We start from the raw sequence: 56,156 nt of genomic DNA on the forward strand, positions 1-56,156 counted from the left end.
GCGCCAGGACCTGGCCCTGCGAAACCCGGTCGTTCACGTCGACATAGACCCGGTCGATCCGGCCCGAGACTTCGGAGCCGACCTCGACCTGGTTGGTCGGGCGCAAGTTGCCGGTCGCTGTCACCTCGATGTCGAGCGAGCGCTCGACCACCTTCTCGGTGATGTACTCGGGCGTCTTCTCTTCGCGAGTGACGAAGTAGAGCCCGACCAGCAGGGCGATCACGCCCGGGATCCAGAACTTGGCCCAACGGCGCCAGCGCGGGCGTTCACTCGTGCCGAGGAATTCGTCCACGGACATGGCCGTTCCGGCGGTCGGATTTGCGGTCATTTCGGTCATCATTGGATCCTGTCACTGACGGGCAGCGGATATTCCCTGGGCGACCAGCCGCCGCCGAGCGCCTGGGTCAGGCGCACGAAGGCGCTCGCCCGCTCGGCTTGCGAAGCGACTTCCGCATTGCGGGCAGTACGCAACTGTAGCTCAGAAGTTAGCAAGTTTTGAAAGTCTGTCAGGCCAGCCTGATACTGGCTGCGGGCAAGAATGGCCGAGTTGTTCGCGGCATCCACCGCCTCGCCAAAGATCACCACCCGCTCGCGCGATTTTTCGAGGTCGACAGCGGAAGTCTCGACGTCCTCGAGCGCGCCGAGGATCGAGAGCCGCCAGGCCGCGAGCGAGCCTTGCGCGGCGGCCTTGGAACTATCGATCTGCGACTGGGTGCGACCACCGTCGAAGATCAGCTGGCTGACCGAGCCGAACAGCCCGCCCGACACCAGGTCGAACAGATTGCCGAACCCGATGGCCGAGGTGCCGATCGTACCGCCGAGCTGGATCATTGGGTAGAGCTGGGCCTTAGCGCCCTCGATGCGGGCCATGCTGGCGACGAGCGAGGCTTCCGCCTGCCTGACATCGGGGCGTCGACGCAGCACTTCGGCCGGCGCCTCAAAACTGCTGAGTTCGGGCGGCACTGGGACGAAGACGGATGGGCTGAGCAATTCCAGGACCCGGCCCGGCGGCTCGCCGATCAGGGTCGAGATGGCATTGGCCGTCGCGACGAGATTGCTTTCGAGCTGCGGGATGCTGGCCGCCGTTGCCGCGCGCTGGCTGCGGGCCTGCTCGACATCGAGGACCGAGACGAGCCCAGCTTGTGCGCGCCACCGGGCGATCTGCAGGTTGTCGTCCTGTGACTGAAGGCTGTCGCGCGCAATGGCGAGCTGCATGGCCGTCGCCCGCGCCGAGATCGTCGCCAGCGCAACTTGGCCGGTGATGATCCGCTCGAGGTCGGCAAGCGAGTATCCGGCCGCGGCAAGCTCGGCCTCGGACGCCGAGACATCCGCGCCAATGCGGCCGAACAAGTCGATCTCCCATGTGGCATCGACGCCAAGCGAGTAGGAACTGGTGTCGGGGATATCATCGTACACGGTTCGCCGTCCGGAACCGCCTGCCGAAATCTGCGGGAAATACCCCGAACGCGAGCCTGCCAGCTGCGCCCGGGCCTGTTCAAGCCGGGCTGCGCTCTGGGCGAGGTCGAGGTTGTTCGCGGCGGCGGCTTCGACGAACTGCGTCAACAGCGGGTCGTTGAGCAGCTGCCAGTACTGCGACAGGTCCAGCGAAGCCTGGCCTTGTTGGGTTTCGACCCAGTCTTGCGGCACGGGAATGCCGGCCTCGGGCGAAGCGATGTCCGGCCGGGCGCAGCCGGCGAGGGCGAGCGAGCCCATCGCGACGGTCAACAGGGCTGCGGTCCTGCGCCGATGGAGAGGGGAAGAACATCGAGACAAGCGGGTCATGATCCTCTGGTTTCCGGTTCTGATGGCCGCTGGGCGATGCCGTTGAGTGCAAGGTCCACGATGGCCGCCGGATCGCCAATCGGGCGGTCGGTGAGCATCGGGTGTGTCATCGCGAGGACCAGGCCATGGAGATGCCGGGCGGCGTCTTCAGGGGCGATCCGCAACCGGGCCGCGTGGGGCCGGAGCAGCGCAGCTACGGAGTCGTAGCCAAGCTGGCGTTGTTCCTGGAACTTTTCCTTGTCGGTGCCTGACGGCTGGTGGAACCCGACTGCAGTAATGAGCGCCAGAACGCGCTGAATCCGTCGTTGCAGTGAAGTGACCAGCTGGATCAGGCACGTCTCGAGGTCGGAGCCGCAATCGATCTCCGCCAGTTCCGCCCGAGCAGCCTCCTGGTCGAAGGCGTCGGCGAAGATCGCATCGATGATCGCGTCCTTGGTCGGGAAGACGCGGAAGATCGTGCCCTCCGCAATCCCTGCGGCCTCGGCGATCTCGCGCGTGCTGACCGTCCCACCCTTGGCGATCAGCAATCGCTCCGTCACCGCCATGATCGCGGCGCGGCGCTCTGCAGCCGGTAGGGGAGAGGCTCGATTCATGCACCTAGGAGTAATGAGTGAGCGCTCACTCATCAAGCGATTTGTGCGGGGTCGAGGATAAGGCGAGCGATACGGATGAGAGCGAGCCAAACGCTCGCGCTCACCGGATCTGCTCATCGCGCCGAACTTCAAAGCCAATGCCCCCATCAACCTGTGTTACCGTGTTAATACAGATCAGCAGATGCGAGGGCCAGTCGCATTTTGTCGCAATCGACCAGTGTTCAACTGTGGTCGACAAGCGGCGCGATCTCTATCCGGCTCAGGGTTAGTACTCGGGCAGCAGGAAATCTTACGGCGGGTTTTCGGAAATTGCGCGGTTTGTGGCTTTTCAGCGTCGATGCGCCCCCTATGATGCGCGCAAACATTGGGGTTATCGGGAGGATTGGATGCGCGCGGCAAGGCTGAGGGGCCTGTGGCTCATACCTGTGTCGGCAGCGCTCCTCGTCATGGGGCCCGCGCAAGCGGCTGATCCCGACGCGGAGATCGCAGCGCTGACCCAGCGGGTCGAAAAGCTCGAAGGCACTCGCGCCATCAAGAAGCTGCAGCGCGCGTTCGGCTATTACGTCGATCGCGGCCTGTGGGGCGAAGCGGCGGACCTGTTCGCGGACGACGGCACGATCGAGATCGGCGTGGACGGGGTCTACGTCGGTAAGGCGCGCATAAGCGAATACCTGGAGCGGCTGCATGGCGGGCAGCAGGGGCTGATCTACGGCCAGCTCAACGAATGGGTTACCTTGCAGCCGGCGGTCGACATGGGCGCTGATGGCCTCAGTGCCACCGCGCGCTGGCGCGATCTTGGCATGACTGGGCAGTACAAGAAGCACGCCGAATGGCGCGACGGCATCTACGAGAACACTTACGTCAAGGAAGACGGCGTCTGGAAGATCAAGTCGCTGCACCTCTACGTCAACTTCGTCGCGCCTTACGAAAAGGGCTGGGCCCGGCTGCGGCAGGGTGAGGGCGTGGTGCAGAGCGAGGCGTCGAAGGCCTTCCCGCCCGATCGTGGGCCCACCGCGACTTATGCCTCGTTCCCAGCCGTTCACGTCCCACCGTTCCAAGCGCCGAACCCGGTGACGGGACGCGCCGTGAGGGAGGCAAAGTGATGCGCGTGATTTCACCTTTGCCCCTCCACTTCGGTGGCCCAGCTCACTTCGATCAACCCAGCCCCACCTCCGTTCGTCCTGAGCTTGTCGAAGGACGTGAGCGCGGCGCCAGTGTGGTTCGACAAGCTCACCACGAACGGAAGGGGGGGCGTGGCAAGAGATTAGCTCTGGTCGCCACCGCTCTCTCGCTTTGTGCCGCTGTCGTGCCGGTCTGTGCTCAGGCCCAGTCGACCGAATCCCGCCTCGCGTCCTACCGCGAGCGCGTCGAACGGTTGGAGGATCAGGACGCGATCGAAAACCTCCAGGCTTCCTACGGCTACTACTTCGACAAGGGCCTGTGGAACGAGGTTGCCGACCTCTTCACCGCCAATGGCAGCTTCGAATACGGTCAGCGCGGGGTCTACATCGGCCAGGACCGCGTAAGGCGGGCGCTGCTGCTGTTCGGGCCGGAAGGGCTCGGCCAGGGGCGTCTCAACAATCACATGCAGCTGCAGTCGATCATCTCGGTCGCGCCTGATGGAAAGACCGCGACAGCGCGCTGGCAGGGCATGGTGCAACTCGCCGAGCCCGGCGCCAACGGCGTGTGGGGCGTCGGTATCTACGAGAACGAGTACGTGAAGGACCGCGGCACCTGGAAAATCTCCAAGCTGCACTTCTACCCGGTGGCCCTGACCGACTACGACCTCGGCTTCATGCGCTCGGCCATGCGGATGGAGGGCCCGAGCGCGCTGTTCCCGCCGGACAAGCCGCCGACCGAAGTCTATCGGACCTTTCCTTCGAACTACATTCCGCCGTTCAGCTACGTCCATCCGGTGACCGGCCAGTCGCTGAAGGACATCAAGCAACCGGCCGACACCGTGGTGGGGCGCCCATGATGAGAATCCCATTCATCCCTCACCCCCAATCCGTTCGTGCTGAGCTTGTCGAAGCACCGTCGCCGTGCAAACGCCCTTCGAAAAGCTCAGGGCGGGCGGGGGTGGTGTTGGCCGCCCTGCTTTGCGCGGTCGCCACGCCCGCCATCGCCCAGAGCACCGAAGCCAAGCTCGACCAGCTCGAGTCCCGCATCACCCGGCTTGAGGACATGAACGCCATCGAGCGGCTGCAGAAGGCCTATGGCTACTTCGTGGACAAGGGCCAGTGGACCCAGCTTAGCGAGCTGTTCACCGACGACGCCACGCTGGAGATCGGCGGCAAGGGCCTGTTCCTCGGCAAGCACCGCGTGCTCGAATACATGCAGACCGCGTTCGGGCCCGACGGCGCGAAGGATGGCGTGCTTGCCAACCACATGCAGTTCCAGCCGATCCCGGACATCTCCGCCGATGGCAAGACCGGCTGGGTCCGCTCGCGCGCTTTTGTGATGAGCAACGCGGGCTGGGGCCTGCCGCTCTACGAGAACGAGTACGAGAAGGGCGAAGACGGCGTGTGGCGGATCAGCCGTCTCAGCGGGCCCTTCACCATGTACACCAATTGGGAAGGCTGGGGGAAAAACGCCCTCAACAACACCTGGCCCGACAAGTTCGAACCGGCGCCGGACCTGCCGCCTTCGACGGTCTACCTGACCTATCCGGCCTACTACATCGTGCCGTTCCACTATCCGAACCCGGTTAGCGGCCATGCCTTGGTCCCCGACACGGGCCAGGTCGGCGCCTATCACCGGCCGCCCGGAACCCCGGAGCAGCAGCAATCCCTCACGGTTGGCCGTCTCGCCGATGGCACGCAACCGATCGCCGAACCGCCGAAAGACTGACATGACCATCCTGAGAACCCGCCCCGCCGCCTGGCTCGGCGCCCTGGCCGCGCTTGCTTCCCTGGCCACGCTGTCGATCGCCAGCACGGCGGCGGCGAGCGATCCGCTTGCGACGCCCGAGGCCGGAGCATGGCCGAGCGACGGGCGCGACTATTCGGCGCAGCGCTACAGCCCGCTGACGCAGATCGACGCTTCGAACGTCAGCAAGCTCGGGCTCGCCTGGTACGACGATCTCGACACTTATCGCGGGGTCGAGGCGACGCCGATCTATTCGGACGGGGTGCTCTACAACATCCTGCCGTTCAACGTGACCATCGCCTACAACGCCAAGACCGGCGAACGGCTGTGGACTTACGATCCGCAAGTGCCGCGCGAGATGGCTCGCTATGCCTGCTGCGAGCCGGTTTCGCGCGGGCTCGCCATGTCGGGCAACAAGGTCATCATCGCCACGCTCGACGGGCGCCTGATCGCGCTCGACAAGACTAGCGGCAAGCCAATCTGGTCCACTGAAACGTTCGACAAGACGTTCCCTTATTCGATCACTGGCGCGCCGCGCGTGTTCGGGGACAAGGTCGTGGTCGGCCAGTCCGGCGGTGACTTCGGCGTGCGCGGGTTCGTCGCGGCCTTCGACATCGAGACCGGAGCCAAGAAGTGGAAGTTCTTTCTGACTCCGGGCAACCCGGCTGATGGGCCCGACGGCGAAGCGTCCGACAGCGTGATGAGCTGGGTGCGCGAGACCTGGTTCGGCAACAAGTACTGGGAGCTCGGCGGCGGGGCCAATCCGTGGGACTCGATCGCTTACGATCCCGAGCTCAACCTGGTCTATGTCGGCACCGGCAACGCCTCTCCGCACTCGCGGTTCTATCGGTCGGAGAACAAGGGCGACAACCTGTTCGTCTGCTCGATCGTGGCGCTCAAGGCCGATACCGGCGAGTATGCCTGGCATTACCAGATGAACCCTGGCGAGGAGTGGGACTGGACCTGCACCGCCTCGATCATCAGCGCCGATCTCCAGATCGACGGCAAGCCGCGCAAGGTGCTGATGCAGGCACCGAAGAACGGGTTCTTCTACGTGCTCGACCGCAAGACCGGCGCGTTCATCAGCGCCGCGGCGCATGTGATCCAGAACTGGAACAACGGCTTCGACGACAAGGGCCGCCCGATCGTGAACGAAGCCGTGCGCTATGGCTTCGACCCCAAGCTTGTCATGCCGGGTCCCGGCGGGGCGCATAACTGGTTCCCGATGGCTTACAGCCCGCGCACCGGGCTGGCCTATTTCCCGGCCTATCAGTCGGGCTTTGTCTATGCGCTCCAGCCGGACTGGAAGCCGCAGCCGATGCGCTCGAACAGCGGCTGGGGCGGGTTCTCCGGGCCGGTGCTGCAGCAGCGGATGAAGCTGATGGAGGAGGCCAACAAGGTCGAGAAGGCCTGGCTCACCGCCTGGGATCCGGTCAAGCAGCAGGCCGCCTGGCAGGTCGAACTGCCGCGTCATGGCAACGGCGGTGTGTTCGTCACCGCGAGCGACCTGGTGTTCGAGGGCACGACCAAGCAGACCTTCGCTGCCTTCGATGCGCGGACCGGCAAGACGCTATGGGAGTTCCCGACGCAGAGCGCCCCCGTCGCGGGCGGCATCACCTACATGCTCGATGGCGAGCAGTATGTTGCGGTCAACGCCGGTTGGGGCGGGGGCGCCGCTCAGATCGAGCAGTCATCGGGCACCGAACTGCCGCGCGCCAAGGCTCGGTTGCTGGTGTTCAAGCTCGGTGGGACCAAGCAGCTTCCGCCGCTGGCGGCCACCGCCGCCGTGCCTCCTCCGCCGCCACTGCGGGCGTCCGAGGCGCAGATCCAGGCGGGCGCGCAGCTGTTCGCCCAGACTTGCGCGGTGTGCCACGGCCAGAACGCCATGGGCGGGGTCAAGGACTTGCGCCATATGACTGCCGATACTCACAGCAAGTTCAACCAGATCGTGCTGGAGGGGCTCTACCTCGACAAGGGCATGGCGAGCTTTGCCGACCTGTTGAAGAAGGAGGATGTGGACGCGATCCACAACTACCTGATCGCACGGGCGAATGAGGATTGGGGGCGGAGCGAGTAGGTGACTTAAATCCTCCCCGAGCTTGTCTCGGGGAGGTGGCGCGCTCCGCAGGAGCGTGACGGAGGGGTAGGCGAAATGGTGCAACACCCCTCCACCATCCGCTTCGCGGACGGTCCCCCTCCCCGAGCAAGCTCAGGGAGGATCTTGGTCAGCCCGCCTGCGAGGGCAGCCCGGCGTCCAAGCGCCCGATCAAGACCTCGAGGAACCCATCGAGTTCATCGACCTTGTCGGCGGGCAATCCCTCAAGCAGCCGCGTGCGCATGGTGTCGGCGATCTCGAAGATCTCCTCCAGCGCTGTCTCTCCTGCTCGCGTCAGCCGCAGTAGCTTGCTGCGCCGGTCGCTCGGGTCGGGCAGGCGTTCGACCAGCCCGTCCTTCTCCAGCGTGTCGAGCATGCGCGTCATCGTCGGACCTTCGATCCGCAGGCGCTTGGCAATGTCGACCTGGGCGCTGAGCGAGGGCGAATTGATGATCGCGGCGAGCGCTTCCATCCGCGCAGCGCTTTGCCCGATCAGGCGCAATTGCTCGTCCAGCAGCGAGCGCCAGCGCCGCGCCGCGAGTACGAGATGCACCGTCAGCCGGATATCCCGCGTGGTACCGCCATCGCGATAGATCTCGAAACTCGAGGAATCCGAGTTCGAGGCGAGGTCTGTAGCCGGGGTGACCGTCGTCATCAGTAGGGCTTCCGGCATTGTCCGTGTGTTTGTCAAGCAAAGCACCTTCGTAGAGAGCAAGCTTTCCCGAACAAATCTCCTGCGCTACAAGCGATTGACTTTGTCCGGTGCACTAGTGGAGCCCGGCGATTAGGGGAGATTTTTCGATGACCTATAAGGTCAACATCAACGGCGAGGTGCGCGAGCTGGACGTACCAGAGGACATGCCGCTGCTTTGGGCGCTGCGGAACGAACTCAACATGGTCGGAACCAAGTTCGGCTGCGGCAAGGCGCTGTGCGGCGCTTGCACCGTGCATGTCGACGGCGTGGCGCAACGCTCGTGCTCGCTGCCGGTCGGTTCGATCGGTGCGGACAGCAAGGTCACCACGATCGAAGCGCTGGAGAAGACCGAGATCGGTCGCGCGCTGCAGCAGGCCTGGCTCGAAGAAGACGTCATGCAGTGCGGTTACTGCCAGGCAGGCCAGCTGATGAACGCCAGCGCCTTGCTCGCTCGCAATCCGAAGCCGAGCGCCAGCCAGATCGACTCGGCGATGGCCGGCAATATTTGCCGCTGCGCCTGCTACACCCGCATTCGCGACGCGATTGCTGTGGTCGCGGAAAAGGGGACGGCGAATGTCTGATCAAGCGACCCTCTCGCGCCGCACCCTGCTCAAGGCGAGCGCGCTCGCTGGCGGAGGCCTGGTGCTGACCGCCTCGATCCCGATGGTCGCCCGTGCGGCTACCGCGGCCGCAGGCGGACCCGCCGAAGCGACGCTCAACGCGTTCGTTTCGATCGCGCCCGACAACACCATCACTATCGTCGGCAAGAACCCGGAGATCGGCCAGGGCATCAAGACCATGCTGCCGATGCTCATCGCCGATGAGCTCGACGCCGACTGGAACCAGGTGCGCGTCACGCAGGCGGAAAGCAACGCGGCCAAGTTCGGCCCGCAGCTCGCCGGCGGCAGCTTTGCCACGCCGATGAACTGGATGCCGATGCGCCAGGTCGGCGCTGCTACGCGCCAGATGATGCTGGCAGCGGCCGCGCAGCGCTGGGGCGTCGATGCCAAGGGTCTCAAGACCGAACTCGGCAAGGTGATCGAGGTGTCCTCGGGCCGCTCGGCCACTTATGGCGAACTCGCCAGCGACGCCGCCAAGCTCACGCCGCCGGACCCGGCGACAGTCACGCTCAAGGACCCGAAGAACTTCCACATCATTGGCCGCGCCATCGGCGGCGTCGATTCGCCGCGCGTGGTGAAGGGCGAGCCGATCTTCGGCGTCGATACCCAGCTTCCGGGCATGGTCTATGCAGCGTTCGAGCGTTCGCCGGTGTTCGGGGCCAAGCTCAAGTCTGCCAACCTCGATGCGGTCAAGGCTGCACCGGGCGTGATCGATGCCTTCGTGATCGAGGGCAACGGCAATGCCGAGCAGCTCGTCGACGGTGTCGCGATCCTGTCGAACAACTGGTGGCTCGCCAACAAGGCGCGCGAGAAGCTGACCATCGAATGGGACAACGGCCCTTGGGGCGACCATTCGAGCCAGCGCTACGACGAAACAGCCCGCGCGGCGATGGCCTCGGGCAAACCGCAGTCGCCGATCGTCTCGCATGGCGACGTCGATGCGGCCTTCGCTTCGGCGGCCAAAGTGCTCGACCAGGAGTATTTCTACCCGTTCCTCGCCCACGTGCCGATGGAACCGCAGAACTGCACCGCGCAGATGCACGACGATGGCTCGATCGAATTCTGGGCTCCGACGCAAAATCCGCAGGCCGGGCAGGGCTCGGTTGCGCAGATGCTCGGGATCACCCCGGACAAGGTCAAGCTGCACATCACCCGCATGGGTGGCGGCTTCGGCCGGCGGTTGACCAACGACTTCATGCACCAGGCCGCGGCTATCGCGCAGAAGGTACCGGGCACGCCGGTCCAGCTGATCTGGACCCGCGAGGATGACGTTCGCAGCGACTTCTACCGTCCGGCTGGATGGCACCGCCTGCGCGCGGCGGTCGACAAGGACGGCAAGCTGACCGGGTTCGACGATCACTTCGTCACGTTCTCGCTCCCCGGCGCCGGGGCCTACAACCCCGCGGCGATGGCGCCCGACATCTTCCCGGCCAAGTTCGTGCCCAACCTCCGCTATGCGCAGACGCAAATGGAGACGCGGGTGCCGATGGGCGCGCTGCGTGCGCCGTCATCGAACGCGTTGGCCTATGTGATGCAGAGCTTCCTCGACGAAGTCGCGGTCGAGACCGGGAAGGACTTGCCGACCCTGCTGCTCGAGATGATCGAAGGGCACGAGAAAGAACCCGACGAGCGCGGCTTCATGGGCGTATCGCCAGGCTTCAACCCCGAGCGCATGCGCGGGGTGATCAACAAGGCGACGGCAATGGCGAACTGGGGCAAGCCGGTGCCGGAAGGCCACGCGCTCGGCTTCGGGTTCTACTTCAGCCACATGGGCTACTTCGCCGAAGTGGTTGAGGCGAGCCTGTCGTCGCGCAAGCAGGTCCAGGTGCACAACGTCTGGGCAGCGGGTGACGTGGGCAGCCACATCATCAACCCGTTCGGGGCGCTGAACCAGGTCGAAGGCTCGATCATCGACGGTATCGGCCAGGCACTCGGCCTCGCGATCGAGATCGAGAACGGCGCGACGAAGCAGTCGAACTTCCACGACTACCAGCTACCTCGCATGCCGATTACGCCGAAGATCCACACCGAGTTCGTCATTTCGGATAACGCGCCGACCGGCATGGGCGAGCCTGCTCTGCCGCCGGTGATCCCGGCGTTGACGAACGCGCTGTTCAAGCTGACCGGCAAGCGGGTGCGCAGCCTGCCGATCGATACCAAGCTGTTTGCCTGAGGCTTAGGGCGGGCGGTTCGGGGAGCTCCAGATGGACCTTCCCGAACCGGCGCTCGAAAAGGCAGTCTACGCTCCGTCGCTCGAAGAGGAGCGGTCCTACTCCCGCGAGGATGGGACGCTGGTGATCAACATCCTGGTAGATCCGCCGTGCGGCGAAAGCAGCGCGAGCGAGATCGTGGTGTGCGCTCCTGATCAATCGGCCAATCGGCTCGAAAGGACTGAGGCGCCGGCTGAACCGGACAACAAGGTCGAGGTCTCGCTGGGCAAGAACGCCAAGGCTAACTTGCGGGCCGAGAGCGACCCGAGCAACGGCGGCGACAGCGTGATCGTCGGGGTAACAATCAAGTTCTGATGATAGATCCTCCCCGAGCTTGTCTCGGGGAGGATTTTGGTCTCACGCAAAGGCGCAAAGCAGCGAAGAGCAAACGCCCGACCTTTCGTCATCCCCGCGAACGCGGGGACCCAGTCGGCTCTTGTGCGCTTCCGCCCTAGGTTCCCGCTTTCGCGGGAATGACGAAGGATGGGCTACGCAAGCGGGAGGGGAGAGCCCTCACTTCTCCCAACCGCTCGGCGACATGTAGGGCGTGACGATCCCGATCGCCTCGATCTCATGCATCTGCCCGCCCCAGACCTTGTAGATGTGGATCGCCGGCATATCGAAGCCCGCCCCGGTCGAAGCGCGGATCACCCGGTATTCGGTCCCCGGCACGCCGAGCAGGCGATAGCGCTCTTCCTTCATGTCGTGGTGGAAGTGGCTCATGCCCCAGACCAACCCCGTCTCGGTATCGGCGATATCGACCCGGCGGTTTTCGATGGTGTCGATGTACTCCCACATGTTGGTGTCCATCTGCGCCTCGCAGCCGAGGCCACCGAGGTAGGCGAAGGCCGGATCGGTCTGGCCATTGCCGCCGGGGGTGTTGCGGACCATCGGGTTGCGCGCCGTCTGGAAGCCGTTCTCGCGCCGTTCGCAGTCGTCGGAGAAGGGCGTCAGGCTGCCGTTGTTGTTGTCGAGCGCGTCGTAATAGCTCTTGCCGATGTGGATCAGGCGGCCGCGCGAATCCGCATATTCCTCGGACACCGGGCGCATCAAAGCCGGGCGCGGAGCGCGTAGGTTATTGAGCTGCCCTTCGCTGAGATTGCCCGCGACCATGTGCTCGGCCTCGACGATCTTGCCGCCTTCGCGTTTGAGGCGAATGCCGACCAGCGCCGGCTTGCCCTCGACCTCCATCATCGCCAGCAGGCCAACCTGCTGCGAGACCGGGTCGGCGACGTGGATCTGGTACTCGGTCGGTCCCTTGGTCGCGGTGCGCCACAGGCCTTCGCCGCTGCCGATCTTCTTGATGTTCTCGACCGTCACCACGTTGCTGGCGAGCGGGGCCTTCGAGGGATCGTGCGCAACAAGGGCGGCGGCGTAAGTGTCCGCCATGGCGATCAGGCACGCCCGGTCGCAGTCTTGCGCCTGGGCGGTGGCAGGCAGGGCCAGCGCCATCGCGGCGGCGCCTGCAAGCAGCTTGAGCTTCATCATCTCGGAAATCCCCTCTCTCCCTGTCTCCGGTCGTCGCCGGCTTCGTGGCGGACTTTGCGGCGAGATGGCGAGCGGAGCAAGCCCACAGACATTTTGCGACAATCCCGCTTCTGGCCTTCGCGGCAAACCCGACTATGACGATCCCAAGAACCGAATAAGGGGGAGGATCGGCTATGCGGAGAGTACTGTTGGGCAAGGGCATGTTGCGGGGCTTGTTGAGCGGAGGTGCCATGCTGGCACTGGTGGCGGCGGCGCCGGCTTCGGCGGCGGACTGCGGCGACCTGGTAAAGATGGCGCTCGATGGCGGCAAGGTCACTTCGGCCGAGCTGGTCGCGCCGGGCGCGTTCCAGCAGCCGGGCCTGCCGGGCAACCTGCCCCCGGGCGTGGCCAATGCGGCCTACCGCGACTTGCCGCAGTTCTGCCGGGTCCAGGCGACGCTGACACCGACGAGCGATTCCGACATCAAGGTCGAAGTCTGGCTCCCGGCGAGTGGTTGGAACGGCAAGTTCGTCGGCATCGGCAACGGCATCTGGGCCGGGCAGCTCAGCTATTCGCAGCTCGCCGACCCGCTCAAGCGTGGCTACGCCGTGGCGACGACCGACACCGGGCACACCGGTAGCGGGCTGACCGCCGATTGGGCTATCGGTCATCCCGAAAAGCTGGTCGATTTCGGCCACCGAGCGGTGCATCAGATGGTGGTCACGGCCAAGAAGTCGATCTCCGCCTTTTACGGCAGCGGGCCCAAACTTTCGTACTGGAACTCGTGCTCCACCGGCGGGCGCCAGGGCCTGATGGCCGCGCACCGCTACCCCGATGATTTCGACGCGATCAGCGCGATGGCTCCGGCCAATCCGATGACCGACCTGATGACCCAGTCGATGTGGGCCGGCTGGCAGCCCAACCGGGCGCCGGGTGCGATGGTGTCGGTGCCCAAGATGGCCGCGGTACACCGCGCGGCGGTGGCGCAGTGCGACAAGCTCGACGGGCTCGAGGATGGCGTGATCGGACGCCCCGACGCCTGCAAGTTCGACCCGGCCACCATCCAGTGCACCGGTGCCGACAGCGACCAGTGCCTGACCGCGCCGCAAGTCGAAACGATCCGCGCGATCTACAGCGGCCCGCCGGGACTGCCGGGCTGGCCTGCCGGTAGCGAGATGCAGCTCGGCGCCCTGACGCAAGGGCCGCAACCGTTCCCGGTGGCGCTGACCTACTTCTCGATGCTGGTGTTCGGTGACCAGCAGGGCTGGGATTGGAAGACCTTCGACTACCAGCGGGACATGCAGCGTTCGCGCGAATACGGCGCGGATATCCTCAATGTCCCGGCCGACGGGCTGAAGGCCTTCTTCGCCCGTGGCGGCAAGCTGCTGATGAGCCATGGCTGGAGCGACGGGCTGATCCCGGCGACTAACTCGCTCGGGTTCTATGACAGGCTCCTGCCCACGCTCACCTCCGAACAGGCGCGCGACCAGTTCCGCCTGTTCATGGCTCCCGGCATGGATCACTGCTCGGGCGGTGAGGGGCCGAGCGACTTCGATACCCTGGGCGCGATCGACGCCTGGGCGACCTCGGGCAAGGCCCCGAACCAGATCATCGCCACACGTCCGACCGCGGCAGGTGGCCCTCCGGGCGCTCCCGCCGGTCCGCCGCGCGAACCGATGACCCGGCCGCTGTGCGCCTGGCCGGCCTTTGCGCAGTACAAGGGGCAGGGCGACCCGAATGACCCGGCCAACTTCCAATGTACGACCACGATAACGACCGCACCGTCGCGGACCTGATGCCGGCACGGACTACCGCCTGGGCTGACGACCGCGCCGCCTTGCGCGCGGCCTGTGAGCCAGGCGTGGGTCTGTGCACGATAGTCGGTATCGAAGGCAGCTTCTCCCGCCGGTTAGGGGCGCAGCTGGCGGTACATGCCGACGGCACGATCACCGGCAGCCTTGCCGACGGCTGCCTCGAACGCCAACTCGCGACGGAAGTGACGGTGGCGAGCGGGCCGGTGGTCAAGCGCTTCGGCAGCGGATCGGAGTTGATCGACTTCCGCTTGCCCTGTGGCAGCGGGCTCGATGTCTTGATTGATCCGGAGCCTGATCGGGAGGTTTGCCGGGCGGCGGTCGAGCGGCTCGACTGCCGGCAATCGGCTGAGCTTCCGCTACCGGGCACGCCACATCAATTGCACACCCGTTGCTATATCCCGGCCCTGCGCTTGCAATTGTTCGGCGAAGGGCCGGAACTGGACGCGCTCGTGGCCCTCGCCGCAACCGCCGGAGTCGAAGTCTCGGCATACGGCAAGGACGCGCTCTCCCTTGGACGGCGCCCCGCTGGCCTCTCCGCCGACCCCTGGACTGCGGTGGTGCTGCTGTTCCACGATCACGAGTGGGAGCAGGCCATCCTCGAATGGGCGCTGGCGACGCCGGCCTTCTACATCGGCGCGCAAGGCGGCTTCGAGGCGCGCCGCACGCGGTTGGAGCGGCTGGAGGCAACCGGCGTTTCAACCGAGCAACTCGGCCGCATCCGCAGCCCGGTGGGCGTGATTACGCACAGCCGGGAACCGGGCGTCCTCGCACTCTCGGTGCTCGCGGGGATCGTCGGCGAATACGAGAAACTCCACCCGCATGGCTGAGCCGCTGGTCGCGGTGCTCGCGGCGGGGCGGGGCCGTCGGTTCGGGGGCGGCAAGCTCGAGGCCGAGTGCGCGGGCAAGCCGCTCGGGCGCTGGGCACTCGAAGCAGCGGAAAAGGCGGGCCTAAGGCCGGGTGTCATCGTCACTGGGCCCGAGGGCGCTAGTTTTGCCGAGGGATGGGGGATCCTGGTCAATCGCGAGCCGGACGCGGGGCTTGGTTCGTCCTTGGCGCTGGCCGCGCGGGCCGCGTTTGAAGCTGGGGAGGGGTCGTTGCTTGTGCTGCTCGCCGATATGCCGCTGGTCGACGCCGCCTATCTTCGCGAACTCGCTTCGACTGCCGCGCCTGCTGCTACGAGGCACCCCGATGGGAAGCCCGGAGTGCCGGCGTTGCTCGACCGGACTTTGATCGCCGAGGCCATGGCGCTGACCGGAGACCGCGGCGCGGGGCCGCTGCTTGCTGGTGCTAGCTTGCTCGACGCGCCGGTGGGAACGCTGCGTGATGTGGATACACCAGAGGACTTGGCCGAGCTGGTCCGACTGTTGAACCGCTAACCACACCCTCTTCGTCATCCCCGCGCACGCGGGGACCCAGTCGGCTCTTTGCGCTGTTCCGCCCTAGGTTCCCGCGTTCGCGGGAATGACGAAAGTTGGATTGGAAGTTGATCTAGGCCCGCACCATGACCGGCTCGCCCGCGCGCTGCACGGCGATCCGCTCGATCAGGCCATCACGCAGGGTGTAGGTCACGATCACCCGCACCTCGATGTAGTCACCCTCGTTAAGCGCTCCGACCACGAAGTCCGGCGCGTCGGCGATGGCGGTGAAACGGCTGGTGGTGTCGCTGACGATCTCCTGCTCACTGGCGGTGATCGAGTGCACGGTCAGGCTCTCGCGCACCCGCTTGAACATCGCGGTGTAGAAATCGGCGATCGCCTGCCTGCCCTGCATCGGCGGTACCGAGCCCAGCAGTAGCTCGACATCGTCGGTGTAGAACCGGGTGTAACGCTCGGGATCGCCGTTGGAGAACGCGGCGGTGTAGGCGCCGTACGCGGCCAGCTGGCTCGGGTGCGGCCCCAGCGGCGGCAGCGTCGTCACCCCCTTGCCAGGCGCCCAGGTCATCGACTTGAGCGCGGCCACTTTGTCATCGCGCAGAGTGTAGTGGACCAGGAACTTCACCGTCACCGTGTCGCCCGGATGGAGGTGGCCGAAGGGAAAGTCCGCGCGTTCCTTGCTGGCGTGGAAGTCCATGTCGACTTCGGCGAACAGGTGATCGCCCTGCAGCACCCAGGACTGTGGCCGCATCACCTCGCGCACGCCGTCATGCGCCCAGCGCAGGAACGCGAGCAGTTCGTCCTTGCCCGAACGGTCGCCCGAGCCGGCGGAGAACTTCACGTCGTCGCAGAAGAACCGCTCGACCAGCAGGTCGTCGTCGCCGGAATTGAAGACGCGTTCGTACTCGGCGTAGTCCATCGTCACTCCAGTTCGAGGATCACGGCATCGGTGGCGAGGCTCATGCCGACATCGGCCGTGATCGCCTTGACCGTGCCGTTCTTCTGCGCGCGCAGGATGTTTTCCATCTTCATTGCCTCGATCGTGGCGAGCGGTTGGCCGGTTACGACCTTGTCCCCCTCCGCCACATGGAGCTTCACCAGCAGTCCCGGCATCGGGCTCAGCAGAAGGCGCGAGAGATCGGGCGGCACCTTCTCCTTCATCAGCGCGGCGAGCGGGGCGAGGCGAGCGGGCAGGGCGCGGGCGCGATGCCGTTTGCCGTGGGTGGTGATGATCCACTCAAGCCCCTCGCGCGCGACCTTCAGGCCCAGGCGGACGCCTTCGCCCGTCGCGGTCGCGGTGCGCATTCCGGGCATCCAGTCGCAGGTGCCCTCGATCCGGTGCTGGTCGACTATCGCGTGGCCATCGCCGAGGGTGACCTCGTAGTCGTGTCCCTCGATCCGGACGGTCCACTCACAGGGGACGGGGGGAGGTCCGTTGAGTTGGTCTGAGGTTTTGCGGGCCAGCCCCATGCGGCTGAAGCTGCTACCGGCGGCAATCGCGGCGATCACGCGCAGGCGTCCCTCGTCGGCAGGAGCGCCGTGGAAGCCGTCGGGATATTCCTCGGCAATGAAGCCGGTGGTGAGATTGCCCGAGCGGAAACGCGGGTGCTGCATCAGCGCGCTGAGGAAATCGATGTTGTGGCCTGGGCCTTCGATCTCGAAGTCGTCGAGCGCCTGGACCTGCAGGTCCGCCGCCGCCTCGCGCGTCTTGGCCCAGGTGACCAGCTTGGCGATCATCGGGTCGTAGAAGATCGACACCTCGCCGCCCTCGGCGACGCCGTCATCGACGCGCACGTATTCCTTCCCGGCACGGGGAGGGGGACCACCCGCAGGGTGGTGGAGGGGCACTGGCGGCTTACGGGACGACGCGAGGTCAGGAGCGGTCGAGGGTGCCCCTCCACCATGCTTCGCATGGTCCCCCTCCCCACTCTGGGGAGGATTGTAGCGGATCAAGCGCCCGGTACTCGGCAGGAAGCCGCGATAGGGATCCTCGGCATAGACCCGCGTTTCGATGGCCCATCCGTTCAGGCCGACGTCTGCTTGCGTGAACGGCAGCGCTTCGCCTGCTGCCACGCGGATCATCTGCTCGACCAGGTCGATCCCGGTGATTGCTTCGGTCACCGGGTGCTCGACCTGCAGCCGGGTGTTCATTTCGAGGAAGTAAAAGCTCTCGCCCGTGGGATCCGCGCCGCTGACGATCAGTTCGACCGTACCGGCCGAATGGTACCCGACCGCCCGCGCCAGCGCGATCGCCTGCTCGCCCATCCGCGAGCGCATCTCCGGCGTGACGAACGGGCTGGGCGCTTCCTCGACGACTTTCTGGTGCCGCCGCTGAATCGAGCATTCGCGCTCGTTGAGGTGGACCAGGTTGCCGTGCTTGTCGCCCAGCAGCTGGATCTCGATGTGGCGCGGGTCCTCGATGAACTTCTCGATGAACACCCGGTCGTCGCCGAACGAGTTGAGCCCTTCGCGGCGCACGCTTTCGAAGCCTTCGCGCACGTCCAGCTCGGTCCAGGCGAGGCGCATCCCCTTGCCACCGCCGCCGGCGCTGGCCTTCATCATCACCGGGTAGCCGATCTCGGCTGAGATACCGACCGCGTGCTCGGTATCCGTGATCTCGCCGACAAAGCCGGGAACCACGTTGACCCCGGCGGCGAGCGCTAGCTTCTTGCTCTCGATCTTGTCGCCCATCGCCGCGATGGCGGTGGCGGGCGGGCCGATGAAGGCAATGCCCTCCGCTTCGAGCGCTTCGACGAAGCTCGCCCGTTCGGAGAGGAAGCCATAGCCGGGGTGCACCGCTTGGGCGCCAGTCGCCTTGCACGCCTCGATGATCTTGTCAGCGCGCAGGTAGCTTTCGGCGGCAGGCGAAGGCCCGATATGCACCGCCTCGTCCGCCATCTTCACATGCGGGCTACGAGAGTCGGCGTCGGAATAGACCGCCACTGTCGCAATCCCCATGCGCCGAGCGGTGCGGATCACCCGGCAGGCGATCTCTCCACGGTTGGCGATGAGGATCTTGGTGAACATCAGCGTTCGGGCCCCGCCGTCATAAGCCGCAGCTGCTGGATGCGCAGTTCGGTCAGGTAGGTCATGCAAAAGTTCTCAAGCATCGGCTGCATCGAACCGCCGCGCGCCTCGAAGCTCTCCATCAGGCACTGCGCGTCGCGGTATTTGAGCCAGGCTCGCTGGCCTTCGAGCAGAGTTTCGTAGTGGCCGGGTTGCTGATCGTACTCACGGTCGATCTCCGCGTCAGCAGCCTTCATCGCGGCAACGGTGGTGGCCCACTCTTCGTTGAGCGCGGCGTCGGCGCTTTGGAAGTCGAGGTAGGCGCAGCGGTTCATTTCCTGCTGGGCTTGCGGGTCGGCGCAGTCATCGAGCGCTTCGGTAGCAGCCGCGGCGTTCGCGTCTGGTTGGGCCAGAAGCAGGAGCAACACAGCTATCACTGCCAACTACCTCTATTCGTCATCCCCGCGAAAGCGGGGACCCAGTGGGCTCTAACTGCGACTGGGTCCCCGCTTTCGCGGGGATGACGAAGGTTTGTTGGTTGTGAGATCACTCCGCCGCCTCGACCCTCGCGCAGGCCCGCATCGGCTCTTCGCCAGTCAGCGGCACCAAGCCCAGCTTGGCGAACAGCGCTCCGTCCGCATCGTCGCCCGCGTTGGGTGCGGTCAGCAGCTTGTCTCCGGTGAAGATCGAATTCGCGCCCGCCAGGAAGCACAGCGCTTGCGTCGCCTCGCTCATCGCCTCGCGCCCGGCGGAGAGACGGACCATCGAGAGCGGCATGGTGATCCGCGCCGCCGCTACCGTGCGGACGAATTCGATGTCGTCGATCTTGGCGAGCGGGGTGTCGGCCAGCATGTCGCCGAGCACCGTGCCCTTGACCGGTACCAGCGCGTTGACCGGCACGCTCTCAGGATGCTGCGGCAGGGTGGCGAGGGTGTGGATAAAGCCGACGCGGTCCTCGCGCGTCTCGCCCATGCCGACGATCCCGCCCGAGCACACATTGATCCCCGCCGCGCGGACGTTGCTGAGCGTCTCCAGTCGGTCGCCCATCGTGCGGGTGGTGATGACGCGCTCGTAGTACTCGGGGCTGCTGTCGATGTTGTGGTTGTAGTAGTCGAGCCCCGCCTCGGCGAGCTGCCCCGCCTGTTTGGGCGTCAGCATGCCGAGCGTCATGCAGGTCTCCAGCCCCATCGCCCGCACGCCTTTCACGATCTCGACGATCGCCGGCATGTCGCGGTCCTTGGGGTTACGCCAGGCGGCGCCCATGCAGAACCGCTGGCTCCCCGCGTCCTTCGCCTGGGCGGCGCGTTGCAGCACCTCCTGCGCGTCGAGCAGCTTGGTCGCCTTGACCCCGCTATCGGCAGAGGTCGACTGCGAGCAGTATCCGCAATCCTCCGGGCAGCCGCCGGTCTTGATGCTGAGCAGCGTGCACAGTTGCACCTCACCCGCGCGGTGGTGGGTGCGGTGGACCTCGGCGGCGCGGAACACGAGCTCGGTAAAGGGGAGGGCGAAGAGGGTGGCGATCTCCTCGCGGGTCCAGTCGGTGCGAACTTCGCTCACTCGGCAGCCTCTTCCAATCCTTCGCCCGCAGGCGGCATGTTGTGGCCGAGCAAGCGCAGCAGGTCCGCCGCGCATTCGACCACGTTCGAGCCGGGGCCGTAGATTCCCTGCACGCCCGCGTCACGCAGGAACTGGTAGTCTTGCGGCGGGATCACTCCGCCGGCGACGACCTTGATGTCGGCCTTGTCGGCGGCCTTGAGCGCCTGGACCAGTTCGGGGATCAGCGTCTTGTGTCCGCCCGCGAGGCTGGAGGCGCCGACGGCGTCGACATCTTCGGCGATGGCGAGCTTGGCGGCCTCGCTCGGTGTCTGGAACAGCGGGCCGGGGATGACCGAGAAGCCCATGTCGGCAAAGGCGCTGGCGATGACGTTGGCGCCGCGGTCGTGCCCGTCCTGGCCCATCTTGGCGACGAGCAGCCGCGGGGGGCGGCCGAGGCGGCGGGCAACAGCCTCGACGCCAGCCACGACCTGGGCGTAGCGGGCGTCGCCAGCGTAGGACTGAGAGTACACTCCGGCGACCGGTTCGGGCGTGGTTCCGTAGCGTCCGAAGGTAACCTCAAGGGCGCTTGAGATTTCGCCTAAAGTGGCGTCGGCTCGGGCTGCTTCGACGGCGAGGGCGAGGAGATTAGATCCTCCCCGAGCTTGCTCGGGGAGGATCTTGCGCCGCCAGTGTCAGCGCTTCCAACGCGGATTTTAAGCGCGCCTCGTTGCGCCCAGACCGCACCCTGCCAATCCGCGCTATCTGTCCGTCGCGGACTTTGTGGTTGTCGACCTCGAGCGTGTCGATCCGCGCGTGTTCATCCAGCGGGTAGCGGTTGACCCCGATCACCGCGTCCTCGCCGCGATCGACGCGCGCTTGCCGGGCCGCCGCCGCTTCCTCGATGAGCCGCTTGGGCATGCCACTCGCGACCGCAGCCGTCATGCCGCCAAGGCCATCGACCTCGGCCATCAGCGCCTCGGCCTCCTCGACCAGCTTCGCGGTCAGGGCTTCGACGTAATACGAGCCGCCGAGCGGATCGATCACCCGCGTCACGCCGGTTTCCTCGGCCAGCACCAGCTGGGTGTTGCGGGCGATCCGCGCGGAGAAGTCTGTCGGCAGCGCCAGCGCTTCATCGAGCGCGTTGGTGTGCAGGCTCTGCGTCCCGCCGAGCACGGCCGCCAGCGCCTCCACCGTGGTGCGGATGACGTTGTTGTAGGGATCCTGCTCCTGCAAGCTCACGCCGCTGGTCTGGCAATGGGTGCGCAGGACCTTGGAGCGCTCGTCGGCGGCGCCGAGGCCGTCCATCACCCGGTACCACAGCGTGCGCGCGGCGCGAAGCTTGGCAACTTCCATGAAGAAGTTCATCCCGATGCCGAAGAAGAACGACAGGCGCGGGGCGAAGGCGTCGATGTCGAGGCCTGCCGCGACCGCGCGCTGCACGTATTCCTTGCCGTCGGCGATGGTGAAGGCGAGCTCCTGCACCGCCGTCGCCCCGGCTTCGTGCATGTGATAGCCGGAAATCGAGATGCTGTTGAACTTCGGCAGGTTGGCCGAGCAATAGGCGATGATGTCGGAGACGATCCGCATGCTCGGTTCGGGCGGGTAGATGTAGGTGTTGCGGACCATGAACTCCTTGAGGATGTCGTTCTGGATGGTCCCCGAAAGCTGGTTCTGCGCCACGCCCTGACGCTCTGCCGCGACGATGTAGAACGCCAGCACCGGCAGCACCGCGCCGTTCATGGTCATGCTGACCGACATCTCGTTGAGCGGGATACCGTCGAACAGGATCTCCATATCGCGGACGGTGTCGATCGCCACGCCCGCCTTGCCGACATCGCCGACCACGCGCGGGTGGTCGCTGTCGTAGCCACGGTGGGTGGCGAGGTCGAAAGCGACCGAGAGCCCCTTCTGCCCGGCGGCGAGATTGCGGCGGTAGAAGGCGTTCGATTCCTCGGCAGTCGAGAACCCAGCGTATTGGCGCAGGGTCCACGGGCGGCCGGTGTACATCGAGGCATAGGGGCCGCGGGTGAACGGCGCGAACCCGGGGAGACCCGGGTCCGGCGGCAGGTCTTCGGCGGTGTAGAGCGGCTGGATGGCGAACCCTTCGGGCACATGCCAGGTGGCATCGCGGCCCTTGAGTTCCTTGGCCGCCTTGTCCTGCCAGTCCCGCTTGTCAGTCATTCCCCACCTTATCCGTTCGGGCTGAGCTTGTCGAAGCCCGCTCGTGTTGCGCCAACGCCCTTCGACAAGCTCAGGGCGAACGGGAAGGGGGGTGGTCGGGGGTTTCCATGATCTCGGTCAGCATGCCGTTCATGTCCTTCGGGTGGACAAAGAACACCGGCGTGCCGTGCGCGCCGATCCGGGTCGGGCCGAGGATGCGTTTGCCCGCGGCTTCAAACTCGGCACGGGCGGTTTCGATGCTGGGCACTTCGAAGGCGACGTGATGCTGGCCACCCAGCGGGTTGCGTTCGAGGAACCCGGTAAGCGGCGAGCTTTCGTCCAGCGGGGCGATCAGTTCGATCTGGGTGCCGCCGCTGGGCGTATCGACGAAGCACACCCGCACGCCCTGCGCCGGCATGTCGAACGGTTCGGTGATGGCGGTGGCGCCCATCGTGTCGCGCCAGAAGGCGATGGCGGCCTCGATATCGGGCGTCGCCACGCCCACGTGATTGAGACGGCCGAGCTTCATGCCCGGCTTCTAGCCGATAAGTCCGTCCGCCAGCAAATCCCCGACGGTGTCGATCACCGCATGCGGCGCGCGCTCTGGCGGTTGCGCGGCCCATTGCGCGCGGTCGGTCGAGCCGCTGGTGACCGCAATGCCGATGGCGCCGCCCGCGCGGGCCATCTGCATTTCGGCAACGGCATCGTCTCCGACTACGCCGACGTCCTGTTCCGCTATGCCCAACTCATCGGCGATCAGTTCCAGCGCCAGCGCGCTCGGCTTGCCGCACGGCTCGGGCTCGTGGCCGGTCACGCGCGAGATCGCGCCGTTGATCGCGCAGGAGTAACCGAACGAGCGGCCGTCCTTGGTGGCGAAGTACGGCACGTCGGAGGCGGTGAGGAACGCAGCCCCGTCGAGCACGCGCGAGCAGGCGGCGTGGATGTGGTCCATGGTGCAGTCGGGGTGCCAGGCGACGTAGACCGCGTCGGCGATCTCCGCCTCTGGCGAGCCGGGCAAGCAGCAGGCCACGCCCATTTCCTCGAGCGCATCGACGACACCTTGCGTGCCCAGAACCAGCACTCGCGAGTAACCGCGCTGGAGCATGACCTTGCCGGCCACGCTGTTCGGAGTGAACAGGCGCTCGTCGGCCACGGGTAAGCCAACGGCACGCAAGCGAGGGGCCTGGACCGAGGCCGGATAGGCGCTGCCGTTGGTCATCGCGATCCACGGAATGCCGCGCTCGTCGAGAGCGGCCAGCGCCTCGGCCGCGCCGGGGATGGCGGTGTAGCCGCCGAGCTTGCGGTCGGAGAGGATCAGCGTCCCGTCGAGGTCGAACATGAAGCCCTTGGGGCGGCGGTCCAGGGTCATGCTTCGACTTCCAGTTTGAATCCGGCCTTCTCGACCGTGAGTTGAGTTACGTCGGTGCGCTTCAGGACCTCGCGCAGGAGGTTCATCACCGGCACCTTGGAGGGATCATACTCGCGCTCCGCGGGCCCGGCGGCCTGCATCGCGTCCACCAGGTTCGTCGGCATCGTCGCGCGAAGGAGGAACTCCTCGTCCGACAGGTTTGCACCGATGCGCTTCCGCAAGTCGGACAGCTCGGCCATGCCCGGCTCGGCATCGAGTTCCTTGGTGCGCGGGTTGGCCATGATGCGATCCAGCGTCTCGCCTTCGATCGGCACGTTGGGGCGCCCGAAACGGCCGATGGCGTAGCGGATGATCTCGTCAGGGATCACGCCGTAGCGTTCCTTGCCGGTGACGTTGAGCACGGCCTGGGTCTGCAGCATCTGCGCGAACGGGGTCATCACGATCGGCCAGCCCAGCTCCTCGCGCACTCGGCCCATTTCCTCGATCACCGCGCCTTCGAGGTGCGGCACGCCGTGGTCGGCGAGGTGGCGGCGCATCGTGCCGACCATACCGCCGGGCAGCTGGTGCTGGAGGTAGGCAGCGTCGAACGCCATCGGATGGCCGGTCGGCAGGCCCTCGGCTTCGGCCAGTGCGGTGAAGTACTGCGCCACTTCGGCCACGGCCTCATCGTCGATATCGACGGTGTGGCCGAGTGAGCGCAAGTTGGAGATCATGCGCTGGATCGGCGGGTTGGAGGTCCCGTCCGCCGCCCCGCCGCTGGCGCATTGTACGGCCGACAGCCCGAGTTCGGCGCCTTCGAGGCAGGCAGGCTCGGCGAGGCCGATGGTGCAGTGGTTGTGGAGTTCGAGCGGCTTGTCGCCGATCTCGGCCAGGATCGCCGGGATCAGCGTGCGGGCACGGCGGGCGGTCAGCAGGCCGCCGGGGTCCTTGATGTAGAGCGACTCGATGTCCGGGCTCGCCGCCATGATCCGCGCGGCTTCGGCGTAGTGCGCATCATCGTGGATCGGGCTGATGGTATAGACCAGCGCGCCGATGACCTGCTCGCCGCCGTTGCGCTTGACCAGCTTGGCGACTTCCACGTTCGAAACCGCGTCGTTCATCGGGTCCGCCAGCGCGAAGCGGCGGATGCCGTTGCGGGCGAGGGTGCGGAAGGCGAGCTCCATGAACTCGGGGCTGGCGGTCTCCCAGGCGATGAAGCGGAAGCCCGTGGAGAGGAACTGCAGCGGGGTGTTGCGGCAGATGTCCGCCATCGCCCGGATCCGCTCCCACGGGTCCTCCTGCTTGTAGCGCACCGCCACGCCCATGTGGGTCGAGGTGGTGAAGTCGATCGCGCGGTAACCGGCGCGCTCCATCGCGGGGGCGATGGTCAGCGTGTTGGCGGTGGTGACGCCGAGCGCCCCCCACAGGCATTGGTTGCCGTCGCGCAGCGAAGTTTCGACGATCTGGATGTTGGCCATTTCAGTGAACCCTCAAACCAGAAACACCCCTTACCTTCGTCATTCCCGCGAAAGCGGGAACCCAGGTTGCGCAGCGTTTGCCGCACTGGGTCCCCGCTTTCGCGGGGATGACGAAATGAGGGGGAGAGGGCATCGCTCTCATCCCTTCAGCCGCACACGGATCAGCGGCTGGTCTTCCTCTACCGCGGTGCCGTCTGCGGCAAGGATCGCCACGACCGTGCCGGACACACCCGCGCGGATCGGGTTCATCAGCTTCATCACCTCGATGATGCCGACCACGGTTTCCTCGTCGACCGAGTCGCCCACGTTGACGAACGGCGGGTCGCCCGGTCGCGGCGCGGCGTAGAAATTGCCGAGCAGCGGGGCGGGGACATCGACTTCGCCGACCAGAGCAGCCCCGGCCTCTTGCGTGAGCGGCGGCGGTGGTGGCTCAGAAGTCGATGACTTGTGTTGCGCGGGTGGATGAACAGGCTCGTCATCGACCTCGCGCCCCGACCAACCGCCATCACGGCGGATGCGCAGCTTGAACTCGCCGACCGTGAGGTCGAGCGAGGAGAAGTGCGAGGTGTCGAGCAGCTTCGCAATTTCGGCAATGTCACGCGCCGTCAGGCTCACTTTCGGCCCCCGAAGATGCTCATCACGTGCTTGAGCGGATTGTCCTCAGGCGGCTTGACCGGCGCGGTGGCGTCCTTGGTCGACCACACGGTTTCGGGCCGGCTCTGCAGCAGCAACACGTTGCCCTGCTCGTCGAGCGCCCATTCGATGTCCTGCGGCTTGCCGTAGTGCCGCTCGATCTTTCGCCCGACTTCGCGCAGCGCCATGAGCTGGTCATCAGTCAGGCAAGGCTGCTTCGCGATGACCGCCTCGTTGGCGATCTCCTGAATCCCGCCGCCCGGGGCAGGAACCTGCCGGGCGTGCTTGTCGGAGATGTCGCGCACCGAGATCTCGCCGGTGATCTTGCCCAGCACCCAGCGGTCGGGCGTGACTTCGCCCGAGACGACCGAGCTGCCGAGGCCCCAGGCGCCTTCGATGGTGATGACTGACTTGTCGCCGGTGGTCGGGCTGCGGGTGAACATGACCCCGGCGCACATCGCGTCGACCATCTGCTGGACGACCACGGCCATCGCCACGCCCGCTTCGGGGAAGGTGTGCTTGAGGCGGTAGGTCATCGACTCGACCGAGTAGAGGCTACCCCAGCACTCGCGCACTTTGGCGACCATCTGGTCGGCATCGAGGACCCAGAGGAAGGTGTCCTGCAAACCGGCGAAGCTGGCGTCTTCAGCGTCCTCGGTGGTGGCGGAGGAGCGGACCGCGACAGGCTCGGCGTTCGGGCACAGCTCGGCATGGGCGGCGCGGATCGCTTGCTCGACTTCGGCCGGCATCGGTTCCTCGATCACCCGGCGGCGAAGCTCCTCGGACAGCTTGGTGGCCGCGCCGAGATCATTCGGATCGAGCGCCTCCACCCGCGAACGCACGGGTTCGCGGGCTTCGAGCGCTTCGAGGAACAGTTCAAACCCATGCGTGGTGACCACGAACCCCGGCGGTACGGCGATGCCGGCGCTGGTCAACTCGCCGAGCGAGCCGCCCTTGCCGCCAACCGTGGGGCGGTCGGCAATGCCGACCTCGCGGAACCAGGAAACAGCAGCCATCAAATCCTCCCCGGCACGGGGAGGGGGACCATCCGCAGGATGGTGGAGGGGCACAGGCCGCTTGTCCCAGCGCGAGAGGTCAGGAGCACTTGCGGGTGCCCCTCCACCCCGCGCTGCGCGCGCGGTCCCCCTCCCCGTAACGGGGAGGATCTTGTCACGAACAATTCCATCACGCTTCTTCCAGCACCGGCTCGTCCTCGAGGATCGTCACCACGCCGCGTCCGCCATCGACACGGATGCGCTGACCGTCCTTGATCCGCTGCGTCGCCTTGCCCGTGCCGACCACTGCCGGCAGGCCGTACTCGCGCGCGACGATGGCCATGTGGCTCATCGACCCGCCGATGTCGCTGACCGCGGCCGCGATCTTCTGGAAGATCGGCGACCAGGTGGGGTTGGTCACCTGGCAGACCAGGATGTCGCCCTGCTGAAGTCGACCGATTTCCTCGACCGACTTGACGATGCGCGCTGTCCCTTCAACGACGCCCGAGCAGGCGGCAAATCCTTTCAACTCGTTCGAGTCCTCGTCACCGTCGGACAGCCAGGAATCGAGGTTGTCGCGGGTAATGCCCCACAGCATCACGATCGCCGGATCGTCGATCACGTCGGGCACCGCGCCGAGGGCGGGCGAGGTCGGGTGTTTGGCCCATTCCTCGATCGCCGCCTTGCGCTGGGCCACGATCGCCGGCCAGTGCTGCGGCCCGCGCGGCGGAGCGCCGATGCCCCAGCTGAGCATGAGGTCGATGATCGCGCTTTCGACTTCGTACTGGGTGAGGTGGAAGATGTCCTCCTCCCGCTCCCAGAAGCCGTGATCGCGCAGCAAGGCACCGAACTCGCGGATCTTGTTGAAGAACAGGTTGGTGTACCAGTGCTCGCAGTAGAACTTGTGCCCCTCGACGTAGGGGAACACCCGGTGCGCCAGGCCGATCAGCTGATCGTAGGTCGCGCGGTCCTCGTCGGTGTCGAGCAGTTCGCGGTAGTCCGCTACCAACTGCTCGCGCTCGGCAATCAGCTGCGCAGTCGGCCGTTCGATATTGGTGCCTGACTTGATCTTGTCGATGTAGCCCGGAAGCGCGGCGAACGGCAGCGAGAGGTCGTCGTTCCAGCTGCGGTGGTAGTGGTAGAACCCGTCGCCGCTGCTGACGTTGAACCACGGGTTGCGGCTAGTCTCCAGCTCACCGAGCCATTCCTTGCCCGAGTTGCCGACCGCATCGAGTTCGGCCAGCACCTGGTCGATATTCATGCCGTCGGTGAAATGCCGGTCGACGCCCAGCTCCACCGCGCGGCGGGCGAGGCGTTTCACTTCCTCGTCCGGGCGGAAGATCTCGGCTTCCATGCCGGCCACCATGCGGCTGATCGCCTGGTCGCTGATCTCGGGGAAGGCCTTCTTGCAGAAATCGAAGAAGGTCATGTAGGCGCCGTAGCCGAGCAGCAGGAACTCGAAGTGGTGGTGCCACATGCGGTGGTACCCTTCGATCTGCTTCTGGTAGATGTCGAGCAGCGCGTGGTTGCTGGCGACGCCCTTGCCGGTGTGGGTCGTCTCGATCGGCTCGTAGTCGGGCAGCGAAGGCTTGGGCAGCGCCTGGGCGTCCGCGATCAGCACCTTCATCTTGACCTTCCACTGGTCGTAGAGCTTCTCCCAGTGCTCGTAGTAGTAGAACGCGCGCTGCTGGAACTGCTCGACGCGCTCGCCGATCTCGGCCGGGTCGGTCACCGCGACGCCGCCGATATAGACCCGCCCGTTGATCACCCGGTGCTCGATGCCCTTGGCGGTGGGCAGCACGTGGACGCGGGTGTTGAACGCCCCCAGCGCGACATAGGCCGCTTCCGCCGTGATCATGTCGAAGTGATGCATCGGCTCGGGGAAGTGCATCGAGTTGTAGAACCAGAACTTCTGGTCATCCTCGGGCACGAACTGGGTGTAGTAGGGGTAGGAGGCCTGAGCCGCCTCGGTTCCGGGAACGACCTTGAGGTCGCTGGGCAGGGGAAAGGACTTGGCTTCGGGCATCGTGGGCAAACCTCTCTCGCGGAAGTGCCCACCGGACCGTTGGGGTCTCTAGAGTGGCGGGCCTCTTCGAAGGGTTGCAGGTCTAGCCCTTGCCCGCAACTGAATGTGAGGATTCCCGCGCATGAGGGGTGGGATTATCGCGCAGTGAGTGCGTCCTACTGCCCCCGCGCGCACTCAATGCACAGCGCCGCCTCGGGCCGCGCCTCAAGCCGACCTTCGGCGATATCCGCTCCGCACTGCACGCAGACGCCGTAGCTGCCGTCCTCAATCCGCTCCAACGCGCGCTCGGTCGAGGCGATCTGGCGGGCGACGAGTTCGGCCTGGCCGCCGAGGGAATCGTCGTCCTGCATCTCGGTCGCCTGCTCGGGCAGGTCGGGGTTGAGCGGTTCGGCGAGGTCGGTTTCGATGCGCTCGAGCCGGCCTTGCAGCTCGGCGAGCTGGGCTTCGAGGCGGGACTTGGCGGCGGCGGTATCGGGCATGGGGGGCTCCTTCTCCGGCTGGCTTTGCTTAGCAGGGGTGGGGCCGGGGATACAACCGAGTGAAAATCCTCCCCGTTTCGGGGAGGATTTCTGGATCAAACCCTCGTCGCCAATCGCCACTCGCTCGGCGTGACACCGAGCCGCTTGCGGAACGCCCGCGCGAAGTATCCCGGGTCGAGGAACCCACAGCGAAACGCGATCTCGCCTACGCTCAGCCCGCCGGCACGCGGATCTGTCAGCATGTCGCTGGCGCGGTCGAGGCGAGTGGCGGTGAGTTCCTGCACGAAGCTCGTGCCGCTCCCCGCCAGCAAGGTCTGCAGGTAGCGCTTGGAAATGCCCAGCTCCGCCGCCAGCCCCTCGGGCGAGAGGTCGGGGTCGGCGAAGTCGGTTTCGATCCTGCGCAGGATCTGCCGGGCCAGCTGGCCGCGATGGCGGCTTTCGGCGGCGGGCTCGTGGAAGCCGGTGGCCAGAGTCAGCAGGGCGCCGACTTGCTCGGCAATCATCGGGCGGGGGAGGGGCGTCTGGTCGATCCCCTCGGCCATCGTTTCGAGCAGGCTGCCCAGCGGCGCGCCCCAACCCTCGCGGGCGCTTACCGGCCGTCCGAGCAAAGCGCCCGGATCGGGCAGGTACCGGTCGAGCCAGCCGAGTGGCATCATCAAGTCCACCGCCTCGTGCGCGGTGTCCATTTCCATCTGGTAGAAACGGGTGTTGTCGAGCAGCACGAACTCGCCCGGCTGCACGGTGAAGCGCTTGCCGCCCATGCGCGTCTTGAGCGCGCCGCTACGGGCGTAGACGAGCTGGATCGAGGGCGTGGCTTTCCCGGCGTTACCCTCGTTGCCGCAGTGAACCACGCGTTGAGCCGGCGCCTCCAGCCGCAGCAGGCGCAATTGGCCGACGCCGTGGCTGGACCAGCGGGCGGCGAAGCTGTCGGTGTCGAATACGCATACGTCGATCGGGGCGATCGTGCGGGCGGCCCACTCCTGCCACTCGCGCACCGCCTCGCGCCGGGCGAGACCGGCGGAGGTCCAACTGGCGTCGTCGGAGGAGGCGGTTGGGGTCATGGGGCGGAGGCTAGGCCGCGTCGGACCAAGGGGCAAGGATTCCTCAGATCCTCCCCGAGCTTGCTCGGGGAGGTGGCGCGCGCCGAAGGCGCGTGACGGAGGGGTAGGCGGCCATGCGCAGGTGGTTCGACAAGCTCACCACGAACGGGCCTTTCCTCAAGCTCCGTTCGTCCTGAGCCTGTCGAAGGACGCCCCTCCACCACCGCCTTCGTCGGCGGTCCCCCTCCCCGAGCAAGCTCGGGGAGGATCTTGGAATTGAACCCATTTGGCAAAATGACTTGACATCAACGCACTGATATGGCACAAATCACGAACATCGCGATAGTGCGGCCCCGCAGATCGCGTCCCCCCTAAATCGACGGAGAAATCCATGAACGAGCCGCTTCGCGCGCCCGGCAATGCCGCGCGCCCTTCACACCGCATGGCCATTGCCCCCAACGAACGAGCCGTTACACCTCCCGTTCGTCCTGCGACCAACTCAGGACGAACGGGAGGGGTGGGGATGAGACAGATCTTGGCGCTATTGGCCGGGCTCATTTTGGCCCTTGCGGCGCCCGCCTTGGCCCAAAGCTCCCCTGGCCCCATCGCCATCCACGGCAACAAGCAGACCTTCGAGATCGCCCCCGTCCTCTACGCCGCGGATGCGTTCTATCCCGACGTCGCGACCGTGAAGATGGGCGGCATCCCCAACCTCGTCGGCGAACCGATCGTGCCCGGCTTTGGCGAGGAAGGCGTGGCCGATGTCGCCACTCACGCCGAGACCCAGGCGCTGCGCTACTCGGTGCGCCACCCCGACTTGCGCATCATCCTCAACGTCAGCGAAGGGCTTTATCGCATCGTCGCGCGGCGTTCGGCGGGGATCGAAAGCGTCGCTGACCTCAAGGGCAAGCGCGTCGCCACGATCGCGCAGACCAGTTCGGGCTATTTCCTCCACCGCATGCTGGCGAAAGAGGGGCTCACGTTCGACGATATCGTAGCGGTGCCGATCTCGCCGCTGTCGGCCATGACCGAGGCCTTGCGCAAGGGCGAAGTCGATGCGGTGGTGATCTGGGAGCCGGAGAGCGAAAATTCCGCTCAGGCGCTGGGTGCTGACCTGGTCGAGTTCCACGGCGACGGTGTCTATCGCGAGCTGTTCAACCTCAACTCCACGGCGACCAATCTCGCTGATCCGGCCAAGCGCGCGAAGATCGTCCGTTTCGTGCGCGCGGTCATCGATGCCACGGCGGAGATGAACGCCGATCCGGCCAAGGCCAAGCGGCTGGTGGTCGAGGCCGGCGGGTTTTCGGAGGACGATGTCGAGGACAGCTGGAAGCACCACCGCTTCAACGCGAACTTCCCGCCCGACTTGCTCGATGTGCTGGTGCTGGAAGAGCAATGGCTCGCCCAGCGCGATAATCGACCGGCGCGGGGGCGGGAGGAATTGGCGAAGTTGATCGACACCAGCGTCTACCAAGAGGCCCTGACCCTGGAGCGCGGCCAATGATCCGCCGCCTGCTTCTTGCCTTCGCCGCGTTGCTTCTGGCCCCCACGGTCCACGCGCAGGACACCCTCGCTCGGGAGACCGCCAAGGTCGAAGACTTACGCTCGATTCGCGAGATCAAGCGGCTCCAGGCGGAGTTTGGCTACCGGGCCATGGCCGGCGACTGGAAGGGGATGGCCGAGCTCGGCACCGACTACGTCGAGATGGTCGTGCCCGGCGGAAACGCCGAGGGCCGCGCGGCAGTCGAGCAGTGGTTGCGCGACCGGATGGGCCACGGTGCCGACGGCATGCCCGCCGGGCAACTCAACCTGCGGGTGTGGATCAACCCGGTAATCACGCTTTCCGCCATGGGCGACCGCGCGACGGGTCGCTGGCACCAGATCGCGATGACGGGCGAGGCCGGCAAGTCGGCCGAATGGCGCGGCACCACCGACGTCATCGAATATCACAAGACGCCCGACGGCTGGCGGATCGCGTTCATCCGGCCTTACCTCAACTTCGCCGGCCCCTACGACACCGGCTGGCGCCATGACGCCGCCACGCTTGAGCGCGCGCCCTATCACTACACCCCGGACGAAGCGGGCGTGGTGCTGCCCGACCGCGAGGCCGCGCAGCCGCGCGCAGGCGATGAGCTGGCGCGCGAGTCTTCGCTGTTGCTGCGCCACGGCACAGCGCAGAACCTCGCCAACGCCTTTGGCTATTATCTCGACCGCGGGATGTACGACGACGTGGTCGACCTGTTCGCGGCCGACAGCCAGATCGATGTGGCGGGGCAGGGCGTCTACAACGGCACGGCAGGCGTGCGGAAGTTCCTCTCCCGCTTCGGTGAGTCCGGCCTCGATCCTGGAGAACTCAACGACCGCCCGCTGCTCATGCCGCTGGTCACTATCTCCGATGATGGCTCGATCGCGCTCGTCCGAGTGACGGAGTTGGGCATGACCGGCCAGCACGGCGGCGAGGGGTTCTGGTCGGCGGCGATCGACACCTTCCTCCTCCGCGCCGACGAACGCGGCCATTGGAAGATCGCCCAGCTGCACATCCGTCCGCTGATGCGGGCGAACTACAAGGACGGCTGGGCGCATCCCTTGCCGGCGGCCCTGCCGATCGGGGAGAGCCAGTGGCCCGATGGTCCGCCGCAGCCGGTCGACCTGTCCTATCCAGGGCATGCCTTCGTGATGCAGCAGTTGCCACCCGGCGTGATCTTCCCGGCGCGGGAGCCAGGCGGGCAGGTCTCGATTACCGCCAATGCCCTCGACATGGCCGAGGCCTTCGATGGCGCCGAGAACGTGTCCAACGCTTACGGCTACTACATCGACCAATTCGCCTGGCGGAACACCGCGGACCTGTTCGCCCGCGATGGGTGGAAGGAGCTGAGCTACATCGGCACCTTCATCGGCAAGGACCATGTCCTGAAAAGCCTGATCCAGCGCTATGGCGAAGGCGGGCCGAACAATGCCTTCCAGGCGATCCACCAAAAGACCCAGCCCTTCGTCAGCGTCTACGGCGACGGCAGCCGGGCCTTCATTCGCACGCGGCTGATGCAGTTCAACAGCTCCTCCACCGCGCCGGGATCGTGGATCGGCGGGATCTATGAGAACCAGGTGGTCAAGGAAGACGGCGTGTGGCGGATCCACGGGATGGATCTCGACTACGTGTGGCTGGCCGATTACGCGACCGGCTGGACCGGCATCGACCCCGAGGCGAGCAAGCGCTTTGCGCCGACGGCTGAACAACTTGCAGCTTTCGGACCGGATGCTCCGCTGCGCGGCGAGACATTCGCGCCCTATCCCCGCATCGCTCCGATGGGCTTCCACTTCGCCAACCCGGTCAGCGGTCGCGAGCCTGAAACGCGGCTCACGTGGTCGGACGGGCGGCGAGCGGAGAAATGACTCGCACGGGGCGGGCGCCCCTGTAGGTTCAGGCTGCTGTAGACGGGGGTAAGATGTCCGATCTCTACATCGTCCTGGCCCTGCTCTTCGCGGCCATTGTCATGTTTGCGATCGGGCGGCCGCGGATGGACGCGGTCGCGCTGCTGATGATCGTGGCGCTGCCGCTTACAGGGATCATCACGGTCGACCAGGCGCTGGCCGGTTTTGCCGATCCCAACATCATCCTCATCGCCGCGTTGTTCGTGGTCGGGGAGGCGCTGGTCCGGACCGGGGTGGCGAAGGCGCTGGGCGACTGGCTGGTCATGCGCTCCGGCAGCAGCGAATCTAAGCTGATCGCGCTGCTGATGGTCGTGGTCGCCGGGGCCGGCGCGTTCATGAGCTCCACCGGCGTGGTCGCGATCTTCGTCCCGATCGTCCTGCGGATCGCGCGCAATGCCCGCATCCCGGCGGGCCGGTTGATGATGCCGCTGTCGATCGCCGCCTTGCTGAGCGGCATGATGACCCTGGTCGCGACCGCGCCCAACCTGGTGATCCACGCGGAGCTGCAGCGGCATGGCTTGCCCGGCTTCGGGTTCTTCGACTTCACTCCGTTCGGGATTCCGCTGCTCGTGCTGGCGGTCATCTACATGCTCGGGGCGCGGCGCTTTCTGGGTGGTGAAACCGAACTGGCCGAGTCTGCCGGGCGGCCCACGCTCAGCGACTTTGTCGAACGCTATGGGCTGGAAGACCGCGAGTACCGTTTCCACGTCGAAACGGGCTCGCCGCTGATCGGCCGCGCACTCAATGAATTCAATTTGCGCGGCAGCACCGGGATCAATGTCATCGCGATCGAGCGGACCAAGGTCTTCACTCGCGAACTGCTGCGGCCTTACCCGCAGTTCCAGCTGGAGGAGGGGGATGTCGTGATGATCGACATGGTCCGCCCCGATCTCGACCTCGATGAGCTGGAGAGTCTCTACAAGTTCCACCGGCTTCCCCTGGCGGCGCCCTATTTCGGCGATCGCAGCCAGGAGATCGGCATGGCCGAAGTGCTCCTTTCCCCCGATTCCGAGCTGGTCGGAAAGACCGTCGTCGCAAGCGGCTTCCGCACTGAGCACGATCTCTCGGTGGTCGGAATTCGCCGGGCGCGGGAAGTGCTCGATGGACTTGTCGCGGATGTGGTCCTCCGCGCAGGCGACACTCTGCTCGTCATCGGGCCATGGCGCGCGATCGACCACCTGCCGTTTCATTCGGACGATCTGATCGTCCTCAACACCCCGGTGGAGGTCGAGGACGTGGTGCCCCAGGCCTCGCGCGCGCCTTACGCCGTGGCGATCCTGGCGCTGACCGTGTTCCTGCTCGCGACCAACATCGTACCCAACGTCCTGGCCGCCCTGATCGGCTGCCTGATGTTCGGGCTGACCCGCTGCATCGACATGAATTCCGCTTATGAGTCGATCCACTGGAAGACCTTGATCCTGATCGTCGGCATGCTGCCGTTCTCCATCGCACTGGAGGAAGTCGGTGCGACCGGGCTGGTCTCCCAATGGATGCTGTCGATTGTCGGTTCGGGCTCGCTCAGCCTGGTGCTCATCCTGCTGTTCGTGGTGACCTCAACGCTGGGACTGTTCATCTCGAACACAGCGACCGCGGTGCTGATGGCACCTGTGGCCATTGCTATGGCGAAGGCGCTCGACGTGTCGCCTTATCCGCTGGCGATGACCGTAGCGCTCGCCGCATCGGCCGCCTTCATCACCCCGGTGTCCTCGCCGGTGAACATGTTGGTGGTCGGACCCGGGGGCTATCGCTTCGGGGACTTCGTGCGGATCGGCATCCCGCTGACCCTGATAGTGCTGGTGGTGACGGTCCTGCTGGTCCCCATCATCCTGCCCTTCTGAGGCGCAACCGGCCCCTTTGCCCCGGCCCGGCTTTGCGCCATACCTTCCGCCAAACACGAAAAGAGGAGAGCCGAATTGCGCCTGATTGCCACCGAGGAAGCCTGGTCGATTCCCGAAGTCGCCGAGGAACTGCGCAAGACCGCCAACAGCCCGACCCAGAGCCTCGACAAGCTGCTGGTAAAGGGCATCTACGACGCGCCGACCGACACCTCCGGCTACGGCAAGCTCGACTTCCTCACCGGCCTCAAGGACATCGAAGAGCACCGCCTGTCGCAGATGGACGAGTTCGGGGTCGACATGCACCTGCTCGCGCTGACGGCGCCGGGCGTGCAGATGTTCGACGCCGATACGGCGATGGAACTGGCCTCGCTCGCCAACGACCGCCTGGCCGAAATCTGCCGCAAGTACCCGACCCGCTTCGCCGGCCTCGCCAGCTTCGCGCCGCATAGCCCGAAGCGCGCGGCCAAGGAGATGGAGCGGGCGATCAATGAGCTCGGCCTCAACGGCTTCATGATCAACAGCCACACCAACGGCGAATACCTCGACGATCCGAAGTTCTGGCCGATCCTCGAGGCGGCCGAGGCGCTCGACCGGTGCATCTACATCCACCCCCGCGCGGCCAGCGACACGCTCAAGGGTCCGCTGCAGGACTACGGCATGGACAGCGCCATGTGGGGCTACGGCGTGGAAGTCGGCACTCATGCGGTGCGGATGATGGCGGGCGGGGTGTTCGACCACTTCCCCAAGCTCAAGATCTGCATCGGTCACATGGGCGAAGCGGTGCCGTTCTGGCTCTGGCGCATCAACTTCATGAACAGCCGCGCGCAAGTCGTGGGCCGGGCGAAGAAAACCGGCCGCTCGATGGCCGAGTACTTCCAGGACAACTTCGTCATCACCACCAGCGGCGTCGAGGACCCGCTGGCGCTGCGCTATGCGATCGACAAGCTCGGGGTGCAGAACGTGATGTGGGCAATCGACTATCCGTACCAGCCGATGAAGCCGGCGGTCGACTTCATCGAGGCGTTCGAATGCACCGAAGAAGAACGCCACGCCTTGTGCCACGGCAACGCCGAACGCATCTTCCACATCGACCCGGCGTAAGGAACTCTGGCGATGGTTTATGGGCTCTATGGCCTGTGCGTGGCGCTGATGCTGGTGATGCGCTTCGCACCCGATTCATGGGTTGGGTCTGTGCTGAACAAGCACCTGGTCAACAAGCCGCTCGAACACCTGGCAGACTTCGAACGGCATAAGCTGTTCTACCTGGTCATCATGTCGGCTCTGATGATCGGAGGAGGCGAGGTGATCATCCTTCTCGGACCCGAGGTGGTGGCCGCCTACGCGATGCAACTGGCGATCTACTACGATGCGGTCCTGGTGGCCTATGCGCTTGCCGCCGCTGCCGTTGCGCGCAACGTGGTTCGCTACGTTCGGTTGCGCCTGGGCAATGGGAAAGCGGCGAGGCGCCTGGTGGCCGCTCGCCGTCGGCGCAGCCGCCCGGTGAAACGTATGCTGCCGTCCGCCAATGACGACGATGGCCCCGCTGTCTTCGCGCTCGCAGCCTGATCTGAGATGACCGCGCCACTCGCCGGGATCAAAGTCGTCGAGCTGGCGCGCATCCTCGCCGGTCCCTGGGCGGGGCAGGTGCTGGCCGATCTCGGCGCCGAGGTGGTGAAAGTCGAAAGCCCCGAAGGTGACGACACTCGCCGCTGGGGTCCGCCCTTCGTCGAGCACGCGGACGGCACCAAGGACGCGGCCTACTTCCACGCCACCAACCGAGGAAAACGGTCGGTGGTGGCGGACTTCGGCACCGAGGAGGGGCGCGCCAAGGTCCTCGACCTCGTGCGCGACGCGGACGTGTTGATCGAGAACTTCAAGCTTGGCGGGCTGGCCAAGTACGGGCTCGACTACGAAAGCCTGCGGGAAGTGAACCCGCGCCTCGTGTACTGTTCGATCACTGGTTTCGGGCAGGACGGACCCTACGCCTCCCGCGCCGGGTACGACTTCATCGTCCAGGGCATGAGCGGTATCATGGACCTCACCGGCGATCCGCAAGGCGCACCGCAGAAGATCGGCGTGGCCTATGCCGACATCCTCACCGGGCTCTATGCCGTGATCGCGATCCAGGCCGCGCTTCATCAGCGGGAGAGCACCGGGCGCGGGCAGCAGATCGACATGGCGTTGATGGATGTGATGACCGGGACGCTCGCCAATCAGGCGATGAACTACCTTGTCTCAGGTGCGGTGCCGAAGCGGCTGGGCAACGCGCATCCCAATATCTCGCCTTACGAAGCCTTCCCGGTAGCCGACGGGTGGATCATCATCGCGGTCGGCAACGACGGGCAGTTCCGGCGCTTGTCGGACTTGCTCGACCTGCCCGAGCGCGAACAGTGGGCGACCAACGCGGGGCGGGTGCGTGACCGGCATGCGCTCTCGCAGGCGATCTCCGCCCAGACCCGCGACTGGGAGCGTGACGCCTTGCTCGCCGATCTCGAGGAACAGGGCATCCCGGCGGGCCCGATCAACACCGTGGCCGAGGCTTTGGCCGATCCGCAGATCGCGGCGCGGGGCATGGTGCTCGACCTTGGCGAGGGCCTCAAAGGTTTACGCACGCCCATCCGTTTCTCGGATGCGGAACTGACTTTGGGCAAAGCATCCCCCAGGCTTGGCGAGAGTGAGCCATGAAAAGCGTCTCCGCAATTCTTCGTCATTCCCGCGAACGCGGGAACCTAGTCGCATCTGGGAAAGAGCCGACTGGGTCCCCGCGTTCGCGGGGATGACGAGGGTGATTTGATTGGAAGAATGGGAATGAGCATATCGCGCCACCTGGTGGACCCCGAGATTGGGCCGCTTCTCGAACTGCCGTCGCTCGACCTAACGGCAGAGGCACTGCCGGAAATCCGCGCCAACCCGATGTTCACCGGCGCGGAAGTGCCCCCGCCTCCGTTCCCGGTCAGCGAGGCCTACGCGCCCGTCTCCGGCGGCCCGGACGTGCGCCTGGTGGTGATGAACCCACCGTCGCAAGCACAGGGCCGCGCGACGATCCTGCACATCCACGGGGGCGGCATGGTCGTCGGCACGGCCGACCGCGCCGTTGCCGACAAGCCCGCGCTGGCGCTGGAGCACGACTGCGTAGTGGTCTCGGTCGACTACCGCCTCGCACCGGAGACGCCGTTCCCCGGTCCGCAGGAAGACAACTACGCCGCGCTGCTGTGGCTGGCCGATAACGCCGCCTCCCTCGGTGTGGACCCGAAGCGCATCGTGGTCATGGGCGAAAGCGCGGGCGGCGGACTTGCCGCAAGCCTCGCGCTGATGACCCGCGACAGGGGCGGTCCGAAACTGGCGGGACAAGTGCTCATCTACCCGATGCTCGACTGGCGCACGGGCGGACCGGACGACCGCTACAGCAATCGCCACACCGGCGAGTTCATCTGGACGCGCGAGAAGAACCGCTTCGGCTGGGAAGCCCTGCGCGGCGACTACCAGCCTGCCGACACCCACAAGGGTTGGTTCTCGCCCGCGCTGGCCGAAGACCTGTCCGGCCTCGCGCCCGCCTACATCGGTACCGGCGCGCTGGACCTGTTCCTCGACGAGGACCTCGACTATGCACGCCGCTTGATCGATTGCGGGGTGCAGACGGAATTGCACGTCTATCCGGGCGCCATTCATGCGTTTGAAATGGTCCCGGGAACAGGACTGGCCGGACAGGCGGCGATGGATTTGCGGCGCGGGCTCGAACGACTGTTTAGGTAATCGTTGTTGGATCAGACTTCCCCAGAACGGCCGGCGCTCGCGCTGGCCGATTTCCTTCCTGAGCGGTTTCGCCGAGACCTAGGTCCGCGCGCCACCGGGATGGCGGTGGCGTTGGCGCTCGAGGCGGTGCTTCTGCTCCTGCTGCTGTCGCTTGGCTGGTCGATCAACCAGCCGAAGAAACCCAAGGTCGTCGAAGTCCAGTTCAAGGCCAGCGACTACTCGGAGTCGCAGGACGAGACGCCCGAGTCCGACAAAAGCAAGCCGCAGGAAGAGCCCGACTCCCGCCCGACCGAAGCCGTCGTGGAACGGCCCGTAATCGCGCCACCGGCGCCGGTGGTCCCAACCGTCATGCCGCTTCCGCGCCCGCAGCCGACGGTTCCACCTCCGCCCATGGGGCCGCGGCCGATACAAAAGCCCGATCCCAGCAAGCCCTCTTACGGACCTCCCAACAGCGGCTCGTCCGGTGCGATGGGCGATTCCGAACTGGTGGGCACCGCACCGGATGGCCAGCCACTCTATGCGGCAAGTTGGTATCGCCGGCCCCGTGACGGCGAGTTGAGTGGTTATCTGTCCACGGCGACCGGGCCGGGCTGGGGTCTGATCGCCTGCCGCACGGCGCCGGACTTTCGCGTCGAGGATTGCGTCCCTCTGCAGGAGTATCCGCAGGGCTCGATGATCAACCGGGCGATCCTGGCAGCGGCCTGGCAATTCAAGGTTCGTCCTCCGCGACGAGGCGGGCAGGTGCTCGTCGGCTCGTGGGTGCGCATCCGGATCGATTACGATCTGCGACGGGAATAGGCGCCCCGTCAGCCACAAACTGTAACGACCCTGCGAACATGTCGCAGGATTGCGCGCGCGTTTTGGCGCCTTTTCGGTCGGCACACCGCGGGATTGAGCCGAATTCGCCTGAATCCGAGGGACGGACACTTTCCGACAATTTGGTTCACGCGCGGCATACCGGTGCGACAAGGCGGTCCTATCCAGTCATCACGCCGATCGAGGCGCCCCCCCAGTGAAGGACGTACTCAGATGAACACGATTGCCCTCAAGGCCCTTGCCGCCGCCTCGCTTTCCCTCCTCGCTGTCGCCCCTGCCGCGGCGCAGGAAGTCCACGTCACCGTGCACCACGGCGATCTCGACATTGCTACCCCCACCGGAGCCGCGGTCCTCGCCGAACGTCTGGAAATCGGCGCCAAGGCCGCCTGTGGCCGCGTCGACCCGCGCGACATGAAGGCCGGTGCTGCCCTCAGCGAATGCCGTGAAGCCGCGATGCAGAACGCCGTCGAACAGGCCGCCGCCAAGGGCGCGGCTGTCGAAGGCACCGCCCTCGCATCACTCGGCTAATTTCGAATTGTAGATTGCCCCCCAGACGGCCGTCGGGAAACCGGCGGCCGTTTTGCGTCAGGCGGCGCCGAGGCGCTGTAGCCTGGCCTGGAGGGTCTCGCTGTCGAACGGCTTGGTGACGAAACCGTCAGCGCCGGCGGCAATCCCGCGGCCGACGATCGTCGGGTCGTTCTCGGTGGTGCAGAACACTACCTTGGGCCCGCCGCCATCGGGCTGAGCGCGCAGGGCGGTGATGAATTCGATGCCGGACATGATCGGCATGTTCCAGTCGAGCAGGATCAGGTCGGGCATCCCGCCGGCTTCGCAACGAGCGAGCGCTTCCTGGCCGTTCTCGGCCTCCGCCACGGCATAGCCGAGGCTCTCGACCACCCGGCGCGAGACGGCGCGCATGACGCGGGAATCGTCGACGATCAGGCAGCGCCGCACTTGCGCGGCAGCTGGCGCCTCTATCGGGGCGGCCTGCACCGCTTCGGCAGGAGCCGGCTGTGCGCCCTCGTGGGGCGTGGTGCGTTTGATCAACCCGTGAATGAGTAGACCTCCTTGATCCCGTAGACCTGCGCCTTGGCCGGTGCCTGACCCTGAGCCGGGACCTCGACGGGCTCCGGTTCCGCGGCCGCCGGGGCGGGGGTCAGCCGAACATGGAGGTAAGGGATCCAGACATCGCCGAACTCGGCCTTCTGGTACCACAAGTCGACCACATCATAGGACGCCCAGAAGCCATCGGGCTCGCGCAGGCGGATTCCTTCGCCAATGCGCGGGACCGCTGCAAAGCGCAGGCGTTCCTGGCTCTGATGGGTTTCGTTCTGGACTTCGATTTCGATCACTGAACAGGCACCCCAAGACTCCGGGACTCACTCTTAAAGTGCAATCCTTGCCGAATCCCCAACGCGCCGTTCAGTTTATCCCGGGGGGTCCTCCCACGATCCCGCCGTTGTCGTCGGCCTGCGGCGAGGGCGCCGTGCCGAGGTTCACGCTCAGGGTATGCGCGCCACGGATCTTGCCGTCGATGAAGCGGAAGGTGTGGCTGTCGGGCATGCCGCTGGTCGAGTTGCCGAAGCGGCAGTAGATATTGATGACGCCCTTTTCCTCGTCGATCAGGTAGTCCCGGTTGACGATGTAGAGCACGCCCGGCGGCAGCCCGACTTCGCATGAGGCATGCGGGTCGCCGTCGCGGTTGGTGTAGGCCCCGCCTTCAAGGCGAGCGCAGGGCGTCCCCCAGGGGATGTCGGTGAACTTGTCGGCAAAGCCATCGAGGTAAGCGTTGGCGCCGCGGATCATCTCGGCCGGCGCCGTCTTCTGGTACTTGAACAGGTCCGACCAGTCTTCGAGCTTGGTGTACTTCAGGAAGGCATTGGCGTTGAACAGCCAGTCGCCCTTGTCAGTCACCAGGCTGTCGACCCGAAGCACCTTGCCGTCGTGCAGGTAGAGGCGGGTGCCGATCACGTACTGGTGGGCACCCTCGGTGACGATGATCTCGGTAAAGGTCTTGCAGCGCTTGTCGTCATGGAAGCTCATCGCATGGCCGATGGGAAGGGCGGTGTTCCACAGCCCGGCGCCGCGTTCGACGTCGCTCATGTTCTCGAGGAAGCGGACCTTCTCGTGCAGCGGCAGGCCGGCGATATTGCCCGTGCGTTGGGCCTCCACATAGGCGGCGGTGGCGGCCTTGAGCTGGTCACGCGTGCAAGTCGGGCGGTCCTGTAGCGGAGCCCAGGGGCTCGGCGGCGGTCCGCCCTGGGCCAGCGCCGGAGTGGACGCGCCGAACAGGAGCGCGGCGAGTGCGAGTTTCTTTAGCATCTGTGGTCTCCCCCAATCCCTAAATCAGCGCACGTCCTGGATCTGTTCGGACCGGCCTTGTTCGTAAGTGCTCCAGCCTGCGTCGATGCCGTAGGGCCCGCGGATGAAGATCGCTTCGACCCGGCTGATGTTCTCGCCGTCGATCTTGAACAGTTCGCCCAGCTGCCAGGTCCAGTTGATCGGCCGGTGATCGAAGAAGGCGAAGGCGAACACGATCCCGCGCTCGCGATCGACCGCGACGAAGCGGCGGTCGCGGATGCCGGTGACGGCGCCGATCAGCGACTTCTGCAACTGTTCCTTGCAACCCTGCGGCTGGCGCCCGCCCACACCTACGGTTCCCGGAGGACCGGCGGTGATGATGCCGTTCTCGTGGCGCAGGCAGTCGTCGGTGAAGGGGTAGTAGCCCTGGCCGGTGTTCCGCTGGATCGCGTCGAAGTAATAGTTCGAGACGCGGATCAGGTCGGCCCGGCTCTGGCGCTTGTTCTCAGGGACGGCCTGCAGGAAGCTTGGGTGCGGCGCGCCCATCGCCTCGACCGCTTCGCCGGTGGCCGGGAAGGGGTTGCTGCTCGCGGCGGCGGCTGTCGGGCCGAGCGGGCGTTCAGGGCGGGCGGCGATCTGTTCGACTTCGGTGATCTTGCCGTCGACGATCCTCAGCCGGAGCGCGATGCCGACAAGCTCGGGCGCACGCTGCGGGCCGGTTGCTGAGCTCTGGGCCTGTTCCAGTACCGTGCCGAGGAAGGCGACCTGCTGGGTTTCGATGTCAGGGACGTAGAACTGGTATTTCCCCAGACCGCTCGTCGTCGCCCACAGACCCTCGTTGCCGAAGGGCATCTGGATGCCGTTCTCGGTGAAGCGGACGTTCGGGGCGAACAGGGCAGGGTCAACGTTTCCGTCGGCCATCGCCTTGAGGTAGCGGTTGACGAAGCCTTCGAGGCAAGCGCGCTGGCAGGCCTGTGGTTGCTGCGGCGCCTGGGCCGAAGCAGTGGCGGCAAACGTCATGGCCAGCGCGGCAAGCCCCGCGCGAATCGAATTCCTCATTACCCCACTCCCTGTTTATTTTGTCGTATCTAATCAGGTCTTCGGCCGGTTCGCCAGCAAGTCGTCCACCACGCCCGGATCGGCGAGTGTCGAGGTATCTCCGAGGTTGCCGGTGTCGTTCTCGGCGATCTTGCGGAGGATGCGGCGCATGATCTTGCCGCTGCGGGTCTTGGGTAGCGACGGGGCGAACTGGAGCACGTCAGGCGTGGCGATCGGGCCGATCTCGCGGCGGACCCACTGGATCAGCTCCTTGCGCAAGTCCTCGCTGTCCTCGGTGCCCGAGGTCGTGGTGACATAGGCGTAGATGCCCTGGCCCTTGATGTCGTGCGGCATGCCGACGACGGCGGCCTCTGCGACCCTCTCGTGCAGGACCAGGGCGCTCTCGATCTCGGCAGTGCCCATACGGTGGCCGGAGACGTTGATCACGTCATCGATGCGGCCGGTGATCCAGTAGTAGCCGTCCTCGTCCCTCCGGCAGCCGTCGCCGGTGAAGTAGTGGCCGGGGAAGGTGCTGAAGTAGGTCTGGAAGAAGCGCGCATGGTCGCCGTAGACGGTGCGCATCTGGCCGGGCCAGCTGTCGCTGATGACCAGCGCGCCCTCGCAGGCGCCGTGCAGTTCCTTGCCCTCGCCGTCGACTATCGCGGGCTGGACGCCGAACATCGGTTTGCTCGCGCTGCCCGGCTTGAGATCGGTCGCGCCGGGGAGGGGGGTGATCATGTGGCCGCCGGTCTCGGTTTGCCACCAGGTGTCGACGATGGGGCAGCGCGCGCCGCCGACGACGTTGTAGTACCACTCCCAGGCCTCGGGATTGATCGGCTCACCGACTGAGCCGAGCAGGCGCAGGGTGCTGCGGTTGGTCTTCTTCACCCAGTCGTCGCCCTCGCGCATCAAGGCGCGCAGGGCGGTGGGGGCGGCGTAAAAGATCTCGACCTTGTGCTTGTCGACCACTTGCCAGAAGCGGGAAAAGTCCGGGTAGTTCGGCACGCCTTCGAACATGACCGAGATCGCGCCGTTGAGCAGCGGGCCGTAGACCACGTAGCTGTGGCCGGTGACCCAACCGATGTCGGCGGCGCACCAGTAGACTTGTGGGCTACCGTCAAGGTGGGGGCGATAGTCGAAGGTGTACTCGTGGGTCATGCCGACCCACACCGCGTAGCCGCCGGTGGTGTGCAGCACGCCCTTGGGCTTTCCGGTGGAGCCGCTGGTGTAGAGGATAAACAGCGGGTCCTCGGCGCCCATCTCCTCGGCGGGGCATTCAGTGGACTGGCCCGCAACGGCGGTGGCCCAGTCGAGATCACGCCCTTCGACCATCGGCACATCGGCACCTGTGTGGCGCAGCATGATGACCCGACGGACCTTGCCGTGGTGCTCGAGCGCCGCATCGACATTGGCCTTGAGCGGAACGCGCTTGCCGCCGCGCAGACCCTCGTCGGCGGTAATGACCACGTCGCTGTCGCAGTCCTCGATCCGGCTACCGAGCGCTTCAGGTGAGAAGCCGGCGAAGACGATTGAATGGATCGCCCCGATCCGCGCACAGGCCAGCATCGCAACCGCTGCTTCGGGGACCATGGGGAGGTAGATCGTCACCCGGTCGCCCTTGCGGACACCTTCGGCCCGCAGAAGGTTGGCAAAGCGGCAGGTGGCTTCGTGCAGTTCGCGGTAGGTAAGGGTGCGGACGGGAGTAGCCGGATCGTCGGGCTCCCAGATGATCGCGGTCTGGTCGCCCCGCGTGGCGAGGTGCCGGTCGAGGCAATTCGCGGTGAGGTTGAGCGTGCCGTCCTCGAACCAGCGAATGCCGAAAGTGGCTTCGTCGAAGCTGGTATTCTTGACTGTGGTGAAGGGCTTGAGCCAGTCGATCCGCCGCGCTTCCTCGCGCCAGAAGCCTTCAGGATCCTCGACGGACTGGCGGTACTTGTCCGCATAAGCGCCAGCGTCGATCAGGGCGTTCTTCGCCCATTCTTCCGGCACCGGATGGACGACCGCTTCACTCATCACCTGCTCCCATTCTATCTGGAAACAGGGTTAGAGAACCCCGCGCGCTAACGCCAGAGGGCTTCCAGCGCAGGGAGCAGGTGCGCGCGATGCTCAGGAGGTACGCGTTCGAGCAGTTCGGCCTCGAACGCCTCCACGATCCGCCTTCCCGCCGCCAGGCGTTCGCGGCCAGTCTCGGTCAGGTCGAGCCCCCGCGACTTCCCGTCGATCGGCTCCCGCGCGATCAGCCCGGCGTCCTCGATTCGCTTGAGCAGCGGCACCATGTTCGCGCGCTGGATATCGAGCGCGCGGCCGATGGCGCTGGCGGTGATGGCTGGGTTCTCGGCGACCAGAATCAGTACCGATACGTCCGATTGGCGCAGGCCCACTTCGCTCAGCCGGCTTGCCAGTTCCGCAGCCGTCGCGTTTGCGGCGCGGCGCAGCGCATAGCCGGGGTAGGAAGGAAGCGGATCGCGCATAAGCACGACCGTAATGATTGCTGTTGTCCATAGCAACCACGATTGCTATAACTGATAACGAAGTCAGGCGGGATTCCCGCCACGTTCAATCTGAGAGGAACTTTCAAATGGCCATGCCGTCGCAGCCGGATCCGCGTCCGGAATCGGAAACCGTTCGCTTCGATATCGTCGACGGTGTCGCCTGGGTCTATTTCAACCGCCCCGACAAGCGGAACTGCATGAGCCCCAAGCTCAACCGCCGCATGCTGCAGGTTCTCGAAGAGCTCGAGTTCCGTCACGACGTGCAGGTGCTGGTACTGTCGGGCGAAGGTTCGGCCTGGTCGGCCGGCATGGATCTGCTCGAATACTTCCGCATGAGCGAGGCCGAAGGCATCAACGCCACTCGCCGCTCGCAGCGCGAAGCCTACAGCTGGTGGGAACGCCTGCGTTGGTACGAGAAGCCGACCGTCGCCATGATCAACGGCTGGTGCTTCGGCGGTGCGTACGGCCCGCTGTTCGCTTGCGACCTGGCTTTCTGCTCGGACGACGCGCAGTTCGGCCTGTCGGAAATCAACTGGGCGATCCTGCCCGGCGGCGGTGCCTCGAAGGTCGCGGCCGAGCTGATGGGCTTCCGCGACGCCATGTACCACGCGATGATGGGCGAGAACCTGACCGGCAAGCAGGCCGCCGAGAAGGGCATGGTCAATGAGTCGCTCCCGGCCGACAAGCTGCGCGAGCGCGTCCAGCAAGTCGCCGATGTCCTCAAGAAGAAGGACAGCCACGCGCTGCGCGCCACCAAGTGGGCTGTGCGCCGCGTGCGCGAGATGACTTACGACAACGCCGAGGACTACCTGATCCGCGCGCAGGAAGCGCTCAACGACTTCGGTGGTTGGGAAACCCGCAAGGAAGCCACCAAGCAGTTCCTTGACGACAAGACCTTCAAGCCGGGCCTCGGCGCGTTCGACAAGAACAAGGTCCAGGCTGACTAAAACTACTAGAAGTTACTTCGTCATTCCCGCGAAAGCGGGAACCCAGTTGCAGTTCTCCAGAGCTTACTGGGTCCCCGCGTTCGCGGGGATGACGAAAGAGGGTGTGGGCGCTAGGGCAGCCCCGAACGGAGAGGGATTCGATGACCGAGCGGCGTTTCACCAACCAGCAGATCGACCGGCTGCTGCGGCCCAAGTCCGTGGCCGTGATCGGCGCGTCGGACCGCAAGGGGGCGCTCGGCGCCACGCTGCTCAACAACCTCGTCCAGTACGAGTTCGCGGGTGACATCTACCCGGTGAACCCCAAGCGCGACGAACTGCTCGGCCTCAAGGTCTATCACGACGTCAGCGAACTGCCCGAGGGCATCGACTGCGCCGTCCTCGCCATTCCGCGTCCCTTCGTGCTCGACACCGTTCGTCAGCTCGCCGCCCGCAACTGCGGCGCGGTGGTGATCTACTCGGCCGGCTTTTCCGAAGCGGGCGAGGAAGGCATGCGGGACCAGCTCGAACTGGGTCGGATCGCTGCCGAGCACGGCATGGTGATCGAAGGCCCGAACTGCCTCGGCTGCACCAACTACGTCGAGCGGGTCCCGCTGACTTTCGTCGAAACCAACATGATGACGCCGCCCAAGGGCGCACGCGCCGTCGGTGTGGCCAGCCAGTCGGGCGCGCTCGCCGCGGTCCTGGCGACCGCGCTGCATCCGCGCGGCTGCTATGTCTCGACCTCGGTTTCGACCGGCAACGAGGCCGCCTCCGGCGTCGAGGACTACGTCGAGTGGCTGATCGATGACGAGGACACCCACGTCATCGCCATGTACGTCGAGAGCCTGCGCCGCCCGAAGGCGTTCGTCGCCGCGGCTCGCCGCGCTCGCGCTGCCGGCAAGCCTATCGTCATGCTGCACCCGGGCAAGTCGAACAAGGCGCAGGAAAGCGCCGCCACGCACACCGGTGCGATGGCAGGCGACTATGCCTTGATGAAGACCAAGCTCGCCCGCGAAGGCGTGATCTTCGCCGACACGCTGGAAGAGCTTGCCGACATCACCGAGATCGCCCTGCGCTGCCCGGCGCTTCCGGGTGCCAACATGGCGGTGCTCGGCGAAAGCGGCGCCCTGCGTGGCCTGGCGTTCGACATTGCCGAAGACATCGGCCTCGACCTGATCGACCTCAACGACGACAACAGCCCGGTGCTGCGCGCGGTGCTGCCGGACTTCGTGCCGGTTTCGAACCCGACCGACATTACGGCGCTCGGCCTGTCGGAGCCGGAGATCTACACCAAGGTCCTGACCGCGCTGCTCGAGGATGAGCGCGTCGGTTCGGTGGTGGCCTCGATCATCCAGTCGGACCCGATCACCAGCGGCATCAAGTTCCCGCACATCATCAAGGTGCTCGAATCTGGCTCGTTCCCCAAGCCGCTGGTCTTTGCCGGTGTCGACGAGGGCGCGACGGTTCCCGAGGACTACATCGCGGGTCTGCGTAAGGTCGGCATCCCCTGGTTCCCGAGCACCGAGCGCGCCTATCGCGCGATCGCTCGCCTGGCGGACCTCGCCAAGCGCGACCTGACCGACCGTTCGGGCGAGCCGATCGCGGTTCCGGGCATCGACACGGTCGCGGGCGTGGTTCCGGAGTACAAGTCCAAGGAACTGCTCCGGCCGCTCGGCCTCGCGTTCCCTGAGAGCAAGTTCGCAGCCAGCGCTGATGAAGCCGTCGCCGCTGCCGAAGCTATCGGTTATCCGGTGGTGATGAAGGCCCAGGCCGCTGCGCTCGGACACAAGAGCGACGCGGGCGGGGTGATCCTCAACCTCAAGTCGGGTGACGACGTGCGTGCTGCGTTCGACCGCATGTACGCCAACGTCGGGGCTTACGACGCCTCGATCGTGCTCGACGGCGTGCTGGTCGAGAAGATGGGCCGCATGGGCACCGAGATGATCGTCGGCGCCAAGAACGATCCCGAATGGGGTCCGGTCGTCCTGGCCGGCTTCGGCGGCGTAACGGCCGAGATCCTCAAGGACGTGAAGTTGTTCACGCCCGACCTGGATCAGGCGGCGGTGCATGCCGGACTGCTCGAATTGAAGCAGGCCGCATTGCTCAAGGGCTATCGCGGTTCTCCGGCGCTGGACGTTGCGGCGCTGGCCGGGCTGATCGTGCAGATCGGCCGGGTCATGGCCGGCAGCCCCTCAATCCGCGAGGTCGACCTCAACCCAGTCATCATCCATCCCGAGGGCGAAGGTGTCGTCGCGCTGGATGCGTTGATGCTGGTCGACTGACAGCGCGCCTTGACCAACCCACAGGGCTCGCTGATATAGTCGAGTAATACACCTGTGGGTTGAGGGGTAATGACGGAAGAAGCGAACAAGAGCAGCGGTACGCGCCGGGTCTGGGCCTGGGGCGTGCTGATGGCGGTCTTCGGGTTCGGCGCGGCTCAACTCTACCACGTCACTCGGCCTTCGGACTCGCCCGTGGTCTACGAGGAGGGGAGCGTAATTCTCACCCCGGAGGTCGCGTCGGTTCTGGTCGATCCCTCGCGCGGAAGCGACGGCCAACGCGGTGTGAGCGCCGGGCAGATGTTCACGACCGCGAGTGGTGACCGCTGTCGCCAATTCACCCAGGACTACCTGACCGGGGTCGCTTGCCTGCGAGACGGCGATTGGCGCCTGGTCGAGCTACGCCAGGCGGACTTGCCCAAGGTCAAGTGAGCTAGGTGAAGACGTCGGCCAAGCGAGAGGCGGGGCCGAGCACATCCCCAGGAGAAACCATCAAGTTGCTCCCCAGCGCGATCGACAGGCCGAGGGCGGGGTAGATCACCAGGCCGAAGCGCCCACCGGCAGTGGCGCCCGCGTGATGCCAGCGGAGGCGCCCGGCCTTGTCCGTGTCGATCCGCCAGCCCAGCCCGAGCGGTGGCGAGTTGTTCGTCGCCTTGGTCAGCGGGGTGAACAGCAGTGTCCTCTCGGCCTCACTGATCCTGGCGTTCGGCGAAGCGAGGAGGGCGGCACCAAAGCGCGCGGCGTCGGACGGCGTCATCAGCAAACCGGCCCCGGCCCAGCAGAAGGCCGGGTTGTTCGACGGAATGTTGATGTAACCGTCGCTCAACTTGGGCCGGGCTTCGACGGCCAACTGATCGAAGAACATGTTCCGCTCGAACTCGACCATGTAGCCGTTCGCTCGCAAGGGCAGGATCGTCAGCGGGGCGTCCTCGGTCAGGCTGGGCAAGGCGAAAGGCTGGGCGATCTCGCGCTGGATAAGCTCCAGGAAGGGAAGCCCCGCCGCGGCTTCCATGACGATCGAGGCCAGCGTGTAGCCGTACGAGGAATAGCTGACACTCGTGCCGGGTGGGGCAACCAGGGGATCCTCGATGAACAGCGCCATGACCTCCTCGTTCGTGGCATAGCTTCGCGAATAGATCGCACCGCCCGGCGCCGTGATGTCGAAGTCCTTGGCCAGGTAGTGCCGCACGCCGCTCTGATGGGTCAGCAGCTGCTTCATCGTGGTCGTCTTGTGATGATCGGGTAGTTCAGGCAGCCAGGTCGAAATCGGGGCCTCGAGATCAAGCAAGCCAGAGGTGACAAGCTTCGCCGCGGCCACGGTGGTGACGGGCTTGCTGACCGAGCCGAGGCGAAACAGGTGGTCGGTCGTGGCTGGCACATCGAACTCCAGGTTCGACTTGCCATAGGCCTCTGCCCATACGACACCGTCGCTGCGCGCCACCGCCAGCGACAAGGCAGGCGCTCTTGCGGGACCGGCTTCGAAGATCTCGCGGGCGACCACATCGGCCGCACCTGCCTGTTCCGATGACTTCAGCATATCCAAGCGGATGGTCGCGGAATTCGACGTCATTTGGTCAGTCCCCAGGTGCCCTGTGTGCATAATACACCAGCACTACTCAAGTGCACTTGAGGATCGGCAAACGAGCGTTCGAAGCCGATAAACGACAAGCCGGTTCTGCACTTTTCCGGGGGCTCGTCGCCTTATGGCCACCTCCGGTCGTGGTTAACGGCGGTAGGTGGGACCGTTAACACTGCAGACAGGAAAGGGTGCTGATCTCGTCCCAATCCCCAAGGGGGGAAGGGTCGGGATAAACAAAAACATGTCGATTTTTAGCGTCATGCCATTCGCTTCGGCGGACTTGGCCATTGACCTCGGGACTGCGAATACCGTCGTCTATCTCCGCGATCACGGTGTTGTTCTGGCAGAGCCGTCGGTCGTCACCATCGAGACTATCAACGGGATCGATACCGTCCGCGCGGTGGGTGCCGATGCCAAGCTCATGCTGGGCAAGACGCCGGAGAATGTCCGCACGATCCGCCCGCTGCGCAACGGGGTCATCGCCGACCTCGAGATCGCCGAGCACATGATCAAGCATTTCGTACGCAAGGCCCGCGAGCGGCTTGGGCCGCGCCGGTTCAAGAGCCCCGAGATCGTCATCTGCGTTCCCTCCGGCTCGACTGCAGTCGAACGGCGCGCCATTCGCGATGCGGCTTCGAACGCTGGGGCGCGACAGGTGTGGCTGATCGAAGAGCCAATGGCCGCGGCGATCGGCGCCGACTTGCCGGTGGTCCACCCGATCGGCTCGATGGTGGTCGATATCGGCGGTGGCTCGACCGAAGTCGGCGTGATGTCGATCGGCGGGATGAGCACTTCGCTGTCCGAGCGGGTCGGCGGCGATCAGATGGATGAGGCGATCGTCTCCTACGTCCGCCGCCACCACAACCTGCACATCGGCGAGGCCACGGCCGAACGGGTCAAGAAGGAAGCCGGCTCCGCCATTTGCGATGGCAGCGAGGAAGAGATCACCATCCGTGGTCGCGATGCGGTCCGCGGCATTCCGCGCGAAGTCTCGATCAAGCGCTCGGACGTAGCAGACGCTTTGGCGAGCACAGTCTCGCAGATCGTCGATGCGGTGCGCCGCGCGTTGGAAACGACCGCGCCGGAAATCGCCGCCGACATCCTCGAAAACGGCATCGTGATGACGGGAGGCGGTTCGCTGCTCCACGGCATCGACCAGCGCCTGTCGGAGGTAACCGGCCTGCCGGTGCGCGTGGCCGAGGATCCGCTCAATTGCGTCGCATTGGGAGCTGGTCGGGCGCTGGAGGACCACGGCTTCCGGGGGGTCCTGCTGGCGGCGTAGCGCCGCCCAGACGTCAGCGCGCCGCTGCTCGCGGCGCCGGCTTCTTCGTGGCCTGCTTTTCGGTGTAGCGCTTGAGCACGTAGCCTCCCACAGCCGCTGCGACGAGCGTGACCGGGCTCATCCGACGGATGGCCGCGACGATACCTACCCCGATCAGAGCGCCGACCGGGCCACTGACCCCGCGCGCATGTTCTGCCACCTTCGCGCCGGCGATAGCGCCGATCATCTTGCCGATCATGTCAAACTCCTAGGTTGCAACCGTTTAAAGCGGACAACCGGGGGCAGGGTTCCCGCTTACCTTAGAACGCCGCGATCCCGGTGATCGCCCGGCCCAGGATCAGCGCATGGACGTCATGCGTCCCTTCGTAGGTGTTGACGCTTTCCAGGTTCAGCATGTGGCGGATCACCTGGTATTCCTCGGAGATGCCATTACCGCCGTGCATGTCGCGCGCCCAGCGAGCGATCTCCAGCGCCTTGCCGGCGTTGTTGCGCTTGACCAGGCTGATCATCTCGGGCGCGAACCGCCCTTCGTCCATCAGCCGTCCGACCTGGAGCGAACCCTGGAGCCCCAGCGCAATCTCGGTCTCCATGTCGGCGAGTTTCTTCTGGAACAGCTGGTTGGCGGCGAGCGGCCTGCCGAACTGCTTGCGGTCGAGCCCGTATTCGCGTGCCGCGGAAAGGCAGAACTCGGCCGCACCCATCGTGCCCCACGAAATGCCGTAGCGTGCGCGGTTGAGGCAGCCGAACGGGCCCTTCATGCCCTCGACGCCGGGCAGCAGCGCCTCGGCGGGTAGCTTGATCTCGTCCATCATGATCATGCCCGTGGTCGAGGCGCGCAGCGAGAACTTGCCCTCGATCTTGGGTGCGGAAAGTCCGGGCATGCCCTTTTCAAGCAGGAACCCACGGATGCGTCCGTCGTGCGCTTCGCTCTTGGCCCAGACCACGAACAAGTCGGCGAACGGGGAATTGCTGATCCAGGTCTTGCTGCCAGAAAGGACGAACCCGTCGCCATCCTTCCTAGCGTAAGTCCGCATCGAAGCGGGGTCGGAGCCGGCATCGGGCTCGGTCAGGCCGAAGCATCCGATCAACTCTCCGCTCGCGAGGTGCGGCAGGTAGTTGGCCTTCTGCTCCGCCGAACCGTAGGCGTGGATCGGGTACATCACGAGGCTCGATTGGACCGAAGCCATCGAGCGGTAACCCGAGTCCACCCGCTCGATCTCCCGCGCCACCAGGCCATAGGAAACATAGTTGGCGCCGGCCCCACCGAACTCGTCGGGAATGGTCACGCCAAGCAATCCAGCTTCACCCATCAGCGGAAACAGCTCCGGCGCGTCGATCTCGTCGCGGAAGCCTTCGATCACGCGCGGCTGGAGCACGTCTTGAGCGAAACCGCGCGCAGCGTCGCGGATCATGCGCTCCTCTTCGCTCAGCTGGCCTTCGAGGTCGAGCGGGTCCGCCCAGCTGAATGGCACCATGTCTGCAAGTCTCCTTTGCAACCGGTTTAGCGGCTGCGGAGGGTCTCGCCAATCGTTGCAGTGATTACTCGGCGTGTGCCCTTGCGACGGCTTCCTGCAGCACTTCGATCAACTGATCGGGAGGGCAGGGTTTGCTGCAGGCCACAGCGTCGGGATAGCGGCTGCGGACCTCTTCCGGAGGCACGTGGCCGGAGTGGAAGATGATCGGGACACCGGCTTCGACCAATTCATCAGCCAGCGGATAAACCTCTCCGTCGCTGGTCTGGATGTCCAGGATCGCGCAGTCGGGCATGCCGCCCCTGATGGAGGCCAGCGCCCGCTTCTTGTCGGGGAAGGGACCCTCCAGCGCGTACCCGAGGTCTTTCACCGTTTCCGACAAGTCGAGCGCAATGATGAACTCGTCTTCAACGACAAGCACCGTCGGCCTGTCATACGCAGTGGAGCGCGCCATCTCTCAGGTCTCCCGGGCCGACATCTAGGCCCAAGTAACATAAGTCGAGCGTTACCCGATTGTTCCCGTGGCGCGCTTAGAGCTTTCCGAACTTTGCCTCGTATCCGGAGGTATCGCCCGCGGCCAGGAGGCGCGCCTGGGTGGGCCAGTCGTCGCGGCGGATGCGGCCTTGGAAGCGGCCGAGCTGGGCGTCGATGCGGTCGATCTCGGCATCGTCCCAGGCCGCAATCTGGGCGAAAGTGCTTACGCCGAGGTCCTTCAATTGCAGCGCGATCTTGGGGCCGAGGCCCTTGATCCGGGTAAGGTCGTCGGCGGGTCCAGACGAAGCTGGCGCCACGGTAGGCGCAGGCGCTGGAGTCGGCTCTGGGGTCGGTTCAGGGATCGGCTCAGGTGCTGGTTCAGGCGCCACTTCGACTGGAGCGGCCGCTGCGGCAACCGCCTCACCCACGCCGGCAAGGCCGACCGGGGTCTGTGGCGGAATCTCGACTTGAGGCGCAGCCGCTGGCCGAGCGTCGATCAGGGCCTGATTTCGCTTGGCCGGCGCTCCGTCCTCGCTGCGGCTGATGTCCACTTTGGTCCGGCGCGAGGCGACCAGCACCCACCACGCGGTGAGCAGCCCGATGACCAATGCGATGACCAGGAAGATCCAGTTCTCATGCACCAGCTCAACCATCAGCCATCTCCTTGCTCAATTCTCGGCCCCAGAGGATCCAACCGATCGCGATCCCCACCACGTAGGCGACCAGCATCAGCACCAGCAGTTCCATCCAGATTGGCATGTATCGGTCTTTAGGGGGCGAAGCCGTCGCTTTGCAATCTCTCCGCCGAAATGACCGGTCTAGCGTGGGCCAGGGGTGTCGACGGGTGTCGGCTTGATCGGCTGAAGCGCAAGCACGCTGAACTCGATCCGCCGGTTCGCGGGATCGGAAGAGTCGAGACCCTCAACGGGCGAGCGCGAGCCTAGCCCGCGCGTGCGCAGCCCATCAGCCGGAATGCCCCGCGCGATCAGCGCATCGCGAACCGCGCGAGCTCGGGCGAGCGATAGTTGGACATTGCCTGCTTCCGAACCAGAAGAATCAGTATGCCCGGTAATGGCGATGATGCTGCCGAGGCATGGTCGCAGAGCTGCGGCCACTTCGTCGACCAGTTCTCCGCTCGCCACCTGGATCCGCGACGACCCTTCCTCGAACCGGAGGGTGCGGGCGTTCAGCAGAGCTTCGACATCGTCCTGGCAGTGCTGAGGCTTGATCGATGTCTGAGTAGTCACTGCCAGAGCGGTGCCATCCACCCACGTAACGCCTCCGACGCCGTGAATGGCCGCGACGGCCTTGGCCACGCGGTCACGGGTGCCTTCGTCGAGCTTCTCTCCGCCGCTGAGCAGCGGATGGCGCGATGGCGCTCCGTTTGCCGTGGCGAACCGGGCCCGCACCGGCGCACCGTTTGCCTTCGCGATTGCCACCTTGGCCTGGGCGTCGAGACTGGCCGCCATGTCCCTCCCATTCAGCGCGCTCGCCAGGAAAGCGAGCGCGGCAACGGGTAGGAAGCCGAGCGATACGACGATTGGGCTACGCAACATGGGCATCGCGCAGACCCTAGCTTGATCGGTTGCCGCGCGTCGAGAGGAAGCTAGTGCCCCTCTTCAACCTCTTCCTGCTTGACCTTGCGGGCGAACAGGACGCGGTCTTCGGGTCCGAAGCCTCGGGTCCAGATGATCCAGCCATAGACGGCCATCAGAGTGGGAATGCCGATCACCAGCTGCGCCCATTCCGGCATCCGGATCACAAGCTGCCCGACTACCACCGCCGCGGCCGATGCCACGACCAGCGCCCAGCGCCAGTTGTTGATCGCGCGGCCGACTATCCGGCTGAGCATGATGGCCTTGATCACCGACGAAACCCCAAGCGCGAGCATCAGCGATGCGGCCACGGCGGCGGCGCGCCAGCCGTCGTTGAACTCCAGTTTATCGGCCAGCAGCATGGCGCCCACTGTCAGCCCGGCCTGCAGCGCGATCGTGCCGAACGAGACCCACAGGTTCCGCAGCCTGGCGACGTAAATGAGGGCGGCTTCCGATACGACAGCCGTCGCGGCGACGACCTCGGCCGCGAGGAGGAAGCCGAGTGCGCCGGTGGCGCCGACGAAGTGCGGGCCGACCAGTCCCATGATCGCCTCGCCCGGAATGCCGAGCGCCAGGCCAACGCCCGCCTGGGCGGCGGTGATCCAGAAGCCGACCTGGCAGACCTGTTTGGCAATTGCGGCGTAGTCCTTTTCCTTGAGCTTGC

At 65.7% G+C, this 56,156-nt stretch carries 53 protein-coding genes and 1 pseudogene (2 of these 54 cut by a window edge); 23 read left to right on the forward strand and 31 right to left on the reverse strand.

Annotated elements, in window-relative coordinates:
- The 3 genes in view from ASD76_RS01030 to ASD76_RS01040 are tightly spaced (at most 53 nt apart) and all read right to left on the reverse strand, a layout consistent with a single transcriptional unit that may run on beyond the window.
- Nucleotides 1-337: the 5' portion of an efflux RND transporter periplasmic adaptor subunit gene (locus ASD76_RS01030; RefSeq protein WP_235506443.1), read on the reverse strand. The gene continues 983 nt to the left of window position 1, outside the view; the window shows 337 of its 1,320 coding nt (coding positions 1-337); it begins with the start codon at nt 335-337; its stop codon lies beyond the left edge, outside the window.
- Entirely contained in the window at nt 337-1,725 is a 1,389-nt protein-coding gene (locus ASD76_RS01035) for an efflux transporter outer membrane subunit (protein WP_235506445.1), read from the reverse strand. The genes ASD76_RS01030 and ASD76_RS01035 overlap by 1 nt, the downstream gene beginning before the upstream one ends.
- 53 nt (nt 1,726-1,778) lie before the next feature.
- Nucleotides 1,779-2,375, reverse strand: coding sequence for a TetR/AcrR family transcriptional regulator (locus ASD76_RS01040; protein ID WP_162249625.1), 597 nt, complete (start codon nt 2,373-2,375; stop codon nt 1,779-1,781).
- A 386-nt stretch (nt 2,376-2,761) separates the two neighbouring features.
- Here ASD76_RS01040 and ASD76_RS01045 point away from each other — a divergent pair, with 386 nt between their 5' ends.
- The 4 genes from ASD76_RS01045 to ASD76_RS01060 all read left to right on the forward strand — a co-directional run bounded on the left by ASD76_RS01045 (nt 2,762) and on the right by ASD76_RS01060 (nt 7,320).
- Nucleotides 2,762-3,478: a nuclear transport factor 2 family protein gene (locus ASD76_RS01045; protein ID WP_055917227.1), complete on the forward strand. Its 717-nt coding sequence runs from the start codon at nt 2,762-2,764 to the stop codon at nt 3,476-3,478.
- The gene (locus ASD76_RS01050) at nt 3,478-4,353 is read left to right on the forward strand and encodes a nuclear transport factor 2 family protein (protein WP_082553542.1); all 876 of its coding nucleotides are present in this window, start codon (nt 3,478-3,480) and stop codon (nt 4,351-4,353) included. The genes ASD76_RS01045 and ASD76_RS01050 overlap by 1 nt, the downstream gene beginning before the upstream one ends.
- Before the next feature lie 107 nt (nt 4,354-4,460).
- On the forward strand, nt 4,461-5,225 hold the full coding sequence (locus ASD76_RS01055; RefSeq protein WP_162249626.1) for a nuclear transport factor 2 family protein: 765 nt from the start codon (nt 4,461-4,463) through the stop codon (nt 5,223-5,225).
- 1 nt (nt 5,226) lies between these two features.
- Nucleotides 5,227-7,320, forward strand: coding sequence for a PQQ-dependent dehydrogenase, methanol/ethanol family (locus tag ASD76_RS01060; RefSeq protein WP_082553544.1), 2,094 nt, complete (start codon nt 5,227-5,229; stop codon nt 7,318-7,320).
- A gap of 148 nt (nt 7,321-7,468) precedes the next feature.
- On the opposite strand, the gene ASD76_RS18445 is transcribed toward ASD76_RS01060, so the two are convergent.
- Nucleotides 7,469-7,993, reverse strand: coding sequence for a MarR family transcriptional regulator (locus ASD76_RS18445; protein ID WP_321164413.1), 525 nt, complete (start codon nt 7,991-7,993; stop codon nt 7,469-7,471).
- A gap of 146 nt (nt 7,994-8,139) precedes the next feature.
- Here ASD76_RS18445 and ASD76_RS01070 point away from each other — a divergent pair, with 146 nt between their 5' ends.
- From ASD76_RS01070 to ASD76_RS01080, 3 genes are read left to right on the forward strand one after another with little or no spacing between them, the layout of a single operon-like run.
- Nucleotides 8,140-8,613 carry a (2Fe-2S)-binding protein gene (locus tag ASD76_RS01070; protein WP_055917239.1) on the forward strand — a complete coding sequence of 158 codons (474 nt, stop codon included), beginning with the start codon at nt 8,140-8,142 and terminating at the stop codon, nt 8,611-8,613.
- On the forward strand, nt 8,606-10,825 hold the full coding sequence (locus tag ASD76_RS01075) for a xanthine dehydrogenase family protein molybdopterin-binding subunit (protein ID WP_055917242.1): 2,220 nt from the start codon (nt 8,606-8,608) through the stop codon (nt 10,823-10,825). Before ASD76_RS01070 ends, ASD76_RS01075 begins: the two co-directional genes overlap by 8 nt.
- 31 nt (nt 10,826-10,856) lie before the next feature.
- Nucleotides 10,857-11,177, forward strand: a complete 321-nt coding sequence (locus ASD76_RS01080; RefSeq protein WP_055917244.1) for a hypothetical protein — start codon at nt 10,857-10,859, stop codon at nt 11,175-11,177.
- Nucleotides 11,178-11,375: 198 nt separating this feature from the next.
- Here the strand turns inward: ASD76_RS01080 and ASD76_RS01085 are convergent, their stop codons facing one another.
- Complete coding sequence (locus tag ASD76_RS01085; RefSeq protein WP_055917247.1) at nt 11,376-12,350, reverse strand: hypothetical protein; 975 nt, start codon at nt 12,348-12,350, stop codon at nt 11,376-11,378.
- A gap of 173 nt (nt 12,351-12,523) precedes the next feature.
- Here ASD76_RS01085 and ASD76_RS01090 point away from each other — a divergent pair, with 173 nt between their 5' ends.
- Genes ASD76_RS01090 through ASD76_RS01100 form a run of 3 tightly spaced genes read left to right on the forward strand, consistent with a single transcriptional unit; the run spans nt 12,524 to nt 15,520 of the window.
- Nucleotides 12,524-14,125 (forward strand): tannase/feruloyl esterase family alpha/beta hydrolase, encoded by a 1,602-nt coding sequence (locus tag ASD76_RS01090; RefSeq protein WP_235506448.1) that lies wholly within the window; start codon nt 12,524-12,526, stop codon nt 14,123-14,125.
- Nucleotides 14,086-14,970, forward strand: a complete 885-nt coding sequence (locus tag ASD76_RS01095) for an XdhC family protein (protein WP_055917253.1) — start codon at nt 14,086-14,088, stop codon at nt 14,968-14,970. Before ASD76_RS01090 ends, ASD76_RS01095 begins: the two co-directional genes overlap by 40 nt.
- Nucleotides 14,963-15,520, forward strand: a complete 558-nt coding sequence (locus ASD76_RS01100) for an NTP transferase domain-containing protein (protein ID WP_055917256.1) — start codon at nt 14,963-14,965, stop codon at nt 15,518-15,520. The genes ASD76_RS01095 and ASD76_RS01100 overlap by 8 nt, the downstream gene beginning before the upstream one ends.
- A gap of 112 nt (nt 15,521-15,632) precedes the next feature.
- Here the strand turns inward: ASD76_RS01100 and ASD76_RS01105 are convergent, their stop codons facing one another.
- From ASD76_RS01105 to ASD76_RS01165, 13 genes and pseudogenes are all read right to left on the reverse strand, one after another.
- On the reverse strand, nt 15,633-16,436 hold the full coding sequence (locus tag ASD76_RS01105) for a nuclear transport factor 2 family protein (RefSeq protein ID WP_055917258.1): 804 nt from the start codon (nt 16,434-16,436) through the stop codon (nt 15,633-15,635).
- A gap of 2 nt (nt 16,437-16,438) precedes the next feature.
- On the reverse strand, nt 16,439-18,544 hold the full coding sequence (locus tag ASD76_RS01110) for an acetyl/propionyl/methylcrotonyl-CoA carboxylase subunit alpha (protein ID WP_055917262.1): 2,106 nt from the start codon (nt 18,542-18,544) through the stop codon (nt 16,439-16,441).
- On the reverse strand, nt 18,544-18,951 hold the full coding sequence (locus ASD76_RS01115) for a lysozyme inhibitor LprI family protein (RefSeq protein ID WP_156457500.1): 408 nt from the start codon (nt 18,949-18,951) through the stop codon (nt 18,544-18,546). The genes ASD76_RS01110 and ASD76_RS01115 overlap by 1 nt, the downstream gene beginning before the upstream one ends.
- A 118-nt stretch (nt 18,952-19,069) precedes the next feature.
- Entirely contained in the window at nt 19,070-20,080 is a 1,011-nt protein-coding gene (bioB, locus tag ASD76_RS01120; RefSeq protein WP_055917268.1) for a biotin synthase BioB, read from the reverse strand.
- Nucleotides 20,077-22,240, reverse strand: a pseudogene (gene scpA, locus ASD76_RS01125) (methylmalonyl-CoA mutase). Before scpA ends, bioB begins: the two are co-directional and overlap by 4 nt.
- A gap of 70 nt (nt 22,241-22,310) precedes the next feature.
- Nucleotides 22,311-22,748: a methylmalonyl-CoA epimerase gene (gene mce / locus ASD76_RS01130; RefSeq protein ID WP_055917271.1), complete on the reverse strand. Its 438-nt coding sequence runs from the start codon at nt 22,746-22,748 to the stop codon at nt 22,311-22,313.
- A 9-nt stretch (nt 22,749-22,757) separates the two neighbouring features.
- Nucleotides 22,758-23,588 carry an HAD-IIA family hydrolase gene (locus tag ASD76_RS01135; protein WP_055917274.1) on the reverse strand — a complete coding sequence of 277 codons (831 nt, stop codon included), beginning with the start codon at nt 23,586-23,588 and terminating at the stop codon, nt 22,758-22,760.
- On the reverse strand, nt 23,585-25,045 hold the full coding sequence (locus ASD76_RS01140; protein WP_055917278.1) for a biotin carboxyl carrier protein: 1,461 nt from the start codon (nt 25,043-25,045) through the stop codon (nt 23,585-23,587). The genes ASD76_RS01135 and ASD76_RS01140 overlap by 4 nt, the downstream gene beginning before the upstream one ends.
- A gap of 138 nt (nt 25,046-25,183) precedes the next feature.
- On the reverse strand, nt 25,184-25,660 hold the full coding sequence (locus ASD76_RS01145) for an acetyl-CoA carboxylase biotin carboxyl carrier protein (RefSeq protein ID WP_055917281.1): 477 nt from the start codon (nt 25,658-25,660) through the stop codon (nt 25,184-25,186).
- Nucleotides 25,657-26,694, reverse strand: coding sequence for a PEP/pyruvate-binding domain-containing protein (locus ASD76_RS01150; protein WP_055917284.1), 1,038 nt, complete (start codon nt 26,692-26,694; stop codon nt 25,657-25,659). Before ASD76_RS01150 ends, ASD76_RS01145 begins: the two co-directional genes overlap by 4 nt.
- 169 nt (nt 26,695-26,863) lie before the next feature.
- A complete protein-coding gene (locus ASD76_RS01155) occupies nt 26,864-28,699 on the reverse strand; it encodes a PEP-utilizing enzyme (protein ID WP_055917287.1) in 1,836 nt (611 codons plus the stop codon).
- Nucleotides 28,700-28,854: 155 nt separating this feature from the next.
- Nucleotides 28,855-29,178, reverse strand: a complete 324-nt coding sequence (locus ASD76_RS01160; RefSeq protein ID WP_055917290.1) for a TraR/DksA family transcriptional regulator — start codon at nt 29,176-29,178, stop codon at nt 28,855-28,857.
- 95 nt (nt 29,179-29,273) lie between these two features.
- The gene (locus tag ASD76_RS01165) at nt 29,274-30,239 is read right to left on the reverse strand and encodes a helix-turn-helix domain-containing protein (protein ID WP_055917293.1); all 966 of its coding nucleotides are present in this window, start codon (nt 30,237-30,239) and stop codon (nt 29,274-29,276) included.
- Nucleotides 30,240-30,741: 502 nt separating this feature from the next.
- Here ASD76_RS01165 and ASD76_RS01170 point away from each other — a divergent pair.
- From ASD76_RS01170 to ASD76_RS01210, 9 genes are all read left to right on the forward strand, one after another.
- Entirely contained in the window at nt 30,742-31,722 is a 981-nt protein-coding gene (locus ASD76_RS01170; RefSeq protein WP_055917295.1) for an ABC transporter substrate-binding protein, read from the forward strand.
- The gene (locus tag ASD76_RS01175) at nt 31,719-33,608 is read left to right on the forward strand and encodes a nuclear transport factor 2 family protein (RefSeq protein WP_055917299.1); all 1,890 of its coding nucleotides are present in this window, start codon (nt 31,719-31,721) and stop codon (nt 33,606-33,608) included. Before ASD76_RS01170 ends, ASD76_RS01175 begins: the two co-directional genes overlap by 4 nt.
- Nucleotides 33,609-33,661: 53 nt before the next feature.
- On the forward strand, nt 33,662-35,485 hold the full coding sequence (locus ASD76_RS01180; protein ID WP_055917300.1) for an SLC13 family permease: 1,824 nt from the start codon (nt 33,662-33,664) through the stop codon (nt 35,483-35,485).
- Nucleotides 35,486-35,560: 75 nt separating this feature from the next.
- The gene (locus ASD76_RS01185) at nt 35,561-36,586 is read left to right on the forward strand and encodes an amidohydrolase family protein (protein ID WP_055917302.1); all 1,026 of its coding nucleotides are present in this window, start codon (nt 35,561-35,563) and stop codon (nt 36,584-36,586) included.
- Between the two features lie 12 nt (nt 36,587-36,598).
- A complete protein-coding gene (locus tag ASD76_RS01190; RefSeq protein WP_055917305.1) occupies nt 36,599-37,051 on the forward strand; it encodes a hypothetical protein in 453 nt (150 codons plus the stop codon).
- A gap of 6 nt (nt 37,052-37,057) precedes the next feature.
- A complete protein-coding gene (locus ASD76_RS01195) occupies nt 37,058-38,170 on the forward strand; it encodes a CaiB/BaiF CoA transferase family protein (RefSeq protein ID WP_055917307.1) in 1,113 nt (370 codons plus the stop codon).
- A gap of 123 nt (nt 38,171-38,293) precedes the next feature.
- Nucleotides 38,294-39,238 carry an alpha/beta hydrolase gene (locus ASD76_RS01200; protein WP_055917310.1) on the forward strand — a complete coding sequence of 315 codons (945 nt, stop codon included), beginning with the start codon at nt 38,294-38,296 and terminating at the stop codon, nt 39,236-39,238.
- Nucleotides 39,239-39,244: 6 nt separating this feature from the next.
- A complete protein-coding gene (locus ASD76_RS01205) occupies nt 39,245-40,036 on the forward strand; it encodes a hypothetical protein (protein WP_055922771.1) in 792 nt (263 codons plus the stop codon).
- A gap of 231 nt (nt 40,037-40,267) precedes the next feature.
- Nucleotides 40,268-40,582, forward strand: a complete 315-nt coding sequence (locus tag ASD76_RS01210; RefSeq protein ID WP_055917314.1) for a UrcA family protein — start codon at nt 40,268-40,270, stop codon at nt 40,580-40,582.
- Nucleotides 40,583-40,639: 57 nt separating this feature from the next.
- Here the strand turns inward: ASD76_RS01210 and ASD76_RS01215 are convergent, their stop codons facing one another.
- The 6 genes from ASD76_RS01215 to ASD76_RS01240 all read right to left on the reverse strand — a co-directional run bounded on the left by ASD76_RS01215 (nt 40,640) and on the right by ASD76_RS01240 (nt 45,864).
- Nucleotides 40,640-41,008: a response regulator gene (locus tag ASD76_RS01215; RefSeq protein ID WP_055922774.1), complete on the reverse strand. Its 369-nt coding sequence runs from the start codon at nt 41,006-41,008 to the stop codon at nt 40,640-40,642.
- Nucleotides 41,009-41,097: 89 nt separating this feature from the next.
- On the reverse strand, nt 41,098-41,406 hold the full coding sequence (locus ASD76_RS01220; RefSeq protein WP_082553547.1) for a hypothetical protein: 309 nt from the start codon (nt 41,404-41,406) through the stop codon (nt 41,098-41,100).
- Nucleotides 41,407-41,476: 70 nt separating this feature from the next.
- A complete protein-coding gene (locus ASD76_RS01225; RefSeq protein WP_055917319.1) occupies nt 41,477-42,376 on the reverse strand; it encodes a hypothetical protein in 900 nt (299 codons plus the stop codon).
- A gap of 24 nt (nt 42,377-42,400) precedes the next feature.
- A complete protein-coding gene (locus tag ASD76_RS01230) occupies nt 42,401-43,414 on the reverse strand; it encodes a hypothetical protein (RefSeq protein WP_156457502.1) in 1,014 nt (337 codons plus the stop codon).
- Nucleotides 43,415-43,447: 33 nt separating this feature from the next.
- Nucleotides 43,448-45,406, reverse strand: a complete 1,959-nt coding sequence (acs, locus tag ASD76_RS01235; RefSeq protein ID WP_055917327.1) for an acetate--CoA ligase — start codon at nt 45,404-45,406, stop codon at nt 43,448-43,450.
- A gap of 47 nt (nt 45,407-45,453) precedes the next feature.
- Nucleotides 45,454-45,864, reverse strand: a complete 411-nt coding sequence (locus ASD76_RS01240) for a MarR family winged helix-turn-helix transcriptional regulator (RefSeq protein ID WP_055917328.1) — start codon at nt 45,862-45,864, stop codon at nt 45,454-45,456.
- Nucleotides 45,865-45,971: 107 nt separating this feature from the next.
- On the opposite strand from ASD76_RS01240, the gene ASD76_RS01245 reads away from it, so the two are divergent.
- From ASD76_RS01245 to ASD76_RS01255, 3 genes are all read left to right on the forward strand, one after another.
- Nucleotides 45,972-46,832, forward strand: coding sequence for a p-hydroxycinnamoyl CoA hydratase/lyase (locus ASD76_RS01245; protein WP_156457503.1), 861 nt, complete (start codon nt 45,972-45,974; stop codon nt 46,830-46,832).
- 140 nt (nt 46,833-46,972) lie between these two features.
- Nucleotides 46,973-49,093, forward strand: a complete 2,121-nt coding sequence (locus tag ASD76_RS01250) for an acetate--CoA ligase family protein (protein WP_055917331.1) — start codon at nt 46,973-46,975, stop codon at nt 49,091-49,093.
- 69 nt (nt 49,094-49,162) lie between these two features.
- Nucleotides 49,163-49,522, forward strand: a complete 360-nt coding sequence (locus tag ASD76_RS01255) for a hypothetical protein (protein WP_055917335.1) — start codon at nt 49,163-49,165, stop codon at nt 49,520-49,522.
- A gap of 1 nt (nt 49,523) precedes the next feature.
- Here ASD76_RS01255 and ASD76_RS01260 read toward each other — a convergent pair whose 3' ends face one another.
- On the reverse strand, nt 49,524-50,660 hold the full coding sequence (locus ASD76_RS01260; RefSeq protein WP_162249627.1) for a serine hydrolase domain-containing protein: 1,137 nt from the start codon (nt 50,658-50,660) through the stop codon (nt 49,524-49,526).
- 250 nt (nt 50,661-50,910) lie between these two features.
- Here ASD76_RS01260 and ASD76_RS01265 point away from each other — a divergent pair, with 250 nt between their 5' ends.
- Complete coding sequence (locus ASD76_RS01265) at nt 50,911-51,951, forward strand: rod shape-determining protein (protein ID WP_055917341.1); 1,041 nt, start codon at nt 50,911-50,913, stop codon at nt 51,949-51,951.
- 13 nt (nt 51,952-51,964) lie between these two features.
- On the opposite strand, the gene ASD76_RS01270 is transcribed toward ASD76_RS01265, so the two are convergent.
- The 6 genes from ASD76_RS01270 to ASD76_RS01295 form a co-directional block, all read right to left on the reverse strand.
- A complete protein-coding gene (locus tag ASD76_RS01270; protein WP_055917344.1) occupies nt 51,965-52,189 on the reverse strand; it encodes a hypothetical protein in 225 nt (74 codons plus the stop codon).
- Between the two features lie 61 nt (nt 52,190-52,250).
- Entirely contained in the window at nt 52,251-53,426 is a 1,176-nt protein-coding gene (locus tag ASD76_RS01275) for an acyl-CoA dehydrogenase (RefSeq protein ID WP_055917346.1), read from the reverse strand.
- 64 nt (nt 53,427-53,490) lie between these two features.
- Complete coding sequence (locus ASD76_RS01280) at nt 53,491-53,877, reverse strand: response regulator (protein ID WP_055917349.1); 387 nt, start codon at nt 53,875-53,877, stop codon at nt 53,491-53,493.
- Nucleotides 53,878-53,953: 76 nt separating this feature from the next.
- Entirely contained in the window at nt 53,954-54,550 is a 597-nt protein-coding gene (locus ASD76_RS01285) for a helix-hairpin-helix domain-containing protein (RefSeq protein WP_055917351.1), read from the reverse strand.
- 165 nt (nt 54,551-54,715) lie between these two features.
- The gene (locus ASD76_RS01290) at nt 54,716-55,459 is read right to left on the reverse strand and encodes an OmpA family protein (RefSeq protein ID WP_055917354.1); all 744 of its coding nucleotides are present in this window, start codon (nt 55,457-55,459) and stop codon (nt 54,716-54,718) included.
- Between the two features lie 44 nt (nt 55,460-55,503).
- A protein-coding gene (locus tag ASD76_RS01295; RefSeq protein ID WP_055917357.1) for a lipopolysaccharide biosynthesis protein crosses the window boundary here: on the reverse strand, nt 55,504-56,156 show its 3' end. Its footprint extends 853 nt past the window's final position; the window shows 653 of its 1,506 coding nt (coding positions 854-1,506); the start codon falls outside the window, past its right edge; the stop codon is at nt 55,504-55,506.

It is taken from the genome of Altererythrobacter sp. Root672 (assembly GCF_001427865.1).
Taxonomy (GTDB): Bacteria; Pseudomonadota; Alphaproteobacteria; order Sphingomonadales; family Sphingomonadaceae; genus Croceibacterium_A.

Excerpts from the sequence above, each read along its gene's own strand:
- ASD76_RS01040 (WP_162249625.1), bottom strand. The coding sequence starts at position 2,375 with ATGAATCGAGCCTCTCCCCTACCGGCTGCAGAGCGCCGCGCCGCGATC.
- ASD76_RS01045 (WP_055917227.1), top strand. The coding sequence starts at position 2,762 with ATGCGCGCGGCAAGGCTGAGGGGCCTGTGGCTCATACCTGTGTCGGCA.
- ASD76_RS01050 (WP_082553542.1), top strand. The coding sequence starts at position 3,478 with ATGCGCGTGATTTCACCTTTGCCCCTCCACTTCGGTGGCCCAGCTCAC.
- ASD76_RS01060 (WP_082553544.1), top strand. The coding sequence starts at position 5,227 with ATGACCATCCTGAGAACCCGCCCCGCCGCCTGGCTCGGCGCCCTGGCC.
- ASD76_RS18445 (WP_321164413.1), bottom strand. The coding sequence starts at position 7,993 with ATGACGACGGTCACCCCGGCTACAGACCTCGCCTCGAACTCGGATTCC.
- ASD76_RS01070 (WP_055917239.1), top strand. The coding sequence starts at position 8,140 with ATGACCTATAAGGTCAACATCAACGGCGAGGTGCGCGAGCTGGACGTA.
- ASD76_RS01075 (WP_055917242.1), top strand. The coding sequence starts at position 8,606 with ATGTCTGATCAAGCGACCCTCTCGCGCCGCACCCTGCTCAAGGCGAGC.
- ASD76_RS01080 (WP_055917244.1), top strand. The coding sequence starts at position 10,857 with ATGGACCTTCCCGAACCGGCGCTCGAAAAGGCAGTCTACGCTCCGTCG.
- ASD76_RS01085 (WP_055917247.1), bottom strand. The coding sequence starts at position 12,350 with ATGATGAAGCTCAAGCTGCTTGCAGGCGCCGCCGCGATGGCGCTGGCC.
- ASD76_RS01090 (WP_235506448.1), top strand. The coding sequence starts at position 12,524 with ATGCGGAGAGTACTGTTGGGCAAGGGCATGTTGCGGGGCTTGTTGAGC.
- ASD76_RS01095 (WP_055917253.1), top strand. The coding sequence starts at position 14,086 with ATGTACGACCACGATAACGACCGCACCGTCGCGGACCTGATGCCGGCA.
- ASD76_RS01100 (WP_055917256.1), top strand. The coding sequence starts at position 14,963 with ATGGCTGAGCCGCTGGTCGCGGTGCTCGCGGCGGGGCGGGGCCGTCGG.
- ASD76_RS01105 (WP_055917258.1), bottom strand. The coding sequence starts at position 16,436 with ATGGACTACGCCGAGTACGAACGCGTCTTCAATTCCGGCGACGACGAC.
- ASD76_RS01110 (WP_055917262.1), bottom strand. The coding sequence starts at position 18,544 with ATGTTCACCAAGATCCTCATCGCCAACCGTGGAGAGATCGCCTGCCGG.
- mce (WP_055917271.1), bottom strand. The coding sequence starts at position 22,748 with ATGAAGCTCGGCCGTCTCAATCACGTGGGCGTGGCGACGCCCGATATC.
- ASD76_RS01135 (WP_055917274.1), bottom strand. The coding sequence starts at position 23,588 with ATGACCCTGGACCGCCGCCCCAAGGGCTTCATGTTCGACCTCGACGGG.
- ASD76_RS01140 (WP_055917278.1), bottom strand. The coding sequence starts at position 25,045 with ATGGCCAACATCCAGATCGTCGAAACTTCGCTGCGCGACGGCAACCAA.
- ASD76_RS01150 (WP_055917284.1), bottom strand. The coding sequence starts at position 26,694 with ATGGCTGCTGTTTCCTGGTTCCGCGAGGTCGGCATTGCCGACCGCCCC.
- ASD76_RS01155 (WP_055917287.1), bottom strand. The coding sequence starts at position 28,699 with ATGCCCGAAGCCAAGTCCTTTCCCCTGCCCAGCGACCTCAAGGTCGTT.
- ASD76_RS01160 (WP_055917290.1), bottom strand. The coding sequence starts at position 29,178 with ATGCCCGATACCGCCGCCGCCAAGTCCCGCCTCGAAGCCCAGCTCGCC.
- ASD76_RS01165 (WP_055917293.1), bottom strand. The coding sequence starts at position 30,239 with ATGACCCCAACCGCCTCCTCCGACGACGCCAGTTGGACCTCCGCCGGT.
- ASD76_RS01170 (WP_055917295.1), top strand. The coding sequence starts at position 30,742 with ATGAGACAGATCTTGGCGCTATTGGCCGGGCTCATTTTGGCCCTTGCG.
- ASD76_RS01175 (WP_055917299.1), top strand. The coding sequence starts at position 31,719 with ATGATCCGCCGCCTGCTTCTTGCCTTCGCCGCGTTGCTTCTGGCCCCC.
- ASD76_RS01180 (WP_055917300.1), top strand. The coding sequence starts at position 33,662 with ATGTCCGATCTCTACATCGTCCTGGCCCTGCTCTTCGCGGCCATTGTC.
- ASD76_RS01190 (WP_055917305.1), top strand. The coding sequence starts at position 36,599 with ATGGTTTATGGGCTCTATGGCCTGTGCGTGGCGCTGATGCTGGTGATG.
- ASD76_RS01195 (WP_055917307.1), top strand. The coding sequence starts at position 37,058 with ATGACCGCGCCACTCGCCGGGATCAAAGTCGTCGAGCTGGCGCGCATC.
- ASD76_RS01200 (WP_055917310.1), top strand. The coding sequence starts at position 38,294 with ATGAGCATATCGCGCCACCTGGTGGACCCCGAGATTGGGCCGCTTCTC.
- ASD76_RS01210 (WP_055917314.1), top strand. The coding sequence starts at position 40,268 with ATGAACACGATTGCCCTCAAGGCCCTTGCCGCCGCCTCGCTTTCCCTC.
- ASD76_RS01225 (WP_055917319.1), bottom strand. The coding sequence starts at position 42,376 with ATGCTAAAGAAACTCGCACTCGCCGCGCTCCTGTTCGGCGCGTCCACT.
- ASD76_RS01230 (WP_156457502.1), bottom strand. The coding sequence starts at position 43,414 with ATGAGGAATTCGATTCGCGCGGGGCTTGCCGCGCTGGCCATGACGTTT.
- acs (WP_055917327.1), bottom strand. The coding sequence starts at position 45,406 with ATGAGTGAAGCGGTCGTCCATCCGGTGCCGGAAGAATGGGCGAAGAAC.
- ASD76_RS01240 (WP_055917328.1), bottom strand. The coding sequence starts at position 45,864 with ATGCGCGATCCGCTTCCTTCCTACCCCGGCTATGCGCTGCGCCGCGCC.
- ASD76_RS01245 (WP_156457503.1), top strand. The coding sequence starts at position 45,972 with ATGGCCATGCCGTCGCAGCCGGATCCGCGTCCGGAATCGGAAACCGTT.
- ASD76_RS01250 (WP_055917331.1), top strand. The coding sequence starts at position 46,973 with ATGACCGAGCGGCGTTTCACCAACCAGCAGATCGACCGGCTGCTGCGG.
- ASD76_RS01255 (WP_055917335.1), top strand. The coding sequence starts at position 49,163 with ATGACGGAAGAAGCGAACAAGAGCAGCGGTACGCGCCGGGTCTGGGCC.
- ASD76_RS01260 (WP_162249627.1), bottom strand. The coding sequence starts at position 50,660 with ATGACGTCGAATTCCGCGACCATCCGCTTGGATATGCTGAAGTCATCG.
- ASD76_RS01265 (WP_055917341.1), top strand. The coding sequence starts at position 50,911 with ATGTCGATTTTTAGCGTCATGCCATTCGCTTCGGCGGACTTGGCCATT.
- ASD76_RS01270 (WP_055917344.1), bottom strand. The coding sequence starts at position 52,189 with ATGATCGGCAAGATGATCGGCGCTATCGCCGGCGCGAAGGTGGCAGAA.
- ASD76_RS01275 (WP_055917346.1), bottom strand. The coding sequence starts at position 53,426 with ATGGTGCCATTCAGCTGGGCGGACCCGCTCGACCTCGAAGGCCAGCTG.
- ASD76_RS01280 (WP_055917349.1), bottom strand. The coding sequence starts at position 53,877 with ATGGCGCGCTCCACTGCGTATGACAGGCCGACGGTGCTTGTCGTTGAA.
- ASD76_RS01285 (WP_055917351.1), bottom strand. The coding sequence starts at position 54,550 with ATGGTTGAGCTGGTGCATGAGAACTGGATCTTCCTGGTCATCGCATTG.
- ASD76_RS01290 (WP_055917354.1), bottom strand. The coding sequence starts at position 55,459 with ATGCCCATGTTGCGTAGCCCAATCGTCGTATCGCTCGGCTTCCTACCC.